Here is a 43,423-nt window from a genome sequence, read left to right as displayed (position 1 = left end):
CATCTTTATCCAGTTTTTGAGGAGGAGGAATCTGTTAGTTCTAATGCAACATTTTAGCTGTGTCAGTCCACTACAATTTAAGGTTTACTTTATAAATCATCTCTTAATCCTTACTTTTCTAAGTTTGAGAATTAACGGGACGGCTACCGAGAACAAATTCACCTACAGAACTTTCAGCATAATAATCACATCCTACTGCTTTAGCAAATAAATCAGCATTTCCACCCCCGATCGCGCAGGGTGCTAAATTCATTGCTGTTGCTACCAAGTAAAAATTTTGGTATAAAACGCCTACGTGCTTGAGAATAATTGCATAAGCCATAGATTGATACTTCCAAGTTAAGCGTTGAAAACGAGCCGAAATCACCAGTAAAATTTGCGGCATTTCTTCAACTCCCATTGCACTAGCAGCACTTTGTAGTAAGGCTTCTACTAGTTCGTTTTTATCGGTAAGATGGCTTAGTTGGTGCGATAGCGGTTGATAATGATATAAACCAGATGCTAAATTTTGACAACGATTAATAACTGGATAAATTTCTAATTCATAAATTCCTCCACCACTAGGATAAGCACGTTGGCTAAGTTCTACCAAGTCATGTTTAATAATATTTTTAACTCTGGCGGCTCGATAAAGAAATTCTCCTAATTGTTCTACAGTAATTGGTTGTCCCCACTGACGAATTGATTTTCTTGTTTCTAAAACTTGTGTAAAGGGAATATCTGTTTCTGCTAAAGCGATTAAATCAGGTTTATAAAGGTCGATTAAATTATTAGATATTAGAGGTTTTAGGGCTGGTAGCGGCTCAATTTCGCCAACAAAACGATAGGTTGCACCAAAGGGATTCGCGTGTCTCCCTACACGGCTGCGGGTATGAAACAATAAATCGTGAAACTCCCATTGAGCCAGGGTTAAGTTTTCATTCTCAGCAATTACGCCGTTTTCATCTACTGTTGAGAGCATTTGACTGGTGAAAAGCAAACTGATAAATTGCTCGGCTATGTCTACAGAAATACCTGGAATTTGCGAGGAAAGTTCATGAATATTCTGAGGGGTGCCCAGGAGTGCAATTAAAGCTGCACCTCGCCAATCGAGCCGAATGTGGCAAAAAGATAAAGGCGATTCTAATATAGTTTCCCCTGCTATTTGGTGGGTATAAGCAAAGCGCGAGAGAACATACTTGCTTGAAGTTGATATTGGTTGAGGGGAAATTTGCAAATCTGGGCTGATGGGTACGGTAGTAGCGATCGCCACATCATTTACTACAATTGAATAGCAAAGCCATCCCAGATTCGCCAGCTTTTTGAGATAGAAATTAAATTTTTGCCATCCCTCAAAACCGTCACTTTCCCAAACAATCTTTTTGAGTTGCGAAGGTGGAGTTGGAACAGTTGCTAAAGTTTTTAAAACTGTTCTCAGTCCAGGTTTGGGATTCTTAAATGTTAGCCGTCGCTCCTCAAACTCAAGAATTATAGAACTGTCTTCTGGTGGCGCGATCGCAGCAATGTCTTTTCTCAATGAAACTAAAAATTCTGATGGCATATTTTAATCAAATTTGGCTTAATGCTGCGCCGGTATCTAAAGGTTGGGGTTTAATTTGCTCTAAACTGACAAAATTGAGTTCGTACAATTCCCCCAATTTTTTTAATAAATTATCTTCGATAAACTGGCATTGATCGGCAGGAGTATAACCACTAATGCGCGATCGACAAATATCAATCATGCTCACTTGCACTTGTTTCTGGACTAAAAACTCAATTAATTGGTCAATTCTCTCCAGAATTTTGTCTTCAGAAAGTTTCAGGATATTGGGAAACAATTCTGTTTGGGGAAATTCGTTAAATACTAGATAATATTTGCCGTCTTCAATCTCGGCTCTGATTGAGCTACCATAAGTTATTCGCAAAAACTGATAATTATCTCTCTGAAAACTTTGATATTGGAATTCAGTAATTTCTATTCTGCCTGTATCGTTATAATATCTGTTATTACAAGAAAAGTAATCTAGATCGATATCTAAAACCACAGTTTGATTTTCAGGGAACTCATCTTTAACTGTTAAACAAGTATATTTAGCAGTTTTATATTTAGGATCGAGTAAAATTGCCCCGATATTCTTGACATTTTTAGTTAGAAATATCGTTTCCTCTGGATCGCAAGCATAAACACACATAAACTCAGAGGATGACTCTTTTAGTCTTGGGCGCAGCCAAAAAACTTGATTAAATACTCTCTGATAAACTGCGGGAACAATAAAACTAGCAATATTTAATTCGTGATAAGTAAAATCATAAATATCTTGAAGATTGTTATTTATAGAATTGAGAGAACGAGTAAATCTAGGTGTTGCCATATCTGAATGTTCGTCGATATGCAGCAATATATTTTTTGATTTTGGAATGATATTTTGGCTAATAGCATAATGCCAAATCCAAAATGCTTCGTGATGTTCTTCCACGATCAAAACGGGAATAGCAGTCATATTTATACCTTTTACAGCAGTTTTCATTTACATGAGTTACAAAGTTGCGGGTTTTGAGGCAGGAGGCAGGAGGCAGGAGGCAGGAGGCAGAAGGAAGGAGTTAGAAAGAAACTCTTTATGTTTAATGAATCACTCCTAGTTGTACCTCACTTACTTGCAATCTGCTGTAAATCCCAATTGTTGAATTATAGATACCTAGTCTAAGCTGAAATGATAGTTTCATAATCGACAATTGGCAATAGTATTAAGCAACTTGTCTAGCCATCAAATCGGCAAAAATTCCAGGCTGTGCCATTAACTCATCAAACGTGCCTTGCTGCATTACCTGTCCTGCGGCAATTACATAAATGCGATCGGCATTGCGAATTGTACTGAGGCGGTGAGCGATCGCAATCCGAGTTACTTTTAACTGTTCTAAACTTTGACTAACAATTGCTTGCGTGCGATTATCTAAAGCACTGGTCGCCTCATCAAAAATCAAAATTCTCGGCTTCAATACTAAAGAACGAGCAATTAATAAACGCTGGCGCTGTCCTCCAGATAAATTCGAGCCACCCTCAGAAATTACTGTGTGCATTCCCATCGGCATTTGTTCTATATCGGCAGCAAAACCAGCCATTCTTGCTGCTTCCCAAGCTTCATCCATTGTTACTAACGCACCGCTAGAAATATTCTCAAAAATAGAGGCGCTATTAATGCGACCGTTTTGCAGCACTACTCCCAATTGCCGCCTGATCGCTGAAATATCCAACCCCGATATATCCTGACCATCATAATAAATCGTGCCGTCTTCTGGTTGTTCAAAGCCCAATAGCAAACGCACGATTGTAGATTTACCGCTACCAGAAGGCCCGACTAAAGCAATAAACTCTCCTGGTTTGGCTTCAATTGATACTTTATCTAAAGTTAAAGGGCCGTCTTCTCGATAGCGAAAATTAACGCGATCGCATTTGACACCGCCTTCTAATCGACCAGGATCGCTTTTATCTAAATCCACTTCTGGCAATTCTGTTAAAATCGGTTGAGCGCGTTCCCAAAGTATGGCAACTTCTAACACGCTAACAATCGCATTGCTCAATTTAGTTGCACCGCCAATAAATAGCCCAAAAGCACTATTAAATGCCAAAAAAGTTCCAGTGGAAAATTTTGCGCCTCCTCCTAACTGATGCATGATAATCCCGACAGTCAAGGAAAAAATTAGCATCGAACTAATAGTTGGTAGAACCTGATTGATAACTGTTACTGTATCGGCGATCGCTGTACTTTTGAGCATCAATTTTAGTTGCTGGCTAAATCCTTTTGACCAGTAAGCAAATGCCCGTTCTTCTGCCGCCGCTACCCGCAATTTAGATACGCCGTTGAGAAGTTCTACTGTTAGCCCGAATATCTCGCCTTGTAACTCTTGCATCGGCTTAATAATTCTGCGAGAAAAAATGCTAGAAATTGTTGTGGCTAAGAAGTTAATCAAGGCGATCGCTAAAGCTACCAATGCTAATTGACTGCTATAAACAAATAACAATCCCAAATTCAGCAGTGCAAAAAAGCTAGAAAATATTGTGCCGATAATGTTACTGCTGAGAAGTTTGTGAATTTGGGCGATCGCCGAAACGCGAGATTGCAAGTCGCCAGTCGAATATTTACGAAAGAAAGAGACTCGTAATTTTAATAACCGATCCCAAACTGCGGCTTGGTTTTGCACCTCTAGTACAGTTTCAATTCGAGCGATCGCAATATTTTGCACTAAATTAAAAACTGCATTCCCAAAACTAACTGCTAATAAACCCAAACCAATTTGTAATAAAATTCCCCGATTGGCATCCGGAATTGCTTTATCAATCAAAATCCCTGTTGCCTGGGGGGTAAGCATTCCTAGCAAAGCAGAAATCACCCCTAACACTAGCACGGTCAAAATTTCTCGATCGCGTCCGCGCAACGCAAACTTGATAATATCTACTGTTTTTAGTACCCGTTCAGGAAACGGGCGATAAAGCATATAAGCAATTGGAGAAATTAACTTCGCTGTCTCAATATTGACAGGGATGCGACGGCGTTCGTGAGGACTAAAAACTTCATAGCGATCGCTACCTACAGGTAATAAAGCCACTGGGCGATCGCCTTGGGCGGTGTATGCTAACAACGGGCCGCTATCAGACTCCCACCACTTACCGCTTAAAATCACCCGCCTTGTGCGTATCCGCGAAGCACGAGCAATCGCTTCTAGGGGATCTTTTACTCGCTTGGGATCTTCCGATCTAGCAGGCGGACGAATTTCAATTCCCAACGTCCGACCAACCGCACCCACAGCAATTAATAATTCTGTTCCTTCTTGCAGAAATTCTGCTTCTTGAGGGCGAAAAATACTCGTCAATTCCCCTAACGCCCGTTCGCTAGCTTGTTGATTAAGTTGCAAACGGGCGTTAAACTGCTGAAAACAGGTTTTTTCTTCCTGCTGTTCTAGTTCGTGCAAACAGCGCCAAAGATCGCTGTGAAATTGCTGCAAGCGTTCTAAGGTTGCAGTTGTGTCACTAATTTCTTCTGGCTTAATTCCATCCAAAACAATATCAGTATCGTCAAAAACTGCAACTAAGCGATCGCTCCATTGACGCAGGCTAGAGGGAATTAAAGATAAACTTTCATTCCCCTCTAGGCTGTATTGTCCCCAGTTTGTTAGGTCTACTGCTTGCAACTGAGTTTCTTCATAACCAATAGCAATCAGCGAGTAAGAATTCCCTTCTAGATTTATAGGAATTCCGAATATAACATCCCCTGGATTGATATCGAATAAGTAACGACGCGCTCCTTGCTCTATACCGTTTGCAGTTCCGACAGCAAACAAAGCCATTGTCCCTGATAATACCAACCATGCAGTATCAGAACGAGCCAACTTTAGAGGATTATTGCTTTTAACAATAGTTTCAGAATTGCTATAATTCAAATTATTACTCCGATGCAACTATCCGTAAATGTATCAAATTTGCTAATTCTTGGGGTTACGGTTCTATAGAAGTAGTCAATCTGTTTGCTTACCGTGCTACAAAACCCTGTGAGATGTTTTAAGCCAGCGATCCTATAGGTTTAAATAATAACTTCCACCTTCTAACAGCCACAGAGCGTTCCAAGTTGGTAATTTTAGCGTGGGGTATACATGGCAGTTTTCTCAATCGAGATTGAGCAGTGCTTAATCTATTTTCTTTCTCTATTTTTGGGAATTTTAGAAATTAATTAATAATTTCTCCTTTGTTATTGGCCAACTTTTCACGCCATTTTTGGAGTTCTTCAGGTGTTTGTCTCACCCAATCTGTGACTTCGCCAACGATTTTTAATGGTGCTTGGGAACGATATGAGCGTGTCGGATTGCCGGGAAATTTTTTGTCTGTAACATTCGGGTCATTTTCAAACTCCCCTGTTGGTTCAACGATATAAACACGTTCACGGTTATCGCCTTTTGCTAATGCAGCAGCTAGTCCCGCCCCATTGACAAGGGCTGTGAAATAAATGTGATTCATTTTGAGTTCAAGTTTGTAATTAGAACTGCCCCCTGCCCTCAGCAAATCGCCAACCTGCAAATCTGCTTTCGTTCCATGATAAAAGGGCCCTTTGTCAGAAGGTTTATCCTCAAACGAAGTTGCTAATTCATAATTCTTTCTTGCCTTGTCAGGGTCGCTTAAGTCCTCATAGCATTTGGCAATATTTGAATATAGAGAAGGTATTGCACTATTAACAGAGTTGTTATTTATTTTTAATGCAAACTGCAAAGCCGTTTCGAGCCATTTTAATTTGTCAGAAATATTTTTCTGATATCGAGCTACATAATGGGCTGAAATAAATTTTTCAAAGTCGTATGTCGCTTCGTTCCAGGCTTGAAGAAACAGTTTACTTGCTTCTTCTGGTTTGCCTTTTTCTTCCATCCCCATACCTTGAAGACAGAGTTTAACAACATTGTTGTTTGGGTTGAATTCCATGATTACTTTGTCTCGTAATGATTGTACTGTTGTGGGTGTTAGTGCAATCTGGCGCAAATGTGGTTAACGATCGCAATCCGTTTGGGCATAAGCCTTAGATCAATCCACTGCAACTGTTCCAACCTTATTATAAGTATTCATCCGAACTTGATATAACCTGAATATAGCCCTCTCGCCCGTGGGTTTTGATACCATTTCACGAAAATAATAAAACAGATGCAAACCCTAAAAGCCTGACTAGGTAGGACTTTCTTAATTACGAATTACGAATTACGAACTACGAATTACGAATTGGTATGACTACCAAGCTCAATAGCAAAAATCAGTGTGGTTTGGACAAGAAAAAGCGATCGCAGTCCAATCATGCGATCGCTTTGGGAATCAGTGTAATACTAAATACTATTTCTCAAGGGAAATTAATGTTATCGGCAGCCACTACCTATGGCAATACTTGTCGGGTTTTGGGTAAAAGGGAAAGAAAAACCTTTAACCTTTCCCCTTTAACCTTTCCCCCAAATCCAATTCCGAGTTAAAAATGCAAAACACAGAGCAGTATTGCTACCTATGGCACTCATTTTGTAGCTTCTGTATCATTGATTCGATATCGATTTTTAAATTCAGGAACTTCGCTTTGCCTTGAGGACTTTCGCACCAGTCATGCACAACATCCAAGCTTCCATTTAAAAAACCTAATCGACAGGCATGGCGCTTAATTTTACCGCTCGAAGTTTTAGGAATACTTGCAGGCTTAATCAAAACTACGGCAAAAATCTGGAGGCTATGCTCATTGGTTATAGCCTGACGAATATTCCCTAACACTTCGCTAAAATCCAATGTCTTTAAATAACTTCGCTTCACCTCTTGAACTATTACCAGTCGCTCTTGACCATTTAAATCTACTGCAAACGCCGCTCCACCTCCTGGTGATAACGCCGGATGACTTTTTTCTGTCGTCAGTTCAATATCTTGAGGATAGTGGTTTTGTCCTCGGATGATAATTACATCCTTAATGCGTCCCGTAACAAAAAGTTCACCATCCCGCAGGAATCCCAAATCTCCAGTACGCAAAAAAGGCCCTTCTTTGGTATCGGCCAGGTAAGCTTTGAATGTTTCCTCTGTTTGCTGGGTTTGTTTCCAATAACCTTGAGCTACGCTCGAGCCAGATACCCAAATTTCTCCCACTCGGTTGGGAATACACGGTGTTAGTGATTCTGGATCGACAATAACAATTTTTGTCCCTAGATGAGAGTGACCGCACCCTACCAAATGCCTAACTCTCTCGTTGTCTTCAGATGTCTCCACGACCAAATTTTGTTCGAGAGCATCAGCTTTAACCGTAGAGTAAATCGGTTCGTCTGTGACTGTTCCACCTGAAACCATTAATGTATTTTCAGCTAGACCATAGCAGGGATAGAAGAATTTTGCATGGAATCCACAGGGGGCGAATTTAGCTGCAAATTGTTCCATAGTTTCTCGCCGAACTGGTTCTGCGCCACTGTAAGCACTAGACCAATTACTCAAGTCTAGATTCTCCACTTGCTCTGGAGTAATCTTTGTTGCACAAAGCTCGTAAGCAAAGTTAGGGCCGCCACAATGAGTAGCTTGATAGTGTGAAAGAGCTTGAAGCCATCGAATCGGTTGCTGAAGGAAAGATGCTGGTGGCATCAGGACTCCTAGAAAACCTGTATACAAAGGTTGGATAATTCCATCTATGAGTCCCATGTCATGGAAGCTAGGCAACCAGGTTACAGATACGCTATCGGGCGTGAGTTCAAATGATTGCTTAATACAATCTGAATTGTGCAGCAGATTGCCATGACTAATCATTACACCCTTTGGTGTTCCTGTAGAGCCAGAAGTGTACTGGAGAAAGGCTAAGGTTTCTTTACTTATTTCTAGTGGCTCCCAGTCTAATTCCAGGTCGCTAGTAATGTTATCAGTTGCTATACAGTGTAAATTGGTTAAGTCTTGTTCATCTGCAAATAGCGCTTCTATGTTGTTTAACAAAGATGCAGTAGTAAGAACCACTTTAACATCGGCATTTGATGCGATCGCCTGCAATCTTGATAACTTTTGATTGCGTCGAGGTGGATAAGCTGGGACAGCCACTACAGAAGCATATAAACACCCGAAGAAAGCGGTGATGAATTCCAGACCAGGAGGATATAAAAGCAATGCTCGTTCGCCCTGAACTCCCAGTTTGTGGAGATAAACTGCTATTGTTCGTGCCCGTCGCTCCAATTCTTGATAAGTCAGTCTATCTGTTTCTGTTTCCCCATTTTGGAGAAAGATATAGGCGGTTTGATCGGGCTGATGTTTAGCTCTGTAAGTTAACAGTTCTACAAGATTTGAAAATTGAGGTTCTTGGTTGAGCGAATAGTCGTAATTTGAAGTCATTTTCTTGTTTCCGATTAATTTGTACAAAACTTAGGATGTTTGATAGTAATTTTGTTCTGAAACCCATGACTTAGTAATGGCTAAATTTAAGCTGCTTGTGTTACCTAAAAACCGCAATTTTTGAACTATGCGATTTCTAGGATCGTTGCAGCAGAGGTATAGTAGCTTGTTTTTAGCGATCGCCTTTACCCGTCATTACCATAGGTACTCTATTACTAGGAGCAATAATAGCGCCATAAGATTTTGATTTTACTAGTTCCTTATCTTCTGGTGCAAGCTAATAGCTACATAAGATAGTTGCAATAGGACTCAGACTTGATTTGTGAAACTATAATGAGACTGAAAAACTCGTTTTACAGGGTTTTATCTGAAATACTGTTCAAAAATCAGACAGGAGTCCTATTGCACCAGTTCCATTTCTAAAATTTCTAAAACATTGCCAAGACAAAAGCGATTACTTTCACCAAAGGGAATAGTTAGGCGAGTATTTTGCGCTTTATAAATCTATGTTTTTGGGCAAAAATTGTTTTAGCTCTGGGTCAAGATAAATTAATGCAACTCTTCTAACTAACTACGCTACAAAAATTGCATCAAAATTAGAACTGAAAGTATTAGAATTTTGCCAACTAACAACTGCTAGTAAGTCATTTCCTTGTAGGATTTGAGTACTTCCATTACTATCAGTGAAGGACAGGTTATCTAAACTGCTGACTTTAAATTTAGTTGCCCCCAATTGGAAGTTATTGATATTATCGTAGCCTTCACCTATTTGCAGTACAACAGTGGCACTTTCTGTACCCAACCAAATAGTATCTAAACCAGCCCCACTATTGATATAGTCACCACCACCGTTACCGTAGATAGTGTCATTTCCATTTCCAGTTGTGATGATATCAGCTTGAGAACCACCAAAAACTAGGTTATCCCCATCACCTGCAATCAGAATATCGTGTCCATCATTACCGTAGATGGTGTCATTTCCATTTCCAGTTGTGATGATCTCAGCTTGGGAACCACCAAAAACTAGGTTATCTCCATCACCTGCAATCAAGGTATCTTCACCACCGTTACCGTAGATGGTATCATTCCCGTTTCCAGTAGTGATGATATCAGCTTGGGAAGCACCATAAACTAGGTTATCCCCATCACCTGCAATCAGGGTATCTTCACCACCGTTACCATAGATGGTGTCATTCCCGTTTCCAGTGGTGATTTTATCAGCTTGGGAAGCACCAACAACCAGATTATCCCCATCACCTGCAATCAGAGTATCTTCACCACCATTACCGTAGATGGTGTCATTCCCATTTCCAGTTGTGATGATATCAGCTTGGGAAGCACCAACAACCAAATTATCCCCATTACCTGCAATTAGGGTATCTTCACCACCGTTACCATAGATGGTGTCATTCCCATTTCCAGTCGTGATTTTTTCGGCTTGGGAACCACCATAAATTACTTCATTGCGATTATTAATACTATAATCTTGTATTGTTCCGTCATCAGTGTCTAATTTCACTACCCAAGCGTCATAAGACCCAGCATTGACACCTCCCAAACTTCCATCAGTAATTCCCGATACGTAAACGTTGCCATAGCCATCAGCGCTGACAGTGGTAGCAGTGTCATAATCAGGCGTACCAAACTGTTTGAGCCACAGCTGATTGCCATCCTTGTCATATTTCGTTACCCAGGCATCATAAGACCCAGCATTGGTTCCTCCTAAGTTGCTGTCAGTGTATCCTGTCAAGAAGACATTATCATTTGAATCCACCTCTAGTCCATCAAAAAAGGGTGCATCATCACCACTAGTACCAAACTGTTTAATCCACAGCTGATTGCCATCATTATCGAATTTGGCTAGCCAGATATCAGAAGATCCGGCATTTTCCCCTCCCAAATCTCCCAGAGTATATCCGGTGGCATATACATTACCAGTACTATCGGTCTTAAGATCCCAGAGAAAGTCATAATTAGATGTACCAAACTGTTTAACCCACAGCTTATTACCATCTGTTTTGTCTAACTTAACTAGCCAGTTATCATAAAATCCAGCATTCTTTCCGCCAAAGTCACCTCTTGTATTTCCTCCAGCAAAGACATTACCATCTTTGTCAGTTGTGACACCCCAATCGTCATCAAGTTCGGTCGTGCCAAACTGTTGAACCCACAGCTGATTCCCACTGCTGTCGAACTTGGCTACAAAGGAATCAGTCGTCGGAAAGGTTAAGTTTTTTGGGTCTTGTCCTACATTTTTATTTTCTCCTGCCAAGCCGCCAACAGTATGCCCTCCAACGTAAACATTGCCATTGGTATCAGTGGTGACTCTAAAAGCTTCATCAAATGTGACAGTCCCAAACTGTTTAATCCACTGCTGGTTGCCGTCACTATCGTACTTAGCTAGATATAAGTCTCTTCCTCCTTGACTAGTACTGCCTAGTGTACCGGCTGTGTTTCCCGCAACATAAATATTCTTGCCGTCACTAGCCATAGACCACGAAGTTTCAGTTCCTGTAGTCCCGAACTGTTTACTCCATACCTGTTTGCCCTGGCTATCATATTTAGTCAGCCAAGCATCCCTAGCTCCAACATTGGTTCCTGCTAAAGAGCCACCAGTCCCACCCCCGACATAGAGATTGCCCTCAGCATCTACGGTAGAAGCAAATAAGAAATCAATTCCGTTAGTTCCAATTTGTATAGCCTTGTCTATTACTGCTCCTGCTGGTGGCGTGTTGCCCTTAAAGTCGAAGTAGTCACCCTCTAAATTTAAATTAGAAGTTTTAGCTACCAAGCCAACAAGGTCATAGCCAGTTTCCTTGCGCCAAAATATTGCTGTCCCCAGGTCAGTATCTACCAGTTCATAGTCTTCGGCAGTGCCGTGTAGTTGAATGATATCTTCGGTGGGGTTAAAGTCTGTAATGAAAGCAAATTGGTTTAAACCGAAGTTAGATGTTTCATCTTCAACATAGTAGGGTTGTTGCCAATCACCCAGAATAAATCGGTCTGGCCATTGGCTCCGGGTTCTGTTATCAACTTGACCTGACAATAGTAATTCATCGGTAAAATCACCAGTGAAAACATCAATTTTCTGTTTACCACTATGATTGGTAGCAGGATCATAACCAATCAGATTGTCGCTTCCATGTCGGCCCCAACTGGCTTTGACTGGTTGATCGTCTGATGCCACAATATTAGGTTCGCTGGAAGTCGTGAGAAAATCAACATATTTTCCAATTATGTTCGGAAAATTCTCATCAGGATTTTGGCTGAAAAATAATGGAAAAGACTTGCCATCAGGAATCAATAGGTCAGGATCGCTCGGAGGCGTGAGAGCATCAAGAACTGTAATAAGTGCGCCGGGGAAATTGTTACTAAATGCTGAACGTAAGACGTTTGTTAAGTTATCAGAAAGCTCACTTCTAGAAGGTAGATTTGAATTGGTCATAATTAGTAGCCAAAGTTGAGTTGATTGCAATCTATAGGATTACTATTTGATTTTTGAACGAAAATTAGGTATTGTAGCGTGTGTTAGAACGGAGTTCGTAACGCACTATTATCACAGGTTTGAGGCGTTACGCTGTCGCTAACACATCCTACGGATATTTTCTCCAAATCAAACCGGATTCCTATAGTTTAGTTAATCATGTTTTGCGATCGTTGGGACAAGTTAAACTTGTATATTACTTCTCACAATGACGCTTTACTCAAGCGAGATTTTTTTGGAGTTGTTTGGAGGGCAATACTCGTTTTCTTTGAAAAATCAAGGGAACACCACCAGCAGGAGAAATTGTTAAACCTCGAGGTAATGGTTTGACCAATTTTTCACTCTCTAAAGTTAGTTCGTATTTCGAGATGATAGAAGCCAAAACTAGCTTCATTTCTAATTCAGCTAAAGCATATCCCAAACAGCGACGGCTTCCCCCACCAAAAGGGAAATATTCATAACTAGAAAACTGTCTTTCTAAAAAACGTTCTGGCTGAAATTTTTCTGGCTCTGGATATAAATCTTCTCGATGATGAACCAGATACGCACTAATAGTTAGCCAAGTTCCTGGGACAAATTGATATCCCATGATTTTCATGGTTTTTTTTGTAATCCGAGGGAAAATAAGCGCCAGTACCGGATACATCCGTAAAACTTCTTGGCAGACTGCATTTAGATAGGGAAGTTTGGCTATTTCTAGAGATGTTTGGTTTTCTCCTTTTTGCTCCAATTCGTTACGCAACTTTTGAAGGACATCTGGATGCCTTAAAATTTCATAAAAAGCCCAAGACAGCATACTAGCCGTAGTTTCATGACCTGTAAATAATAGAGTCATTAACTCGTCTTTTAATTCGCTATCGGTTAACTTTTCTCCTTCTTTATCTGTTGCTGACATCATTAAACTAAGAACGTCATTGCCAATTTTCTCTGGGTTGAAACGTCTTTCATTAATTTCCTCTTGCAATAGTTTATAAATTTCTTTCCTACGATATTTCATCCGTCCCCAAGGACTCCATTTTCCCCAATCTTTCCGCAAAAATTTCACAAACAAAAAGCTGGACTGAAATGGAGAATCAATTGCATCTAGCATTTCAGCTAATAATGGTTTAATCTTTTGATATCGTTCTCCCTCTGAAATCCCAAATACTACTTTTAAAATGACTTCTAAGCTGATGTTTTGCATTGCCTGACGCGCAAGAATGCGTTGATTTTCTTTCCATTGGCTAGCTACTTTGAGAGCGATATTGCAGATTGATTGTGCGTAAGATTGCAAATTTTGTCCATGAAATGGAGGCATTAACAATTTACGTTCTCGTTGATGACGCTCACCATCATATAAAAACAAAGAATTTTCTCCCACCAAAGGTTGAGCTACATAATTACCACGTCCAACATCAAAATTATCAGAATGTTGGCTGAGAATTTCTTGTACTCCTACTGGATTTCCAACTACTACAAAGGGTGGAACGCTAGGGATCTTGAAAGTATATATATCTCCGTAACGCTGTACGCATTCTTTCTCATATTTCAAAGGGTCTTCTATCCAACGTATTAACTGCCACCAAGATGGGGTGTTTGGCCCGTCAGGTAATTTATTTGTCATTTTACTTCCTTCACACTTACACTTATGACCAATGCAATGCTGACAGGGGTATGGACAAGCTCGTTTGTCAGCGCCTAAAATCTTTATTTCTTGTAAACTACATTCCAGATTTAAAGTGCTGACAAGGGAACTGGGAGGCTTGTCAAACATCTCCCTAGTCAGATCGAGATTTTGCTTGCCAAATAAACGGGATTTTGGGGAGCAAACGAGGTCGATTGGCAAAAACTAAAGCATAATTGCTATTTTTGCTTAAAGCGTCTTCTTCTGTTTGCATTCGCTGACTCATTAACAAAGCGTTAGCAAGAGAAAAAATAATTGCGGTTAAATAAGCTCCGTGAATCAATGGTAATGCGGCAATTTCCAGGATGACTCCCAACCAATTAGGATGCCGTAGATAAGAATAAATTCCTTTATCAACTACAGGCTTATCCGGTAAGGTAATGATTGGTAGAGTCCAGCGTTGCTCTAAAGCTTGCATAGATAAGTAACGCAGAGCTTGTCCTGCTAATGTTGCTGACAAAGCGATAGAGGCCAAAGCAGGGATAAAAGGGCGATCAAAGTACCAAACCTCAGCGATCGCTGCTATCCACCAACTTACTTGCAATATTTTAACTGCACCTAGTAAATTATCACTATGTTTTTTTCCTCCTCGCTCTAAGATATATGCTTCATTATTTTTGCTGATACGCAGTTCAAAAAGTCGTTGTAAGATAACTGCAAAAATAATCCCAACGAAGATATATTTAGTTAACATATCATTTCCTATTCCCATTTAAGTAAAATTGCTTCTTGAGAAAAACCAGGCCCCATTGCCACCATCAAGCCATAGGAATCTGCTGGTGTATGTTCTTCTGAGAGAATCTTATCCAGCATATAAAGCACTGTTCCCGAAGAAATATTACCTATCTCTGTTAAAGTATCACGACTCAATTGTAAAGCTCGACTATCTAATCCAAATTCGGCTTCTATTGTATCGATTATTTTAGGCCCACCCGGATGTAGTATCCAGCGATATAGGCTATCAATTTCAAGATTGTGATCCGCAAGTAAAGAGTGAATTAACGGTTGCAATCCTTTTTTTACATAGTCGGATACTTCCGGTCTGAGAATATTTCTAAAGCCATTATCAACTAACTCCAGTCCCATAAGTTCTACCGTGTTAGGAATTAAAAAGGAGCGATTATCGATAATTTGGGGTAGTCCGGGTTTGGCTAAAGGATGATCTTTTCCTACCATTAATACTGCGCCACAACCATCTCCAAACAAAGCAGCAGTGATAATGTTCATAATAATATCACTATATGCAGCAGGATTTTCTGGTAAGCTCCGAATTAATGAAATTAAATCTCCTTGCAAAGAACCTTGCCATAAAGCAGAAGAAAGCTCAACTGCAAACAAAACTGCTGCCTCTTTTGGATGACCTTGTAGGTAATCTGCAACCCGAGAAATTCCGATCGCTCCACCCATACAACCTACTCCGTTAATGGGCATTCTCTTAATAGTCGAAGAAAATGGAATTCGGCTCATTAACCGCGCATCTAAGGAAGGAACTGCTGGAGTAAGAGAGACTGATGTAATTAAAGATATATCTTGGGGTTGAAGGTTAGCTTTCTCCAACAATTTGATGATAGTGGTTTCGGCTAGCTCCAAAGAAATTTCCAAAGATTTGCTAGTAGTTGCTTCCATCTTTGGTGGATCGAGTAAGGAGTCTATTGGTAGAGCAAAGTAACGACCTTCGATTTTAACGCTGCTGAAAAAGCGATCGATCTGATCTACATCGAAATCTAATTCCATTGCAAAAAAGAACTTACGCAAGGCAGCAGCTAAAACTTTTTGAGGGTAATATTGGGCAGGAAAACCTGTTGATGTAGCAACTATAAATGGCATAGTACTTTGGATTGATTTTACTTAAAAACGTGTTGGATAAATATCTAGAAACAATGAACCATCTGACAAGTAAATTTGATTTTATTTACTATTAGCTCTTCTTTTTACACAGAAATTTTGCTTTTTGTCACAAGATTTTCCAATTTTATTTTGTAGATAGGTTCTAGTTTGTTGATTGCTTCTTTAATATTGCTGATGATTTCATTCTCTGCGCTGGACAAGAATAAATGTTCGCCAGTCAACATTTTCAGGCTAAAGTTAACCTGAGTTTGTTTCTCCCAATCAGCAAGTTCTTGGAGGCTAACTTTAGAATCTTGAAGACCACCAAAGGCATAGATTTGAGACTCTAGAGGTTCTTGTTTTGTATAGAAGTATGTCTCTAAAATCTTAAAATCGGCTCGAATAGTAGGAATACACATTTGCATTAGCTCCGAGTCTTGCAAGATTTGCTCTGGAATTCCCTTGTAACTAGAGAGAACTTGAATCAACTTAGTTTCAGGAAGTATATGAATTGGCGAGTCTAAATCTGGTGTTTGGGGAGGACGGCAACCACCAACAAATAAGTAAGCTGGAGCCGTCCAATTTTTTCTGCGGAATTCACGAGCTAATTCAAAGCTTAGTAGTGCGCCCATACTATGACCGAAAAATCCAAAAGGAACGTCTAAATATGGCTGAAAGAGGGGTGTAAGAGTTTCGATTAGAGGCTTTAGTTTAGTAAAAGGAGATTCATTAATTCGATTTTCCCTTCCAGGTAATTGGATTGGGCAAATTTCTATCTCTGATGGGAACTTTTCTAACCAGGAATCAAAAGTAGAAGCTCCACCTCCTGTATATGGAAAGCAAAATAGGCGGAAAAGAGGTTTTGGATTTTTCTGTGATACTTTAAACCACGGTTGGGTTTGATGTGCAGGTACTTGAACTGAATATATGGAAGTCTTTTCGCTATCAATAGTAGAATTGGGTTTTTGCAGATGTTTTTGAGGAAACTTCTGGTTAATTAGGAAAAGTATCTGGATTAAGAACTGTTCAATATTTAGTTCTGCAAAATATTCTACAGGAACAATTACCTCTAAACTACTCTCAATAGATTTTCTTAACTCAGTAGCCATCAAGGAATCTAACCCAAGTTCAGAAAGGCGCTTTTGCCAATCGAGAGCAGAGGGAGATATTCCCACTACTTTGACTAATAATTGGCTGATATAAGCCCTTAATAGATGCTCACGTGTTTCTGGTTCTGCTGTTAATATTTCATTTGTTTTACGTCGGGATTCTGCTTCTGGTGGTAAAAAATTGAGGTTTGAATATTGTCCATTGATTTGAGCAGGTTCATTTTGTGAAGCCGGAGATTTTATTCTCAATTCTTGTTGGTTTTGGTTAACTAATAGTTCTAGTAACTTCGGCAGTAAATTAATTTCATCTGCTGAAAGATTTCCTAATTTTTCTAACTCGTTGGTTACAAGTTTTGTTTCTCCTTTACACAAGAGGTTATAAATTAGGTTGGATGTATTCTTTTGTTTTAGGGCTTCTGTTTTTTGTTGTTCGTCTTCATCTGTCTCTATCCAATATCGCTGACGTTGGAAGGGATAAGTAGGTAATACGACCTTGCGACGAATATATTCCCGGTCAAACCCAGACCAATCGACTGGAATTCCCTGAACATATAATTGTGCCAAACTATCTAATATCTGTTGCCAATCATCTACACCCTCACGCAATGAGGGCAACCAAACTGCTTCATCTGTTGTTAGGCATTGACGACCCATACCTAACAAAATCGGTTTCGGGCCAATTTCTACAAAGACCTGATATCCAAGCTCATCTAAAGTCTTGAGACTGTGGGCAAACTTGACAGGTTCTTGGATATGACGCAGCCAATATTGGGCTTGAGTTATGCTTTCATCTGCCTTGTGTCCGGTGACATTGGAAATGAGTGGGATAGCAGGAGAATGATACGTAACTTGTTTGGCGATGGTTTCAAATTCTGCCAGCATTGGCTCCATCAAGGGAGAGTGGAAGGCATGGGAAACATTCAATTCTTTGGTTTTGATTCCCTTGGAATCTAAGCTTGCCTTAACGACATCTACCTGAGTTTGTTCGCCGGAGATTACCAGACTTTCAGAACCATTGAATGCAGCGAAGGCTACTTCGGTTCCACTAGACTTGATTGCTCTGGTGACGGTTGCCTCATCTGCCAATACTGACAGCATTTTGCCATTTTTTGGTAATGCTTGCATTAGTCTTCCCCGATGAGCAATCAGCTTGAGTCCATCTTCTAAACTGAATACTCCGGCTACACATGCCGCCACATATTCTCCCACACTGTGACCCATGACTACATCTGGTTGAATTCCCCAAGATTGCCACAATTGGCACAGGGCATATTCGATCGCAAATAGAGCTGGTTGTGTGTAGGATGTTTGGTCTAGTAAATCAGAATTTTTTTGATTGTAAAGAATTTCTAGTAGAGGTTGTTCGAGATATTCACTCAGGATTTCGTTGCATTTTTCTAGGGCTTGATGGAACACTGGTTGAGTTTCATACAGTTGTCGTGCCATGCCGATATACTGTGAACCCTGACCTGTAAACAGGAAAGCTATTTTGGGTACATCTCTACTACCCAGTTTTGCTTGAAATATTCCAGTTACATCCTCTCCGGCTTGGAATTGACTGAGTTTGGTAGCTAATTCCTGTTTGTCAGAGGCGATGACGGCTAAACGATGATTGAAATGTGGTCTTCCTGTATTGGCAGTGTAACAAATATCTGCGATCGCCAAATCTGAACTGGTTTCCAAATGATTTTGATAGCGGCTGGCTAAATCAGAAAGAGCTTTTTGTGTTTTAGCGGAGAGAGTTAACAAATGTAAGGGAGGCTCAATTAAATCTTCGCCTTTGCCTTGTGGATTTTGACTCTTGACTTGATGGGGTGCTTCTTCCAATATCACATGAGCATTAGTACCACTAAAGCCAAAAGAACTAACTCCAGCAATTCGACGTTCAACACCCTGCCAAGGAGTAGTTTGGGTAGGCACTGATACCGGCAATTTATCCCAATTAATATAAGGATTAGGTTTATTAAAATGTAGATGAGGTGCGATTTCTTGATGTTGTAGTTGTAAGACTACCTTAATTAAACCAGCGATCCCCGCAGCCCCTTCTAAATGACCGATATTCGTCTTGACTGAACCAATTAATAAAGGTTGTTTTGGAGAGTGAGTGTCTCTAAATACCTTTCCTAAAGCCTCTACCTCAATGGGATCGCCCAAAGATGTCCCTGTACCGTGAGCTTCAATATAGCTCACTTGAGCCATATCTACTTTTCCATTTTTTAAGGCTTGACGAATTACAGCTTGCTGAGAGGGGCCATTAGGAACAGTTAAACCACTGGTATGGCCATCTTGATTAACTGCTGTTCCGCGAATTACTCCTAAGATATTATCTCCATCTGCGATCGCATCTCCTAAACGCTTTAGCACTACAATTCCACATCCCTCACCACGGACAAAGCCATCAGCTTTTGCATCAAAGGTTTTGCAGCGACCATCCGCAGACAACATCCGGGCTTTAGAAAAATTAATGCTAACTTCTGGAGAGATTAGTCGGTTGACTCCTCCGACAATGGCTAAGTTACATTCTTGATTTCTAAGACTGGAACAAGCTAAATGGACGCTTACCAAGGAAGAAGAACAAGCTGTATCCACTGCTAAACTTGGCCCAGTCACTCCCAGAATATACGAGAGACGACCAGATGCAGTACTGTGGGCATTACCACTAGCTAGGTAGGCATCAATTTTTTCAACCCCTCGACTGACTAAGCGTTGGGAATAGTCATTGCTACAGATGCCAATAAACACACCAGTTTGAGTTTGAGGCAATTGCTGAGGATTGAGTCCGGCAGATTCTAGTGCTTCCCAACTTACTTCTAAAAGAAGGCGTTGTTGAGGGTCAAGGGAAATTGCTTCTTTAGGAGAAATACCAAAAAAATCGGGATCAAACTCTTGTAAATGCTCAATAAAACCACCGGAACGGGTGTACATTTTTCCCGGCGCTTCTGGAGCAGGGTCGTAGTAATCATCAATATTCCAGCGATCTGAGGGAACTTCAGCGATCGCATCTACTCCCTTTTTTAACAGATTCCAGAATCTTTCTGGATTATCTGCACCTCCAGGAAAGCGGCAACCCATACCAATAATTGCTATTGGTTCTGTTCGAGCTTTTTCAAGTGCATCTAGTTTTGATTGGAACTGCTCAATTACCAAATATGAGCGTTGCAAAGGAGTTAAATTTTCAATTGTCTTTGCTGAAATTTTCATTATTTCTCCACCTTATTCATGAATGAGCAAGTTCAACTTTTGGTTAATTAGTTCTTCTAACTGGTCTTCTGAAAGGTCTTGTGTCGTTACTAACAATTGCTCTTGTTTTTCAACATCTTTACTTTCTTCTGGTTCTGTAATATCGCTCTCAGAAGCTTCTCCCCTTAGAACCTGCTGAGTTAAATAATCTACGAGCGCTCCTACTGTGGGGTAGTCAAAAGCTACGGTTGATGGCATCGAGCATCCCAAACTGGTTTGCAAACAATTCCTCAGTTCCACAGAGGTTAAAGAATCCATCCCCAAATCAAAGAATCCTGCGTTTAAACTAATGGATTGAGAGTCAGTTATTCTTAGTACCTGAGCCACCTGGCGACGCACATAAGCAACTAACATCTCTCGTTGCTCACTTGGCATTGCTGCTTGCAACTGCTGCAAAAATTCTGGTTGAGATACCAAGGAAGTCTGGGTATTTTCTCTCCAGTCTGCCCAGAATGGCCATTGTGAAGCTCCTTCCAGCAAAACAGACCACTCAATTGGCACTACTCCTACTTCCGCAGTCGAATTTTTCATTAGTAGCTCTAATGCTTCTAATACTTGAGGTGGCGTAATCGCTCCGATTCCTTTTTGCTGCATCCTTATATCTGCACCCCGCTCGGCTGCTTCTCCTACTTGAGAGACGGGGCCCAAATTGATGCTTAATGCTGGTAAACCCAAGGCTTGACGATAATAAGCTAAACCATCAAGAAAGGCATTCGCCGCAGAATGATTTGCCTGAGCCGGAGAACCCAACAAAGACGCTACAGAAGAAAATAGTACAAAAAAGTCTAACGGCTGATTTTTAGTCAATTGGTGTAAATTCCAGGCTCCTTGCACCTTGGGATTCATCACCTTGGCAAAGCGAGGCCATGTCTGCTGTTGCAGTACTCCATCTTCTAACACCCCGACTGAATGAATCACTCCTGCTAAAGGCGGTAGAGACTGCTTGATATCAGCTAATATTTCAGCCATGCCCTCATGTTCAGACACATCAGCTTGTTTGACTATTACATTTGCTCCTGCGGCTTCAAGCTCTTTTAATTGACGCTGGGCAGAATCGCTAGGATGGCTACGTCCTACCAAGACTAAATGCTTGGCTCCCCGTTCTACCATCCAACGGGCTACCAGTAATCCTAAACCTCCTAAACCTCCGGTAATTAAGTAAGTACCTTCTGCCCGTAAGCTCAGAGGCATTTGATTTGTGGCATCTGTCTGTGACGTAATTTGACTTACCACAATTTTGCCGATGTGTTTGGCTTGTTGCATGTCACGGAATGCACTTATTACTTCCTGTATAGGAAAAACTTTCAGTGGTGGTGGTTGTAGTAAGTCTTTTTCAAATTTGTTAATCACTTCCTGCAACATGGACTGGATTAATTCTGGTTCCTGTCGAGACTTGCTTGCCAAATCAACCACAAAGTAAGATACATCTGGTCTTGCTGCTGCCATCTGAGCCGATTCCCAAACTCCCCGTTTGGCAATTTCTACAAAGCGACCTTGAGGACTAACCACTGAGAGGCTCTTTGTAATAAATTCTCCAGAGGTGAGAGAGTTAAGCACAATATTTACTCCCTGTCCTTGGGTTATTTCCATCACCTTTTCAGCAAAGTCCACAGTCCGGGAATTCATAATATGTTTGACTCCCATCGATCGCAGGGTTGCCCATTTCCCAGGGCTAGCGGTGGCAAAAACTTCTGCTCCAGCAAGCTGGGCAATTTGGACTGCCGCCATTCCCGTACCTCCGGCAGCTGCATGGATTAAAACTCGTTCTCCAGGTGCGATTTTTGCTATCCGGTGCAGAGCGTAATAAGAGGTTAGGAAATTAACCGGAATGGATGCCGCTTCTTCAAAACTGAGATGTTCTGGTTTAGGAACTACAGAAGTAGCACTGACGGTAACATATTGGCTGAAACTTCCAGGAGCTAAAGCGATGACTGCTTGGCCAATTTTTAAGTCTTCTACTCCTTCTCCAATCGCTACTATTTCACCAGCACATTCACCCCCAAAACTATCCATGTCTAGCAAATGCTTTTGGGATACTCCGTCTACTTCCTGCGGAAGCAATCCTAATGCAGCGATCACATCCAGAAAATTTAGCCCTGTTGCCCTGACCTGAATTTCTACTTCTCCAGGCGCTGGGGAATGCCTTGTTGTTGTTTCTAAGGTTAAGTTTTCTAGAATTCCCGCAGCAGATGTAGTGAGACGGAAGGGCTGGGATGGTAATTTTAATTGCTGTTGCTTTTCTAAGTTTTGAGTGTTTGTACTACCCACTAATCGAGCTACATAACGAGAATTTTCCCGCAAGGCGACTTGATCTTCTTTATCTTCTGACCAAATTTCTGACCATAGTGTTTTCCCTTGCTGCTCTGTAGTCTGATTAGGATCTAAATCAATCCGTACACATTTGAGTTCTGGGTGTTCTAAGGCAATGACTTTTCCCATTCCCCATAAAGATGATTGTGCTACTCCTTGTATTACTGGCTTGTTAGCGGGTACTGGCTGCGCTCCTTGAGTCACTAACCATAACCGTGGCCTTTGGGATTGTCCTTTGACTAAGGATTGCACTAAGGATAAGGTGGTGCCACATCCTAGTTGAGATAAGGCTTCTAACTGTTGTGCGTTGAAGTTTTTATCTATTCCTGCTTCCAAGCTCCAACATTGAACTACTCCATACAATGGAGACTGAACTGCTGTATGAGCCACCAGTTGCTGAAAATCTTCTGGTTGATTTGGGTTGATAGTAAACTCTTGCGGTGTTATTTGTTCAAATTTTTCGCCCGCCGACACTAAGGTACAAATTTCTCCTTGGGATCGCAGTTGAGTCGCTAGTTCTTGAGCTACTCCTTGTTGATCTGACAGAATTAACCAACCTCTTGGTGCTGTTATCTGAGATTCTATTAACTCAGCTTGAGCTAAAATCACTGCTTGTTGAGATAAAACTTTTGGTGTCCCCTCAGTCTGGGGAAGGGTTGATACTTCAGCAAAACCCGTTGCGCCCAGTAATTGCTGCCACTTAGATGTACTCAACAAGGGATAATCGGGTCGCAAATCCCAATCGCTGAATTTCCACCATCCTTCTAAGAGTCCAAAGATTAAATCTAACCATCGCTGGCGAGTAGTGCTTTCTAATAACACCAATATTCCCCCAGGAGCCAACAATTGCCTGACATGAGATAAAGTTTGACTCATCGAAGTAGTGGCGTGAAGTACATTTGCAGCGACAATCACATCGTACTGATGAGGCTCAAATCCTTGGATTGTGGGGTCAACTTCGATATCGAGGATTTCGTAGCGCGCAAAGGGATAATCCCGGAATTTTTCCTGAGCTTTGCTCTTGAAAAAGGCTCCAATATCGGTAATCACATATTCGCTCTGGTGGGGGTTGAGTTGGGGCAGAATATAACTGGTTGTTCCTCCTGTTCCAGCCCCGATTTCTAATAACCGCACTCCTCTGTCTGATGGTAATTTCGCCAAAGCAGTTGCGATCGCTTTTTCCACCAAAGTATTCATTACTTTGGCAGATGGAGATTCTTGATACAAATGGGTAACTGTAGTTAAGTCCCCTTGGGGAAACACCAGTTCTACTGCATCTATTGCTCCTCGCAGTACGCTACTCAGTTGAGAAGCACAACGGTGTAAAAGGGTAATTTCGGCTGGAATTTGGGGATATTTACTTAGGAGAGTTTCAACTTTCTCCTCTGGCTTGACTTCCCCTAGTGGCTTCTTGACTTGCCACTGCTGTTGGTTATAGTCGAGGATTCCTAATTCTGCCAAAATTTGCAGCAGGCGGTTGAATAATCGCCGATGGCTTGGAACGACTCCCAGCCTTTGGGCAGCAGTTTCTGTGGCAAAATGCTCTCCAGGTTTGTAAGACCAACCCATTTCTTTAAATGCCCCAACTATATATCCCACGCTCAACTCTTCTAACTGAGTTAGCATTTCGCTATAGCTATGCAAATCCTGTTGAGCAAGCAATTCTGAGATAGTAGGACTTAGTTTCTGCTCTACTTCTTTTGGTGTCAGGAGGTAATCGGGGGGGAGCAGCTTACCAAAACGGGCTTGAGAGCGCCATTGAACTTCATAGAGCCAATTTTTGGGCAGAGGCTCTGATTTGCCTCCCCGCAGGGCTTGAATTGTGGCTTTTTTGACTCGTAAGCCTTCTACAATGGCAATAGTTTCTCCGTCATCACTTAACAAGGTAACTTGAGCGCTCAAATTTTCTGTACTGTTACCTTGGAGTTCCTTGATTGAGGCGATCGCCCACGCTTGGCGATCGGGACGGCGATAGACTCTGAATCGTTCTATTCGTACTGGCAGATAAGTTTGATCGCTGTTTGTTTCTCCGATGGCAGCCCCCATTACCTGCAAGGCGGCATCCAAAAGAGTTGGATGTAACTGATAGTCTCTTGCTTGTTCCACCAGTTCTGAAGGCAACTGAAGTTGACCAACAGCTTGTTTTGAGCCTCTCCACAACTGTTGAATTCCTTGGAAACTTACCCCATAGTTAATGCCTCGCTGTTGGCTTTTTTGGTAGTATTCGGCTACCTCTAGGGGTTGTTCGCACTCTGTTAAGGATTTTTGGAGGTCTACAGCAGGGGGAATAATCTCAGTTTCTAAGGTTCGGATTTTGCCTTGGGCATGAAGTGTCCAAATCAGTTCATCTTGGTTGGGTTTCTGCTGTTGCGTGAAAATTTTGAACTGATAGGCTCTGTTATCTAAGGGAGTGATGATAGTCTGAAGCGTTTTTACTTCTTCTTCTGGCAGAATTAATCCTTGATGTAACTCTACGTCTTCTACTGCCAGATTAGGAGATTTGAATAGATTTAAACCAGCTGCTAGGGCAATTTCTAAGTAAGCTGTAGTGGGCAATAGAGCCTGGTCAAAGACCCGGTGATGGCTCAGGTAAGCCGGGTCAGAGGCAGAAATTTGAGATTCAAAACGATATTGCTCCTCTAAGCCTGCTAGGTGCAACTCTAGATGTAACTTTTGACCTAAGAGGGGATGTAGAGTCTTACTTCTTGACAAAAGTTGCTTTTTATGATTTTGGTCATCTATCTCGATCCAATATCGCTGACGTTGGAAGGGATAAGTAGGTAATACAACCTTGCGACGAATGTATTCCCGGTCAAACCCAGACCAATCAACAGGGACTCCCTGAACATACAATTGTGCCAAACTATCTAATATCTGTTGCCAATCATCTACACCCTCACGCAATGAGGGCAACCAGACTCCTTGCTCGAGACTTAGGCATTGACGACCCATACCTAACAAAACTGGTTTCGGGCCAATTTCTACAAAAACTTGATATCCAAGTTCATCTAAAGTTTTGAGACTCTGGGCAAACCTGACAGGTTCTTGGACATGACGCAGCCAATATTCGGCTTGAGTGATGCTTTCATCTGCCTTGTGTCCGGTGACATTAGAAATGAGTGGGATAGCAGGAGAATGATACGTAACTTGTTTGGCGATGGTTTCAAATTCTGCCAACATTGGCTCCATCAAGGGAGAGTGGAAGGCATGGGAAACATTTAATTCTTTGGTTTTGATTCCCTTGGAATCTAAGCTTGCCTTAACTACATCTACCTGAGTTTGTTCGCCGGAGATTACCAGACTTTCAGAACCATTGAATGCAGCGTAATTGACTTCCATTCCACTAGACTCGATTGCTCTGGTGACGGTTGCAACATCAGCTAATACTGATACCATTTTGCCATTGGCTGGTAATGCTTGCATTAGCCTTCCCCGATGGGCAATCAGCTTTAGTCCGTCTTCTAAGCTGAATACTCCGGCTACACATGCCGCCACATATTCTCCCACACTGTGACCCATGACTACATCTGGTTGAATTCCCCAAGATTGCCACAATTGGCACAGGGCATATTCGATCGCAAATAGGGCTGGTTGTGTGTAGGATGTTTGGTCTAGTAAATCAGAATTTTTTTGCTGATAGAGAATTTCTAGTAGAGGTTGTTCGAGATACTCACGCAGAATTTCGTTGCACTTTTCTAGGGCTTGATGGAACACTGGTTGAGTTTCATACAGTTGTCGTGCCATGCCGATATACTGTGAACCCTGACCTGTAAACAAGAAAGCTATTTTGGGATGCTTCCGGTTGGTAAGCTGACCACTTACCAAGCCGATCGCATCTTTGCCAGTAGCAAAAACCCCAAGTTGTTCGCATAACTGGATTGTAGAGTCAGCCACAATTGCTAGGCGATGGTTGAAATGCGATCGCCCCGTATTGGCAGTGAAACACACATCGCCTAGCGATAACCCAGGATGGGACTTAAGTTCAGCTTCATAACTTTGTGCTAGCTCTTGCAGAGCCTTCTCACTTTTGGCTGATAAGGTGAGTAAGTGCTTAGAACGCTCTAAGTTTGTTCTTACCGCCACTGGTGCAGGAACCTCTTCTAGGATGACGTGAGCATTTGTACCACCAAAACCAAAGGCACTAACACCAGCGAAACGCGGCCCTCGATCGACACTCCATTTCTGTAGTTCGGTTGGGATCGCAAAGGGAGTATTTTCGATTTTGATATATGGGTTCAACTGCTTCAGATGCAAGTGAGGAGGAATCTGCTTATTTTGCAGCGATAGCACCACCTTGATTAAGCCGGCAATGCCAGAAGCGGGTTCTAAATGACCAATATTAGTTTTAACTGAGCCAATATAACAGGTTTGATTGGGTTGGCGACCCTCCATTAATACTGCTTTTAAAGATTTAACTTCTATCGGATCTCCTAATGAAGTTCCAGTACCATGAGCCTCTACATAGCTAATCTGATGGGGAGCAACTCCAGCGTTTTCTAAGGCTTTGCGGATAACATCTTGCTGAGAAGGCCCATTAGGAGCCGTGAGTCCATTGCTTAGACCATCTTGGTTAACTGCTGAACCTCTGACGATCGCCAGAATGTTATCTTCATCTCTGAGTGCTTCTGAAAGACGTTTAAGAACAATTACACCAGCGCCTTCTCCTCGAACATAACCATCAGCACTGGCATCAAAGGTTTTACAGCGATCGTCACCCGCCATCATTTGAGCATGGGAGAAAATAATGTTTGACTCTGGAGACAGCATTAGGCTGACACCTCCGACCAAGCACAGATTCGATTCTCTGGTGTGCAAACTTTGACAGGCTAAGTGAACTGCAACCAAAGACGACGAGCAAGAGGTTTCAGCAACTAAACTTGGGCCTCGCAGATTTAATAAATAGGATAGGCGATTGGCAGCAACGCCCAAGGTAGTGCCTGGCCCATCGTAAGCATTTAGGCGAGATAAATTTTTGCATTGCAACCTGCCATAATCGTAATTCCCGATGCCAATGAAAACCCCTGTTTGGCTACCACTTAGCTTATCTGGCGCTATACCTGCATTTTCTAAAGCTTCCCAGGCTACTTCCAAGACCAGTCTTTGCTGAGGATCTATACTTTCTGCTTCGCGGGGAGAAATACCAAAAAAACTAGGATCGAACTGATCTACTTGTTTTAAAAAGCCACCTTGTCGGGTAATCATTTTTCCTGGTGTGGCTGGCTTCGGATCATAAAATTCATCAATATTCCATCGTTCTGATGGGATCTCAGTAATAGCATCTACACCTTCACGCAATAGTTTCCAGAAGGATTCTGGGTTGTTAGCGCCAGGGAAACGAAAGCCCATCCCAATAATAGCTATTGATTCCATTTCGATCTTCTAAATAATATAAGGTTTACGAATTAATTGCGTAGCAAAAATGCATTTATAGTTATTAACTTTTCACAGGCTCTTTGAGTGGAAAAGCTTTCAGAGCTACCGAACATAGGGAGGATGAGGGAGTTTATCCTCAAACTTGGGAATTTCCCTCTCCTGCGTAGTGGCTCGCGCAAGTCACCTCGCACACTTCCGCGAGCAACTAGGTTTCAAGGCTCCGGTGAAAAGTTAGTTTTTAGTTAGGTTTGCCTTTTCTAACTAGCGACAGATTTGGCAAAATCATGAAATAACTCGGTGTTTTTTTGGATGGCTTTAGGAATTGAGCCTCCTGAAGACATGATCCGCATTTCACGGTTGACAGGCCACATGTAATCAATTTCGCCGAAGAAATGACGCAGTTCTGTTAGAAGACGGTGGTGGTACTTAAGATTTACATGGAAACCTTCATGTTCTTGACACAAGCATTTCTGCATCCAATGAAGTGCTTCTGGGGTTGACATATCGAATAGAGGACTCCGTAGTAGTCTATAGTATGCAAGCATAAACCAGGAATCATCTTGGAATATGGCGGGCAAACCGGCAGAAATACCGTTGAGAAGACCTTTTTGGGTCACGTAAATTGATAGATTGCCCATGAATTTTTCATAGTCACTTGGTTTAGCAAAATCCTTATACACATCTTGAGCAATCAATCGAGAAGTTGTAGTGTGGAAGGATTCATCAAGCAAATGGTAGCGAGAAACTTCAGTGGGAATAGGAATAAACTCACCTTTTTTGTCTAACTCTCTGGAATACTTTGTATAGTCATATTCCACCGTCTTGAGCATCATGTTAGCTATGTAGCGGAAGGAATAGTATTGAGATGCTAAGAAAGAGGAACTTCCCCAGCTTAAGGTAAACAGTCTCAGCAGATATCGGGGAAAGACTCTCAAGATCCCAGTTCTTGGCCCAGGAAGAAATAAGTCTTTCTTCTCCAATTCATTCAAATAGGAAGAATAACAATGTGCTTGGGTTTTGACTCTTATATTTTTGAGTAAGCGAAAAACAGCATTTTCTGCTGCTAAAGAAGATGTACCTACCCAGTCGAAAGTCAAGAATTTTTGCAAATCCTGATTAGATGATTTTTTACTCAGGTAATTTTTAACTGATTTGCCTTGATTTCCTTCTAGAGGAGCGCTAAATGCCTCTTTTCCAAGTATGGCTCTCTTTGTCTTGTAACTGATTTTATGAAAAGCATGAATGTGGTGTTTTTCTTGCAGACTTTCAAGATCCAATTCTTTGCAAAGAGTTTCATAACCACCAATAGTTGAAAAAACTCCATTAGTAACATCATTGAATAGTATAGTATTTGCTTCACTAGCAGCAACCTGGCTATACTGCGTAGCCCAATAAAGATGATTGAGGGCAAGCTTTTGAGAATGTGAGGCTTCTACGTAAAGTGGAGTTCCGTAGAGAGTTGAAAGTTCAGGTTTACTCCAATAATGATTGCTGTTGTCACTGTAGTTAAAACTCTTCTCCAGTTCCTCAATTTTTTCTGTGTAATCGGATTCACTGTTGTTCCGATAATTGATTTCAGTGACTTTTAAATGCTTCTTTACCTTTTCCTCAGATGAGGTTGATGATTCGTCATTTGGCTGTAGTTGAAGGTTATCAATCATGAGCTTTTTTTGAAAGTAAACAACAATATTGCTAATGCTAATTGACAGCAAATTTCAAGTTAATGAAGTACACAAACTAGGTTTGATAATCAGGTATTAAACCTGTCTGGGTTCCCAATTCTGACTCATGAATTCTAGATTTTGCTGTATTGCTGCTGTTAGTGCTTTACAGTCATTCAAAATCAAAAAAATACGTATAGACAACGGCGATAGATCGAAAAAGCTTGTCAGAACTTTTATCAGTCTGCAATCAAATTTTAGGAACTGATCTGTTGAAATCAGCTTCTAATTTAGCTTTTAAGTTTTAGCCGGACTAAAGACGTTTGTATTTGTGACCGAAAGCCCCAAGAACATCGCCTAAAATCCTGATTATTTCGCCAATTTTCAAAAATTTTCGATCTACTGTCCGAATCTATACCCCTCTATATATAAGAACAAAAGTCTTAATCTTATATATAGTTAAGTCAGATGGAAATTAATTGGAATGACTTTAGTTTATGTCCTCTGCATTAAATTGTTCAGCTAGATGCCGGACTAAAAGTTCAACAGATGGATAATCGTAAATTAAAGTCGGATCTAAATCTGTTGCTAACCAATCTTCTAAATCGCCTGTCAAACCTATTGCAGTAGCTGAATCAAGACCGTAGCGATCGAAGGGAATGGTAACATCAATCTCGTTGACTTCGAGCCGGAGTAGTTCGGCTAGATAGGAGACTAACCAGTTTTGAATTTCTGCTGCTGTCCGACGCTCTTGGAGTGTAGTGCTTTTTCTGTTGGCATTGTAATTCTCAGTGATTTGAGAACTCTGAATTGTCATTTTTTAGACCTCTATATTTAACGTAAGTTGCTAAAACGTGTCTGCAAGCAGCAAAAATTAGGATTTTGAGCAGCTTAGTGATTACTACGGATTTGTTTGTTGAGATTACGCAAAGGGTCAGTTTTTTATTACAAAACTTTACAATTTTTTTCGTGAGCATAGATACTCTAATCTGAGTTCGACGAAAAAAAGATATCCAGTGCAGGCAGAAACTGGGTTGTATGGGTGTCGATTCTAACTTTTCCCCTTAAGTCTTGAAAAGCTTCTGACTCGAATGGCACTAAGTTAAGCTGAAGTAGATTTTCTTTTCATCCATTAGGTAACAGCTTAATAACATCTATCTTTGGGATGCTCTTTCTTTAGATTAAGTATTAACTTCCTAGAGATAGAGCCACTTGTGCGATCGCAGAGGTTATTCTGATGATTACCAACAACTGAGTAGCAAATAAAACTCGCTATATTATCAGCAACATACATCTTTCAACTCATTAAAACCTCTTGTTCTTACAAAACTTTAGTTTCTCAATATAGTATTAAGGAGTGAAATCAACAGCTATGTCTATTCCCAATGAACACGAAAGCAAAAACAGTGAAGTCAAGCAAGAATATTACACTGATACTAATGGTAACACTCATACCCATTTAACACGAACCACTGAAACAGTCAACAAAAGCACAGCTAATCCGAATTCTTACCAAAACGGTTACGTAGAAGGTCGGAATAATGAGCGTAGATACCAGCAAGCCAATTTAGCCGAGCGTGATAATGAAAATGCTAGTAATGGTTTGCTGTTAGGTATTATCGTTACTTCTTTACTAGGTTTGATTATAGGTGGAGTATGGTATTTCAACCAGAGTAATAAAGCAACAGTTGACAATATTGTGCCGGTCTTGGTTCCTAATAGCAGTCCAACCCCTAGTGCATCTGCTCAACCACAAACGACGATAATCGAAAGAACTAAGGAAGTGCCTGTACCTGTAGCTGTACCTGTTCCACAACAGCAAGTTATACCGCCTGCACCTCGCCAACCAAATATTAATATTACTGTTCCACCCCAGCAGCCTGCGGCAGAAAAGGCTCCTTCTGCAACCCAGCCAACCCCTAAAGTGACACAAAGCCCAGCAAGTAATACTTCTACTTTGCCAAGCCAAGGCAGTAATTCTACTAGCACTGCTACACCGAGTACGGAAAATGATACCTCTAAAACTACTCAACCTCAAGGAGTAGACCAGTCAAAGGGTACATCTAATAATGGTTCTTCTACCACAGGTGATAGTACTACAGGTGGTTCTGGTCAATAACAGTTTGTGAATGAGGACTCAATACCTTTCGGTTAAAGGGGAAAGGGGAAGGGGAAAAGGGAAAATAAAAACTTTTAACCTTTACCCCTTAACCTTTTCCCCAAGCCCAATTTCAAGTTAAAAATGCTTAACCGAACAGTATTGAATGAGGACTGAGGAATGGGAACTGGGAACTGGGGACTAGGAATAGTTTTCAACTCTTAGAGAGACGCGAGGGACAAAACTTGATTGGGGTCTGAATCCCTATCCAAGTTTCCCCAATCCCCAATACCTCGTTCAAAGAATCTCCCGCTTTGCCAGATATTGGTACATTTGCCAACGTGCATCTACCTCAGCTTGGGCTTGTTCTAATAAGTGCTTGGCAACGTCGGGTTTACTCTTAGTAAGCATTTTGAAGCGATTTTCTTGATACATTGAATGTTCTACTGATTGTGTTGGCGATCGCATATCCAATTGCAATGGATTTTTACCCTGGTTAAGCAACTCTGGATTATGCCGATACAGCAACCAACGACCTGATTCTACCAAAGTTTTCTGATGATTCATCCCGGTAGTCATGTTTATGCCGTGGGCGATGCAATGGCTGTAAGCAATAATTATTGATGGCCCATCATAAGCCTCTGCTTCCAAAAATGCTTTGAGGGTATGTTCATCTCTAGCACCAAGGGCTACACTCGCTACGTAGACATTTCCGTAGGTCATAGCAATCATCCCTAAATCTTTCTTTGGTGCAGGCTTACCACTGGCGGCATATTTAGCAACTGCGGCTCGTGGCGTAGCTTTGGAAGATTGACCGCCTGTATTAGAATACACTTCTGTATCCATTATTAGGATGTTCACATTTCGACCACTAGCAATTACATGATCGATACCGCCAAAGTCAATATCATAAGCCCAACCGTCACCGCCAACAATCCAGACGCTTTTTCTCACCAAGTAGTCTGCAAGGGATTTTAGATTTTGGATTTGGGCATGGGAGTGGTAATTGCTTTTTTCTAACAGTTCATCTAGCTTTTGTTTCAACAGCGCTACTCGTTCTCGTTGTTCCCAAATATCAGCCTCAGTGTTTTGTTTGGCATTGAGAATAGACTGTACCAACTCATGAGGTATTCCCAATTCCCCATTCCCCAATTTTTGCAACAATTCCGCCGCAAATTCAGCTTGTTTGTCGAGAGAGAGGCGGAAGCCAAAACCGAATTCGGCGTTATCTTCAAATAGATTATTAGACCACGCGGGGCCGCGTCCTTCGGCGTTGGTTGTCCAGGGTGTGGTGGGGAGATTTCCGCCATAAATTGAGGAGCAACCTGTAGCATTGGCGATGACGGCGCGATCGCCAAACAGTTGTGTTAATAGTTTTAAATAAGGTGTTTCACCACAACCTGCACAAGCACCAGAGAATTCAAATAGGGGTTCTTGCAGTTGTTGTTGGCGAATCTGGTTTAATTTTAGCGATCGCCTGTCAGGATTAGGTAAACTCAAAAAGAAATCCCAGTTTTTCCGTTCTTGTTCCTGCAATGGCAACTGCTGTGCCATGTTAATCGCTTTCCGCAATGGCTCAGATTTATCTTTAGCAGGGCAAATATTTACACAAATAGTACATCCGGTGCAATCTTCTGGAGCTACCTGAATGGTAAATTTTTGATTGGCAAAGTCTTTATCTTTTGCACTAGTTGATTTAAAGCTTTCTGGGGCATTGACTAACTCATCAGCTTGATAAGCTTTGGCACGGATGGCGCTGTGGGGACAAACCATGACGCACTTACCACATTGAACGCAGACATCCGGCTCCCACACAGGTATCTCTTCGGCAACGTTACGCTTTTCCCACTTGGCAGTACCTACAGGAAATGTGCCATCAACGGGTAGTGTGCTAACAGCTAAATCATCACCTTCCCATATCATGATTTTGCCCAGAACTTCTTGCACAAATTTGGGAGCGGAGACAGGAGAGACGCGATGAATCGCGTCTGTGGAGATTGTTTGGGGAATATCTACTTTATGCAAGTTGTCTAAGGTGTTGTCCACAGCTTGTAGGTTCATGCGGACAACTTCAACGCCTTTTTTACCATAGGTCTTATCAATCGCTTGTTTGATTTTAGCGATCGCTTCTTCTTGCGGCAAGACACCCGCTAAAGCAAAGAAGCATACTTGCATAATGGTGTTAATTCTGCCACCCATACCACTTTCACGGGCAACCTGGCTGGCATTAATTACGTATAACTTCAAATGCTTGTCGATAATTTGTTGCTGCACCTTCAACGGCAGATTTTCCCAGACGGTATCTGCATTGTATGGACTGTTAAGCAGCAAAGTCGCCCCAGGAATAGCAGCTTTCAAAATATCTATGCGTTCTAGAAATCCCCAGTGATGACAACCAATAAAGTTGGCTTGGTCAATTAAGTAGGTGGAGCGAATTGGCTCTTTCCCGAAGCGGAGGTGAGAGACAGTCATCGAGCCAGATTTCTTAGAATCGTAGACAAAGTAGCCTTGGGCGTAATTGTCGGTTTCTTCACCAATAATTTTGATAGAGTTTTTATTAGCCCCAACAGTACCATCCGCACCCAATCCATAGAACATTGCTCTGACAACATTATCCGATTCTGTAGAGAAATTAGGATCAAAGCTGAGAGAAGTATAAGTAACGTCGTCATTAATCCCAATGGTAAAGTGATTCTTCGGTTTAGCTTCGGCAAGATTGTCAAAAATGCCCTTCACCATCGCCGGAGTAAATTCTTTAGAAGAAAGACCGTAACGACCACCAATAACTTTAGGCAGAGGGCAAGGGAGGATTTTCTCCCCCCTGCTCCCTGCTCCCTGCTCCCCTGCCTCTTCTCCCCACGCTTCATGAATAGCAGCCACAACATCCAAATACAAAGGCTCTCCGGCGCTACCTGCTTCTTTGGTGCGATCGAGAACTGCGATCGCCTTTACACTAGTTGGTAATACTGCAACAAACCTTTGGACATCAAAAGGGCGGTAAAGTCGCACTTTCACTACACCAAGTTTTTCACCACGGGCGTTAAGATAATCTACTGTTTCATGGACGGTTTCACAGCCTGAACCCATGAGAACAATAACGCGATCGGCATCGTTAGCACCGTAATATTCATAAATTTTATAATGCCTTCCCGTGCGTTCTCCAAATTCATCCATGATGCGCTGGACAATATCTGGACAAGCGTTGTAGTAAGGGTTCGCGCCTTCACGTCCTTGAAAGTAGACATCGGGATTTTGGGCAGTACCGCGCAAGACTGGACGATCTGGAGTGAGGGCGCGGCTGCGGTGGGCGAGTATGAGATGATCGGGGATGAGCGATCGCAAATCTTCCTCTGAAAGTAGTTTGACTTTCTGCACTTCATGAGAAGTCCGGAAGCCGTCAAAGAAGTGCATAAAGGAGACTCGCGTTTCTAGGGTAGCAGCATGGGCAATGAGAGCAAAATCTTGACTTTCCTGCACCGAAGCGGAACACAGCAGGGCAAAACCAGTTGCACGAGCCGCCATCACATCGCTATGGTCGCCAAAAATTGATAAAGCATGGGTAGCCAAGGAACGGGCTGCAACGTGAACCACGGCGCTAGTCAACTCGCCAGCAATTTTGTAGAAGTTGGGAATCATTAACAATAATCCCTGAGATGCTGTGAAGGTGGTACTCAGGGAACCTGTTTGCAATGCCCCATGCACAGCACCAGCCGCTCCCCCTTCGCTTTGCATCTGCACGACGCTGGGAATAGTACCCCAGAGGTTGGGACGACCTTCTGCTGACCAAGCATCTGCCCATTCACCCATTGCTGAAGAGGGGGTGATGGGATAAATGGCAATTACTTCATTTAATTTGTAAGCAACACGGGCGACAGCCTCATTCCCGTCGATGGTTGCAAAGGTTTTGTTCATAATCTGAATTTTTGTCCCCGCCTCTAAACTGCATTATCAGAACATGTGAATATAAGAATCAGAAATAGCCAGTATTAGAAAGTAAGTGTATTATCTGCATTAAAAATTTCACGGTAGGATTTACTCCGTGTTTAAGGGATAGTTTGTTAATACCTTTAGGCGTTTAAATTAACTTTCAATCAATACTGCATCTATTAATATCTCATCCGCAATATTGCATCTATTAATATGTATTAATAATGTACTCAATGACCAAAGTCTTTGTTTTAAAAGACTTTTAGATAATTTATTCTTTTTTGTGGGGTACAGGGACGGGAATATTACATTGCTAATCGCCGATTTCCATACCATTGACTCAAATCATCCTCAATCGCCTCAATAATTGCGATCGCCTCAGTTATTGATTCTGTATCGGCAGCTAAAAGTGCAAACGCTTGCTCAACCCTTTGTTGATACTCCTGCGGGCAAATAGCGAACCTATTAGCAATGGCGATTGCCCCTTTTTCATTCAACAGGTAATCTTCATTGAGCGCGAATAAAACTTGATTTATACACGCCACACTGCGGAAACAACAACCTGCTGCGTAAACAACATCATTGCGTGCGATCGCCTTTTTTGCGACCAATAGCGAGAAACTTATTTCCCAGGCGAAAGTATCAATAGTTGCCTGTTTCAGCCCAACTGGATAAGGCTTTGTTTTGAGCTTCAAAGCTTCTAAAACACCATTAGGGTCGTAAAGTACCTGACAAAAAGCAATTTCTCCCATATAAATCGAAGATACAAAACCATGAGGATGTCCTGGTTGATAATCAATAGTAATTTGTCCAGCATGGCAATCATCAATGACATGATTTACCTTCACCAAATCGCGGTAGAGAAAATCTACACCTACACCTTGAACCTTTAGCCAACCGCCACCGTTAATCCACTTTCCCCATCCCCCGATCGCAGTAATCAAATTTACACGATGGTTATCATCAAGCTCACAAGCGAGGCGATTTAAAGCAATTAAATCGGGCGGGTTTTCTGGATTGTAATAAATTCCCAAATCCACGTCTGACTTTAGGGTATGGTTGCCTCGCGCCCGTGAACCACCTAATGAGACGGCTGTAATTCCCTCAATTGACTGCAAACTTGAAACAATATGGTTGATGAATTGAGGTGATTCTTTATTCATAGATTTTTGCAAATTACGAATTAGTATTACTTGCTTGTTGTGATAGAATCTGCGCCATCGGTCTTCAACTGACCATCTTCCATATAAATGATGCGATCGGCAATATCGAGGATGCGGTTGTCATGAGTAACTAGCAAAATCGTACATCCTTGTTCTTTCGCTAGCTTCTGCATTATTTCTACGACATCGCGCCCAGATTTTTTGTCAAGTGCAGCCGTAGGTTCATCTGCTAAGACAATTTTAGGATGGCTGACTAAAGCACGAGCGATCGCAACCCGTTGCTTTTGTCCTCCAGATAGTTTCTCTGGGTAATAATCTATACGATCGCCTAAACCGACAGTTTCCAAAATAGCGATCGCTTTTGCATTGATATCCTGATTCAAAAAATCATCATGCAACTCTAAAGACATCCGCACATTTTCTCTAGCTGTCAAAAAAGTCATCAGGTTATGAGCTTGGAAAATATAACCAATTTGGCGGCGCAGTTTAGTTAACTGCTGCTTTTTGGCATCACGAATTTCCTCTCCTAAGATTTTTAGACTACCTTCTTGGGCAGAACGTAATCCACCCATTAAGGTTAACAAGGTAGTTTTCCCAGATCCAGAGGGGCCAGTCATAATGACAATTTCCCCTGCCTTAATCTCCAAATTAATATCAAATAATACTTGTTTACGAAGCCCACCTTCACCAAAATAGTGGTTGAGGTTACTAACAGAAATTACAGATTCTAAAGTAGAAAGTGTTGAGTTGGAATTTTCTGGTAAAGATTTTTGCAACATAAAATTTTATCGGTTATTGGGTATAAAAAAATAATTACGTCTCTTGTAGAGACGCGATTCATCGCGTCTTCTTCCCTACAGACACGATTCATTGCGTCTAAAAAACATCAGCAGGGTCAGCAGATCGTAATTTCCGTATTGCGATCGCACCAGAAACACTACACATAATCACAGTTAAAATCCAAACCTTGATCGCCCGATCCATTTTCATGAAAATCGGAAGCATTGTCGCTGTGTATGTGACTTGATACAACCCAAAAGAAAGGATGAATCCAGGCAAAAAACCTAAGATAGCCAATAACAATGCTTCTTGAATTAAAACTCCCAAGAGATAGTTATCGGTGTACCCCATTGCTTTGAGGGTGGCGTATTCTGGCAAGTGGTCAGAAACATCAGAGTAAAGAATTTGGTAGACAATCACGATCCCAACGATAAACCCGACTGCTGTACCCAAACCGAAAATAAAACCAATGCCAGTACCGGCTTCCCAGTAAGTTCTCTCCACTTTGGCAAACTCTTCTGGAGTCAAGACTCTGACATCTTTAGGTAGTCCATTGACAAGTTGCGATCGCACTTTTTCAGCATCGGCATCTGGTTTAAGTGTGATTAACCCAACTTCGATGCGATCGGGTTTACGTTCTGGAAATAGTTGGAGAAAAGTAGAGTCACTGACGATCACATTCCCATCGGCAGCAAAGGAAGCACCATCAGTAAACAAGCCCTTTACAAAGACGGCTTTACTATTCAGTTCCGTGTCAAATTTGCCCGTATTCTTAAAGATATCGGCAACCGCACCGTATTCTGGACGACCTGCCTGGTCAAAGAGAACTTGATACAACTGTTTAAGATACTCCTGATTTTGCTTAATTTCGGGTGATTTGAATGCTGATTTTGCCGGATCTACACCCCAAACCAAAATGGCACGCTCAAGACGTGTTTCGGGATTTCGCCACTGTCCAGTGCTAATGTAGACAGAATTAACTGACTGAACACCTTCATAACCTAATGTTTGATATAGTCGTTCTCTAGAAAAGTTTTTTACCGAAAATAAAGTTTGAAATTGGGGATTAATTAAAACTAAATCTGCTTGTAAATTGCGATGAGGTTTCACAGCAGCATCAAAAAGCGCACTTTCAAATCCCAACTGGATAAACATCAGTATATCGGCAAAGGCAATACCTGCAACTGCAACAGCCAAACGGGTTTTTTCTTTCATTAACTGCCGCCATGCTAGCGGCGTTTTACGAAATAGTTTCATAATTTGGGGATTGGGAGACAAGGAGAATGACAAATGACCAATGACAAATGACAAATGACAAATTTATATTTCAATTGCTGTCTGTACCTGTAAATTAGTAAAACCTGCAACTCGTTTGCTGTCTTCAGGACTGAGGCGAATTTTCACCTCAACTACTCGGCTATCAAGGTTTTCCCCTGGCTGGTTGCTGAAAACGTTTTGTCTATTTACCTGCAAGCCAATTTGGGCAACGGTTCCTCGCAGTTCACCGACAAAAGCCTGACTGCTAATCACTGCCTGTTGTCCTAATTTCACTTTACCGATATCGGTTTGATAAACTTCTGCTACTGCCATCATCTGGTCTGTTTGCCCTAAGTCTGCAATGCCAGAAGTACTAATTTTTTCTCCGACTCGCGTATGAATTTTGATAATCTGTCCCGCCATCGGTGCTTTGATATAAGCACCTGCCAATTCGGTTTGAGCATGTTTGAGTGTGGCGATCGCATTTTCAACTTCTGTCTTAGCTGCGGCTACATCTACAGGTCGAACTTCTGCAATACTGGTAAGCGTGGCTTTGGCTTCGCTTACTTGTTTGCTACCAGTGGCGTTAGTACGGGCGAGTGCTGCTTTCGCTTCAGATAATTGTTTGCTAGCAGTGGTATTAATTCGGTTGAGAACTGCTTTGGCTTCGTCTACTTGTTGTTTAGCAGTTTCTACAGTCAAGCCTTTACTGTCATACAAAGAATTAGAAACTGCTCCTTGAGAATATAGCTGCTGATAACGTTGATATTCGGCTTCGGCATTTTTGAGTTCTGCCTCTAACTTCTTAATGGTTGCCTCTTGCGCGATTCTGTCCCCTTCCCACTGTGCCTCTATGCGAAATATCGCTTCCTGTTGTGCTGTTTTGTCTCCTTGAGACTGCGCTTGGAGGCGTTCTACGCTGGCTTGCTGGGCGTTAATTTCTCCTACTTTTGCTCCAGCTTGCACTTGAGCGAGTTTAGCTTGGGCAACTCTAACTTGTTGTTGGGCTTGTAATACAGCAGTTTGCAAGCGATCGCGGGCATCTAAAATTGCTACCATCTGTCCGGCTTGAACGCGATCGCCTTCTTTGACTAAAATTTTGGCAATGCGATCGCCATCCAATGCCAAGGGTGCAAACAAGCTAATTACCTCAGCTTCGGGTTCGAGTCGTCCTAATGCAGCAACTTTTTGAATTTTGGGCGTGGTTTGTACTGGCTCAGATTTCTCTGTTTGACCAACTAACCCAAACTTAGAAATCCCATAAACAACTATTCCACCTGTAATCACGGTGGCTACAATTACTAATCCAATTAACCCTTTATTAGAAGCTTTTTTTGACAAAACCATCTCTTTTTCTCTCCTAAAAAATTTAGCTCTCAAAACCTGTTTTATTCCTAACTCCTAACTCTTGCGGCAAATATGCCGCGAGCATTTTGCCTAACAATGCACATTGTTCAATAAAATCAATTGTTTCATTGCCCCATAACTTCTCCAGAATTAAACCATTTACAAAGCTCAAGACAAAGGAAGCTAATACCGAATCTTGAATACCTAAAAAATCGCAGGCTGCCTGCTGATAACGCTGATTAGTCCGCTTAAAAACACTATTACTCAACATCTCTTTCGAGTCTTGATGTTGACAAAAATCAATCCAAATATAAGTCCATTTAATGAAGTAATCTTCGTTTTTCACTAGATGCCTACCTAGTGCTTCCATCCCCGCTTGTAGGGTTTGCGTTCCTTCTAATTCAGCCAATGCCGCACTTAAATCTTGCTCACATATTTCTTGAGCCAATTGCTCAAATAAAGCTTGTTTGCTAGGAAAATAGTGGTACAACGTACCAGTAGAAACCCCTAATCCTTCAGCAATTTGGCGCATAGTAATGGAACCATAGCCTTTTTGGGCAAATAAATCAAAGCACCTGTCGAGCAGTTCTTTACGGTATTTCTCATGGTCAACAATCTTAGGCATGACTCAATTTATTTATATCGAACGCTCGTTATATGTAACTTTAGCACTTTTGCTTTTTATGTGTCAAAGCATATTTGATTGATTTAAATCGAACATGGGTTATAGCTTAACCTAGTTTTGCACTAAATATACTCATCAATTCTGAGTGAGCGTTGATACAGCATTCCACAGAAAGTCTTACCCAAGAGGGATGTAATGACTGTGGTAATCACAACTAAACCTGGAAAGGGATTATACTTTTTCTGTAATATAATAATCCGTGTGTTTCTTAATTAAGTAAAATTTATGCCTTATCGGAGAAAATTTTTAACAAGAGCAGGATACACAACCCTTTCTGCCTTATTGACTATGGGCTTTTTACAAAAGGATAAGCAGAAGGAAGTCGAAAACACGGATTCTATTGCAGCAACTTATACAAATGTAAATACTCCGCTTCGGCAATTAGCTGCTGCTAAAGGAAAGCGTTATGGTGCAGCCGTTGATGGTGAATTCTTGTTCAAAGAGAAGGATTACGCTAACCTAATTGCTCGTGAATGTTCGATTGTGACACCGAATGGTGAATTAAAATGGAACGCCACTGAACCACAACCAGGACAATTTACCTTTGAATCAGCAGATGCGATCGCTAATTTCTGCCTAAAAAATAATATAGAATTACACGGACATACCCTTTTCTGGCACATGGGGAAACCAGACTGGCTTCCTTATCCTCCCACTCTTCAGATGATTGAACGGCATGTTACAGGAGTCATGGGGCATTATCGCAATAGCCCCGTTTTAAAGTCTTGGGATATTGCCAATGAAATTATTGCTGATAGTGAGAATGATACTGATAACGCTACCTACGGTTTGCGTAGAGGGGTAAAACCAGAATTGATTCGAGACTTGTTTTTAAAGGCCGCTTCAGTTGATAGCAGCAAGAAATTTTACATAAACGATTTTGGCATTGAAGGCGCTACATGGAAATCAAGCCGTTTCCTAAAAATGGTCGAATATCTCAAAAATAGTGGCGCTAAAATTGACTGTGCAGGTATCCAGTCGCATCTATGGTTTTCTACCGCTTATGGTTTTGATGCTACAGGATTTAGTTCCGTCTTAAAACGGCTTAACGATATGCGAGTCAAACCAGTAATTACAGAATTAGATATTATAATTGATACTCCACTGCCCGATAGTATCCAAAAGCTAGACCAGATGGTAGCCGACGGTTACAAGCGATTTCTTGATATCTGCTTTGCGGCTGACGTTGATACCGTAATTACATGGGGAATTACCGACCGTCATACCTGGATACGTCATCCCGACTGGATGCCAAGAAAAACCTATAGAGATAATCCAAGTCTGTGGAAATTTCTGCGTCCGCTTCCCTTTGATGAAAACCTGCAACCTAAAGTTGCCCGCAATGCTATAGCTCAGGCTTTTGGGCAAGCAACTTAAGAGACAGTAGTTACACTTAACCCTAACCTTTTCTGATGTATTAAAGAAGGTTAGGTTAGGGTGTAATAACGTGGGAATTATAACTAAAATTATCTGGTCATTTTACTCCTAAAGCGATCGCATGGTGGCGGATATGATCTTCAATAAAACTAGCGATAAAATAATAGCTGTGGTCATAGCCTTCTTGGTAACGCAAGTTTAGCGGCTGCTTAACATCTGCACAAGCTTGCTCAAACACCTCTGGCAGTAATTGTTCAGCTAAAAACTTATCAGCAGTCCCTTGATCGATGAGAATTGGACTGTGATATCCTACTTGCTTGACTAATTCAGTAGCATCATAAGCACGCCAACTTTCTTGATTACTGCCAAGATAACCACTGAAAGCCTTTTGACCCCAAGGACAACGCATAGGTGCTGTAATAGGTGCTAAAGCTGATACTGACTTGTACAATTCTGGGTTTCTCATTGCACAGACAAGCGCCCCGTGTCCCCCCATCGAATGACCGAAAATACCTTGTTTGTCAGGTTGCGTAGGGAAATTTGCGGTAATTAAAGCAGGTAATTCGTGGACAACATAGCTATACATTTGGTAGTTTCTACGCCACGGTTCCTCTGTAGCATCAACATAAAAGCCTGCACCTGTGCCAAAATCCCAGTCATCATCTTCACCTGCAATACCAGCATTACGCGGACTAGTATCTGGTACAACCAGCATCAAACCGTACTCAGCCGCATAGCGCTGCGCCCCCGCCTTCCCCATAAAATTTTCTTCAGTACAAGTTAACCCAGAGAGGAAATAGAGAATTGGCACAGGTTTTTGAGTCGCTTGTGGCGGTTGATAAACAGCAAAGCGCATTTCACCGTTACAACTTGAGGAGGGATGACTATAAAAGCCGAGTTTGCCACCAAAACTTTTGTATTCTGAAATGAGATTGAGGTTAGGCATTGATTATATTCTTGAACTACCTGGTAATTAGATATATACCGCAGTTACGTATGCAAAGCCCACTATTCCCATCGCATCTCAATTAACCTTACAACTATAGGAATCCGGTTTGATTTATGAAAAGATCCGTAGGATGTGTTAGCGACAGCGTAACGCATCAAACCTTTGATAATAGTGCGTTACGAACTTCGTTCTAACACACTCTACAATACCTAATGATCCGTAGTAACGCATCAAACCTTTGATAATAGTGCGTTACAAACTCCGTTCTAACACACTCTACTGGACTGACACAGCTAAAATAGTGCAATAGATATGCCAAGGTGAGGACTCGAAA

At 41.5% G+C, this 43,423-nt stretch carries 23 protein-coding genes and 1 pseudogene; 4 read left to right on the top strand and 20 right to left on the bottom strand.

What is annotated here, in order from left to right:
• Window positions 1-118 precede the first annotated feature (118 nt).
• The 3 genes from RMZ41_RS29220 to RMZ41_RS29210 form a co-directional block, all read right to left on the bottom strand.
• Window positions 119-1,540 carry a SagB family peptide dehydrogenase gene (locus tag RMZ41_RS29220; RefSeq protein ID WP_322643441.1) on the bottom strand — a complete coding sequence of 474 codons (1,422 nt, stop codon included), beginning with the start codon at window positions 1,538-1,540 and terminating at the stop codon, window positions 119-121.
• A gap of 7 nt (window positions 1,541-1,547) precedes the next feature.
• Entirely contained in the window at window positions 1,548-2,507 is a 960-nt protein-coding gene (locus tag RMZ41_RS29215) for a UPF0489 family protein (protein ID WP_409876162.1), read from the bottom strand.
• A 217-nt stretch (window positions 2,508-2,724) separates the two neighbouring features.
• Window positions 2,725-5,322, bottom strand: a complete 2,598-nt coding sequence (locus RMZ41_RS29210; protein WP_409876166.1) for an NHLP bacteriocin export ABC transporter permease/ATPase subunit — start codon at window positions 5,320-5,322, stop codon at window positions 2,725-2,727.
• Between the two features lie 113 nt (window positions 5,323-5,435).
• Here RMZ41_RS29210 and RMZ41_RS29205 point away from each other — a divergent pair.
• A pseudogene (locus RMZ41_RS29205) lies at window positions 5,436-5,651 on the top strand (DUF1643 domain-containing protein).
• A gap of 47 nt (window positions 5,652-5,698) precedes the next feature.
• Here the strand turns inward: RMZ41_RS29205 and arr are convergent.
• The gene (gene arr, locus RMZ41_RS29200) at window positions 5,699-6,169 is read right to left on the bottom strand and encodes an NAD(+)--rifampin ADP-ribosyltransferase (RefSeq protein ID WP_409876164.1); all 471 of its coding nucleotides are present in this window, start codon (window positions 6,167-6,169) and stop codon (window positions 5,699-5,701) included.
• A 569-nt stretch (window positions 6,170-6,738) separates the two neighbouring features.
• Between arr and RMZ41_RS29195 the strand changes: the two genes are divergently transcribed.
• A complete protein-coding gene (locus RMZ41_RS29195; protein ID WP_322643445.1) occupies window positions 6,739-6,975 on the top strand; it encodes a hypothetical protein in 237 nt (78 codons plus the stop codon).
• Between the two features lie 25 nt (window positions 6,976-7,000).
• On the opposite strand, the gene RMZ41_RS29190 is transcribed toward RMZ41_RS29195, so the two are convergent.
• From RMZ41_RS29190 to RMZ41_RS29150, 9 genes are all read right to left on the bottom strand, one after another.
• Window positions 7,001-8,839 (bottom strand): fatty acyl-AMP ligase, encoded by a 1,839-nt coding sequence (locus tag RMZ41_RS29190; RefSeq protein ID WP_322643446.1) that lies wholly within the window; start codon window positions 8,837-8,839, stop codon window positions 7,001-7,003.
• 571 nt (window positions 8,840-9,410) lie between these two features.
• Window positions 9,411-12,284: an SBBP repeat-containing protein gene (locus RMZ41_RS29185; protein ID WP_322643447.1), complete on the bottom strand. Its 2,874-nt coding sequence runs from the start codon at window positions 12,282-12,284 to the stop codon at window positions 9,411-9,413.
• Window positions 12,285-12,543: 259 nt separating this feature from the next.
• On the bottom strand, window positions 12,544-13,926 hold the full coding sequence (locus tag RMZ41_RS29180; RefSeq protein ID WP_322643448.1) for a cytochrome P450: 1,383 nt from the start codon (window positions 13,924-13,926) through the stop codon (window positions 12,544-12,546).
• Window positions 13,927-14,080: 154 nt separating this feature from the next.
• Window positions 14,081-14,680, bottom strand: coding sequence for an isoprenylcysteine carboxyl methyltransferase family protein (locus RMZ41_RS29175; RefSeq protein ID WP_322643449.1), 600 nt, complete (start codon window positions 14,678-14,680; stop codon window positions 14,081-14,083).
• An 8-nt stretch (window positions 14,681-14,688) separates the two neighbouring features.
• Window positions 14,689-15,813, bottom strand: a complete 1,125-nt coding sequence (locus RMZ41_RS29170) for a type III polyketide synthase (protein WP_322643450.1) — start codon at window positions 15,811-15,813, stop codon at window positions 14,689-14,691.
• Window positions 15,814-15,917: 104 nt separating this feature from the next.
• The gene (locus RMZ41_RS29165) at window positions 15,918-20,123 is read right to left on the bottom strand and encodes a beta-ketoacyl synthase N-terminal-like domain-containing protein (protein WP_322643451.1); all 4,206 of its coding nucleotides are present in this window, start codon (window positions 20,121-20,123) and stop codon (window positions 15,918-15,920) included.
• A 12-nt stretch (window positions 20,124-20,135) separates the two neighbouring features.
• Window positions 20,136-27,842, bottom strand: a complete 7,707-nt coding sequence (locus RMZ41_RS29160; RefSeq protein ID WP_322643452.1) for an SDR family NAD(P)-dependent oxidoreductase — start codon at window positions 27,840-27,842, stop codon at window positions 20,136-20,138.
• 260 nt (window positions 27,843-28,102) lie between these two features.
• On the bottom strand, window positions 28,103-29,506 hold the full coding sequence (locus RMZ41_RS29155) for a hypothetical protein (RefSeq protein ID WP_322643453.1): 1,404 nt from the start codon (window positions 29,504-29,506) through the stop codon (window positions 28,103-28,105).
• Window positions 29,507-29,996: 490 nt separating this feature from the next.
• Window positions 29,997-30,323, bottom strand: a complete 327-nt coding sequence (locus RMZ41_RS29150; protein WP_322643454.1) for an acyl carrier protein — start codon at window positions 30,321-30,323, stop codon at window positions 29,997-29,999.
• Window positions 30,324-30,878: 555 nt separating this feature from the next.
• Here RMZ41_RS29150 and RMZ41_RS29145 point away from each other — a divergent pair.
• The gene (locus tag RMZ41_RS29145) at window positions 30,879-31,625 is read left to right on the top strand and encodes a hypothetical protein (RefSeq protein WP_322643455.1); all 747 of its coding nucleotides are present in this window, start codon (window positions 30,879-30,881) and stop codon (window positions 31,623-31,625) included.
• Window positions 31,626-31,901: 276 nt separating this feature from the next.
• Here RMZ41_RS29145 and nifJ read toward each other — a convergent pair whose 3' ends face one another.
• The 6 genes from nifJ to RMZ41_RS29115 form a co-directional block, all read right to left on the bottom strand.
• Window positions 31,902-35,516: a pyruvate:ferredoxin (flavodoxin) oxidoreductase gene (gene nifJ, locus RMZ41_RS29140; protein WP_322643456.1), complete on the bottom strand. Its 3,615-nt coding sequence runs from the start codon at window positions 35,514-35,516 to the stop codon at window positions 31,902-31,904.
• A gap of 320 nt (window positions 35,517-35,836) precedes the next feature.
• The gene (locus tag RMZ41_RS29135; RefSeq protein ID WP_322643457.1) at window positions 35,837-36,694 is read right to left on the bottom strand and encodes a nucleotidyltransferase domain-containing protein; all 858 of its coding nucleotides are present in this window, start codon (window positions 36,692-36,694) and stop codon (window positions 35,837-35,839) included.
• Window positions 36,695-36,720: 26 nt separating this feature from the next.
• Window positions 36,721-37,473: a DevA family ABC transporter ATP-binding protein gene (locus RMZ41_RS29130; RefSeq protein ID WP_322643458.1), complete on the bottom strand. Its 753-nt coding sequence runs from the start codon at window positions 37,471-37,473 to the stop codon at window positions 36,721-36,723.
• A gap of 97 nt (window positions 37,474-37,570) precedes the next feature.
• Window positions 37,571-38,731: an ABC transporter permease DevC gene (gene devC, locus RMZ41_RS29125; RefSeq protein ID WP_322643459.1), complete on the bottom strand. Its 1,161-nt coding sequence runs from the start codon at window positions 38,729-38,731 to the stop codon at window positions 37,571-37,573.
• A gap of 63 nt (window positions 38,732-38,794) precedes the next feature.
• Entirely contained in the window at window positions 38,795-40,078 is a 1,284-nt protein-coding gene (locus RMZ41_RS29120) for an ABC exporter membrane fusion protein (protein WP_322643460.1), read from the bottom strand.
• 22 nt (window positions 40,079-40,100) lie between these two features.
• Window positions 40,101-40,703, bottom strand: coding sequence for a TetR/AcrR family transcriptional regulator (locus RMZ41_RS29115; RefSeq protein WP_322643461.1), 603 nt, complete (start codon window positions 40,701-40,703; stop codon window positions 40,101-40,103).
• 285 nt (window positions 40,704-40,988) lie between these two features.
• Between RMZ41_RS29115 and RMZ41_RS29110 the strand changes: the two genes are divergently transcribed.
• Window positions 40,989-42,140, top strand: coding sequence for an endo-1,4-beta-xylanase (locus tag RMZ41_RS29110; RefSeq protein ID WP_322643462.1), 1,152 nt, complete (start codon window positions 40,989-40,991; stop codon window positions 42,138-42,140).
• Between the two features lie 97 nt (window positions 42,141-42,237).
• Here RMZ41_RS29110 and fghA read toward each other — a convergent pair whose 3' ends face one another.
• Window positions 42,238-43,086, bottom strand: coding sequence for an S-formylglutathione hydrolase (gene fghA / locus RMZ41_RS29105; protein ID WP_322643463.1), 849 nt, complete (start codon window positions 43,084-43,086; stop codon window positions 42,238-42,240).
• Between the last annotated feature and the right edge of the window lie 337 nt (window positions 43,087-43,423).

This window comes from Nostoc sp. DedVER02 (genome assembly GCF_034530675.2).
In the GTDB taxonomy this organism is placed as follows: Bacteria; Cyanobacteriota; Cyanobacteriia; order Cyanobacteriales; family Nostocaceae; genus Nostoc.
The sequence above is the reverse complement of the archived record's forward strand: the minus strand, read 5'-3'. Positions and strand labels throughout refer to the sequence as shown.

Excerpts from the sequence above, each read along its gene's own strand:
- RMZ41_RS29175 (WP_322643449.1), bottom strand. The coding sequence starts at position 14,680 with ATGTTAACTAAATATATCTTCGTTGGGATTATTTTTGCAGTTATCTTA.
- fghA (WP_322643463.1), bottom strand. The coding sequence starts at position 43,086 with ATGCCTAACCTCAATCTCATTTCAGAATACAAAAGTTTTGGTGGCAAA.
- RMZ41_RS29160 (WP_322643452.1), bottom strand. The coding sequence starts at position 27,842 with ATGGAATCAATAGCTATTATTGGGATGGGCTTTCGTTTCCCTGGCGCT.
- RMZ41_RS29130 (WP_322643458.1), bottom strand. The coding sequence starts at position 37,473 with ATGTTGCAAAAATCTTTACCAGAAAATTCCAACTCAACACTTTCTACT.
- RMZ41_RS29170 (WP_322643450.1), bottom strand. The coding sequence starts at position 15,813 with ATGCCATTTATAGTTGCTACATCAACAGGTTTTCCTGCCCAATATTAC.
- RMZ41_RS29180 (WP_322643448.1), bottom strand. The coding sequence starts at position 13,926 with ATGACAAATAAATTACCTGACGGGCCAAACACCCCATCTTGGTGGCAG.
- RMZ41_RS29110 (WP_322643462.1), top strand. The coding sequence starts at position 40,989 with ATGCCTTATCGGAGAAAATTTTTAACAAGAGCAGGATACACAACCCTT.
- nifJ (WP_322643456.1), bottom strand. The coding sequence starts at position 35,516 with ATGAACAAAACCTTTGCAACCATCGACGGGAATGAGGCTGTCGCCCGT.
- RMZ41_RS29165 (WP_322643451.1), bottom strand. The coding sequence starts at position 20,123 with ATGAAAATTTCAGCAAAGACAATTGAAAATTTAACTCCTTTGCAACGC.
- RMZ41_RS29195 (WP_322643445.1), top strand. The coding sequence starts at position 6,739 with ATGACTACCAAGCTCAATAGCAAAAATCAGTGTGGTTTGGACAAGAAA.
- RMZ41_RS29210 (WP_409876166.1), bottom strand. The coding sequence starts at position 5,322 with ATGGCTTTGTTTGCTGTCGGAACTGCAAACGGTATAGAGCAAGGAGCG.
- RMZ41_RS29155 (WP_322643453.1), bottom strand. The coding sequence starts at position 29,506 with ATGATTGATAACCTTCAACTACAGCCAAATGACGAATCATCAACCTCA.
- RMZ41_RS29135 (WP_322643457.1), bottom strand. The coding sequence starts at position 36,694 with ATGAATAAAGAATCACCTCAATTCATCAACCATATTGTTTCAAGTTTG.
- RMZ41_RS29115 (WP_322643461.1), bottom strand. The coding sequence starts at position 40,703 with ATGCCTAAGATTGTTGACCATGAGAAATACCGTAAAGAACTGCTCGAC.
- RMZ41_RS29185 (WP_322643447.1), bottom strand. The coding sequence starts at position 12,284 with ATGACCAATTCAAATCTACCTTCTAGAAGTGAGCTTTCTGATAACTTA.
- RMZ41_RS29150 (WP_322643454.1), bottom strand. The coding sequence starts at position 30,323 with ATGACAATTCAGAGTTCTCAAATCACTGAGAATTACAATGCCAACAGA.
- RMZ41_RS29215 (WP_409876162.1), bottom strand. The coding sequence starts at position 2,507 with ATGAAAACTGCTGTAAAAGGTATAAATATGACTGCTATTCCCGTTTTG.
- RMZ41_RS29220 (WP_322643441.1), bottom strand. The coding sequence starts at position 1,540 with ATGCCATCAGAATTTTTAGTTTCATTGAGAAAAGACATTGCTGCGATC.
- RMZ41_RS29190 (WP_322643446.1), bottom strand. The coding sequence starts at position 8,839 with ATGACTTCAAATTACGACTATTCGCTCAACCAAGAACCTCAATTTTCA.
- devC (WP_322643459.1), bottom strand. The coding sequence starts at position 38,731 with ATGAAACTATTTCGTAAAACGCCGCTAGCATGGCGGCAGTTAATGAAA.
- RMZ41_RS29145 (WP_322643455.1), top strand. The coding sequence starts at position 30,879 with ATGTCTATTCCCAATGAACACGAAAGCAAAAACAGTGAAGTCAAGCAA.
- RMZ41_RS29120 (WP_322643460.1), bottom strand. The coding sequence starts at position 40,078 with ATGGTTTTGTCAAAAAAAGCTTCTAATAAAGGGTTAATTGGATTAGTA.